Consider the following 57,671-nt stretch of genomic DNA (forward strand, 5'->3'; position numbering starts at 1 on the left):
GTAGGACGCCGCCAGGCGATATTAATTATATTCCGGGTTTGCCTTTAAGGACAAGCGATGAAAGATAAATATCATTATTTATGGATCATTCCACAGTAGCTCAGTGGTAGAGCAATCGGCTGTTAACCGATCGGTCGTAGGTTCGAATCCTACCTGTGGAGCCATGGAGAGCTGTCCGAGAGGCCGAAGGAGCACGATTGGAAATCGTGTAAGCCGCTACCGCGGCTTCGAGGGTTCGAATCCCTCGCTCTCCGCCATTACACAATGGCCCGTTGGTCAAGCGGTTAAGACACCGCCCTTTCACGGCGGTAACACGGGTTCGAATCCCGTACGGGTCACCAATAATAATGTGGAGGATTAGCTCAGCTGGGAGAGCACCTGCCTTACAAGCAGGGGGTCGCAGGTTCGAGCCCTGCATCCTCCACCATATATATAATATAGTATTCCTCATATCGCGGGGTGGAGCAGTCTGGTAGCTCGTTGGGCTCATAACCCAAAGGTCGCAGGTTCAAATCCTGCCCCCGCAACCAAATAATAATGGTCCGGTAGTTCAGTTGGTTAGAATGCCTGCCTGTCACGCAGGAGGTCGCGGGTTCGAGTCCCGTCCGGACCGCCATCTAAATTAATTAGTTTATAGAAACAACATATGGCTTGGTAGCTCAGTCGGTAGAGCAGAGGACTGAAAATCCTTGTGTCGGCGGTTCGATTCCGTCCCGAGCCACTTTTTTATTTTTACGGAGGGGTAGCGAAGTGGCTAAACGCGGCGGACTGTAAATCCGCTCCTTCGGGTTCGGCAGTTCGAATCTGCCCCCCTCCACCATTTTTAATAAATATTTAGGGGTATAGTTTAATGGTAAAACGAAGGTCTCCAAAACCTTTGATGTGGGTTCGATTCCTACTACCCCTGCCAATATGGCGGTCGTGGCGAAGTGGTTAACGCACCGGATTGTGGCTCCGGCATTCGTGGGTTCAATCCCCACCGGTCGCCCTTTTTTAAATTTCAATATAGTGATTGGGCCATAGCCAAGCGGTAAGGCATCGGGTTTTGATCCCGTGTACCCCAGGTTCGAATCCTGGTGGCCCAGCCATTGCGGAAGTAGTTCAGTGGTAGAACACCACCTTGCCAAGGTGGGGGTCGCGGGTTCGAATCCCGTCTTCCGCTCCAGAGGCAGTGGCGGTATAGCCAAGTGGTAAGGCAGAGGTCTGCAAAACCTTTATCACCGGTTCAAATCCGGTTACCGCCTCCAATATGCCGGTGTGGCGGAATTGGCAGACGCGCACGACTCAAAATCGTGTTCCTTACGGAGTGTCGGTTCGACCCCGACCACCGGTATCAGAATAAGCGGGAAAAAGCCTTTAAGATCAAGGGTTCTCACAGTTGTGAGGGCTCTTTTTTTATTGCCCATTTCGCACGATTTAGGAAGTAAAATGACTAGAAGGAAAAATGAGAAATTGCAGGAAAACGCAAGGGTGAAAGAAGAGGGGATTTAAGTAAGGATGAGCTAAGGGTTGTTTTAGATGATCCAGAAGCAATTGAGTATTCTTTTGATGAACTATTAGAGGTATTTATTGGGATTGCCAGTATAAAAATCTAAGAGAACATACAATAAAATATTATCGTAGCGAACTTACAACTTTTAGAAAAATATTAAATGAACAAGGCTTAAATCTGTCTCCTTATGAAATAACTAATGAGATTATTAAGCGACATGTCGTAATGTATATGAAAGAAAAGGGTATAAAGGCGGTTAGTATAAATTCACGTCTGCGTGCATTAAGATCTTTTTTTAATCTTTTAGAGTCGCAAAACTATATTAAAGTAAACCCAATGAAAGATATTAAGCTGTTAAAAGATCGAAAAAGAATCGTTGAAACGTTTGATAAGAAACAAATTAAAGCATTATTCAATGCTTGTGACCTTCGAACTTTTGTTGGATATAGGGATAAAACTATTATGCTTTTGTTGTTGGAAACCGGCGTTAGAGCGAATGAACTTATTGGAATAAAGGTTATTGATATTATATGGTCACAGAAGGTAGTTCGTATAACAAAAACAAAAGGTGGCTATGAAAGGTTTGTACCCATTCAGAATAAAATGATAGATCAACTTAAAAAATATGTATCTATTAGAGGACAAATAGAGAACGATTATTTATTTATTACACAAGATGATGCACCGATGAGCAAGAGACAAATACAGAATAGAATTAAATACTATGGTGAAGTGGCAAAAATAAAGAATGTACGTTGTTCCCCTCACACTTTTCGTCACACATTTGCAAAATTAAGTGTTATGAATGGTGCTAATGCTTTTCAATTGCAGGCAATTTTGGGACATTCTACTTTGGAAGTGATAAAGGTCTACGTTAATTTATTCAGTAGTGAGGTTCAAGAAGGACATTCAAAATTTAGTCCATAAAAATCTATTTTAATTCGGTAGATATGTTCCCACAGATCATGCATATTGAGTGTGTAAATAGGCAGGAGAGGGAATTGTCTAATTAAAAAGTAAATCTCTCAATCAAAATAAACATTTCCGATTAAGACCCCGATTTCGTGAAAATAAACATTTCCGATTTCAGGGTCTTTTTCATGTTCATCCCTTGTCTTTTCTCGGTTTTCTAGTGTTTCCATTACGCAACATTATCGGAAAACTTTATTCCAAATACGGAAAAAATGTTGAAAAAACAGGTGAAATAGAGCCCAAAAACATCCATTTTTGAACCAAAAAACGTCCAAAATGGGGGTTCCGTAGCAAAACTTTATTTTAACTCGAACGGTGGAATGCGGGTTGGAGGGGGGAGGTTTGGGAAGAGTTTATTTTGGTTGTACAGGAATTGTAACCAAACAATAAAAACCTACAACTAACAATAGAAACTACAAAACAGCCAAAAAATAAGAATAAAAACGTGAAAAAAGCGTGAGTTGTAAAACTTTATTATCATCAAATAATAAAGTTTTACAGAAAAACGTGAATCAAAAGGTGAGAAAAAGCGGGATCTGTTGTAAATTTCTATTATCACTGAAACGGTGGAATGCGGGTTTGAAGGGTGAAATTTTGTAGGTTTTTATTAGTGCTGAACAGGAATTGTCTAATTAAAACATAAATCTCCTAATTAAAATAAACATTTCCGCCTCCGACATCAATTCCGTTAAAATACTTCTCCGATTTCGGGGTCTAATCCAATAATTTCTCGGGTTTTTCCAAATAGGAACCCGGGATAATAGAAGCAAGAGAGGGGGACAAAAGAGTTCTTTCCTCTCTTTTCTTTGCTTTGCTCTTCTATCAATTGTCATAACTGGGTTCTTTTAATACTCCCCAATTCGGGGGAAAGACTTAGTTACAATGGCAGAATATTCGATACAAGCCAGAACGGAAAAAAGAGGGCGAAAAACGGGGGTTTTAGGGAAGAACTTAATAACATTGCCTTGGGGCGTAAAAGAGTGGGTGGAGCTTTGGAGGAGTATGGATGGAAAGGGATTTGGGGAAGAGAACGACTAAGTAACAGAGACATATAGTAGACGAAAATAAAATGATAAAAAATAAGAGATAATGGTAAGTGTATAATCGAAAAGGGCTTACCGGAATGAGAAAGTGTCTCTATATAAGTTAAGGTTCCTTATGGATTTTTAAAACAAGTTAATGACATTTTTAAAGGAAGAGAAAACCACCCCGAAACGCTCGGCCAAAAGCTAAAGGGGTGGTCCTCCTTTAAGAAGTCAACAGCCTAGAGACAACAAAGGGAACATTTATGTATCACTTTGAAAAGAATAAAGTAAACCAATAGCAAAAGAAACTTTAATTGATTATTGGAGGAAAAATGTTATTTATTTCTTATTAAAGCGAGACAATTGGGCAAATTTCCCTGTTGTAGAAGTAAATCCCTTATGTTAAAATCCGTTTAAGTTATGGTAAAAATAATGACAAGAAATGGAGGTGAAAGAACGGATGGTGGAGTTTCAAAATAGTCTCAGAATCAATACAGATGTTTCTGCGGTATATGAATATTTAAGCAAAGTCGAAAACTTCTCTAAATGGAATTATGCAGTTTCAGAAGTGAAAAAGTTGAAAAAGAAAAACGGAGCAGGTAAAGAGCTATACGGCATATACAGGAAATCTAGCGGCCCCAAATACGAAGAAGGTTATCTGGAAAGTTCTATACCCAACCAAAAACTGGTAATGGTAATTAAAGGCGACTGGTTTCCCTACGAGATGGAGTATACGCTGAGTGTCGATGGAAGCCAAACTTTATTAAACAACAAAGCACGATTATCCCCTTCAAAGATTAGCTATTTCCCATTGCAATTAGCCAAAAATAATTTACAAAAAGCTGTTTATCAAAATTTGTTAGTCCTAAAGAGTAAATTGGAAAATTATTAGAAAACTTCAAAAAGAGTATTGACTTAAAAGTCAGAATGATTTAAATTCTATATATGGGTGACCGGTCACTCATCTCCAGGAGGAAATCAGAATGAAAAATGAAAAAGAATTGAGAAGGCAAACAATAATTGAAATTGCAGCGAGAGAATTTGCCGAGAAGGGGTATGATAACTCGAACATAAATGAAATAGCTACTATGTCAGGTATAGGAAAAGGTACGATATATCTGTATTTTAAAACGAAAAAAGAACTGTATTTAGCTACCATGCAAACAGTCGTTGATCTATTTAACGAATCATCCAAGAATGTGTTAAATCTTGAGGTTACGCCTTTAGAAAAATTGAAAGTTTGTATGGAATTGTTATTCAGGCTCGAAGAAGAGGGATTGCCATTCCTCATTTTGTGGTCGAGATACCAATTTCAAAATAATCCTGATTTCCAAGATGAAGTACATGCTTTATTTAAAGATTTAGAGCAGCCGTTTTGTAATATTGTTAAACAAGGGGTTAAAGAAGGCACATTCAACACACCTTACCCCGAAGAAGCGGGATATTTGATACTATCTATGGTAACTATGCTTATACCAAGTTTACAGGCAAAACCCTTGCTTGAAAATGTATCTAAAGAAGAGAAAGTGGAGTTTTTAGTAAACCTAATTCAAAATGGATTATCTTGCAAAGCTATTAATTAAGTGAAAGGAGAAATCCTTTCCTTTATTATTAAAAAAAATATGGGTGAGTGGTCACCCACTTTTAGGAGGGGCAGTATGGAAAAGTTTGATTCGATTGAAAACGCATTAGATGTTTTGCGAAAAGGGGGTCTTGTTATTGTATCTGACGATGAAGGTAGGGAAAACGAAGGGGATTTGGTTGGTGTAGCAGAACTAATCACTCCTGAATCCGTAAACTTTATGATTACACATGGAAAAGGTTTAGTGTGTATGCCAATATCAAAAGATATTTCTCGACGACTTGACCTTCCACTAATGGTAGAAAATAACACGGAGATTTATCAAACAGCATTTACTGTTTCAATTGATGCCCATGAAAAGCATGGGGTGACAACTGGTATATCGGCTTGGGATCGTGCTAAGACGATACAGTTGGCAGTTTCCGAAGATAGCACACCGAATGACTTTGTAAGACCTGGTCATGTGTTTCCTCTAATTGCAGAAGATGATGGGGTGTTTGCCAGAAGTGGTCACACTGAAGCATCGACCGATTTGGCAAAATTAGTTGGATGTAAAAGAGCGGCAGTTATTGTAGAGGTTATTTTACCAGATGGAAGTATGGCAAGACAATCAGATTTGTTTAGCATGAGGAGACTATTCAATATCCCTTATATCACCATTGAGTATTTGAAGGAGTATCGAGAAAAATACGATGTTCGTGAGAAAGTAATGACTAACATCTAAATGAGGGTGTATGAAAATGATTGAACGTCTTATTAAGTCACTCATAGTGTTTATCAGTAAGAATTTTTTCATAAAGCAAGTCTTTGGGATTGAGAATTTACCTAAAAAAGGACCATATATTATTGTTCCAAATCATTCAAGTTACTTCGATCACTTTTTTATCTTTACTGTTGTGAATTATTACATGAAGCAACAAGTTTTATTTCTAACCAAAAAAGAAGCTTTTGATACTTATCTTTCTCGGAAATGGCATATGTCTATGGGAACTATTCCATTAAATCGAGATGCAACTGATATCACGGCTTTTAAGGCGGTAGTAAGCAAACTAAAAGAAGGGGAAATAATTTGTATTTATCCGGAAGGAACAAGAAGTCCGACAGGTAAAATATATCAGGGAAAACAAGGAGCAATACGAATGGCTTTAGCTGCAGATGTAACAATTGTACCTGTAGGTATAGAGGGAGCTTTTGATATTTTACCGAGAAAGAAACTACTACCAAGCCTCAGAAAAGCAAAAATACAAATAGGAGAGCCAATCCTGTTAGAGAGAAATAGGGACAAAAACAAACTGGATATCTACATGAAACGAGTAATGAATTCCATAAAATCTTTATCAAACGATGAAGATCGCTTCATCCGAGATTTACCAAGTGAAGAATCCTTATTGGTGGAGGAAATGTTAAGGGTAGCTTATGAATGGAACGAAAGAGGAATAAGAGCGTATCCAAAAGATTCACTCTCCCCTAATTTATTACACAAACGAGTAATTTACATTTGTGATCAAGTATTAAAGGTGCGACCAAACCATCCAATAGCACTTTTTGAAAAATCCAGGGCAATTGGAAGGATCGGCTTAAACAGCAAGATGGCACCGAAGAAAATTTTTCTGTTAATGAAAGGTAGAAAGATATTGGAAAGGTCCATCATAGAGAACCCAACTCACGCATCTAACTATTATGCGTTGGCGGTATGGTATATGGAAATGCCTCAATTTATTGGCGGAAGCCATGAGAAGGCACTTGAATTATATGAGAAGGCTAACGAGTTAGGTAAAGAAGTGTATATAATGATGGGTTATGCCAAAGCATTACTAAATAATGGCAGGCCAGAACAAGCCAAGATAGCCTTATTGGAGCTAGTCTCGGAATTGCCGACTAAAACGCTTGTTGATGCTCGAAGAAAAGTAGAGGCCATTGCGATGGTTATGAGGATTGATCCAGAATTTCAAATCGAAGAAAAGGTGATAAATAAATGTTTTCTAAACTATCAAAATGGGTGACTGCCCACCCAAAGAAGATTATTACAGCATGGATAATCCTTTTGCTTTCTGGTGCATACTTTGCTTTGCAATTCCCAGGTATATTATCGGCTGGAGGATTTAATGATCCAGAAAGTGATTCAATGATAGGGAAGGAATTAGTATCTGAGGAGTTTTCAAATAGGTATGCTCAAAATGCGATTGTAGTAGTAAATAATAATGAGTTGACCATCGAAAATGACAGCTATCGAGAGCATATAGAAGAAATCGCAGGAGAAATTAGCGATGTCCAACATGTAGAAGAAATTACAACTTATTACGACGATGAAAGTGAACAATTTATTTCGAAGGATAAAAATACAACATACCTATTAATAGGGTTGTCGGGTACAGAAGACGAGGCAACCAACACAGCTCCTGTATTACAAGAAAAATTAGAACCTCTAAATAAAGGCGGGTTCTATACGGAGTTAACCGGTAGTCCAGCTCTAACCTATGGACTGAATGATGTAACGAAGAAAGAAGTAGTTAAAGCAGAGATGATCGCAATACCAATCATGGTTGTCATTTTACTTTTAGTGTTTAGGACAGTAGCTTCTGCAGCAGTTCCACTCATCGTTGCAGCTTTTGCTCTAGTTAACACAATGGCTGTATGTTACTTTATCGGGCAGCAGTACACATTGAATATCCTAACTTTCAATATTATAAGTATGATTGGTTTGGGAGTTGTAGTTGATTATGCACTGTTTATTGTCAGTCGCTTTAAAAATGAATTAAAGTCTCATTCGGTATCCGATGCAGTTAAAATTTCGGTAGAGACTTCAGGTAGAGCGGTATTCTACTCTGGTATTACCGTAGCCATCAGTTTAGCAGCTCTATTTATTCCGAATATGATGATATTCAATTCAATTGCTTTGGGTGGCGTGATTGTAGTTATATTCGCTATCCTGACTTCTTTGACATTGCTACCTTCAATACTGATGTTAATGGGAGAAAAAATCAATTGGGGTAAGTTATCAAAAGGCAAAAAGACAGAAAATGGGGATAAATGGGACTCGTTTATTGCGAAGGTAATTAAAAAACCTGTTGTATTCTCGTTACCAGCTATCGTAGTTCTACTCATCATGGTATGGCCTGCCTTACAAGTTAATATGCAGGTGCCGGTGGCAAGTGCAACAAGCATACCTGAATCAGAACCATCAAGAGAAGGATTCGAAGTTTTAACTGCTAGTTTTGAACAAGGGGATATTTTTCCGATAGAAGTTATTGTGCATTCAGATGAATCGGTACTAGACCCTAAAAACATAGAAAGTATAGATGAATTAACTTCTAATATTGAAAGCCTGGACGGTGTTGAAGAAGTAACCAGTATTACGAATTGGGAAGAAGATTGGGCAGTAAGTGACTATAAGTCCTTCTTTGAGAATATAGAGGAATTGCCAAATGAAGTAACGAAGCCTATGGAAAATCTCGTGAATATAGATAATGGTGAATCGACTTCTATTATACTGGTGTCACCAATCGAAGCTGCAGATACCAAACAAACACATGACCTGGTAAGAGATATTCGTTCGGAAGTAGATGCGGTTCAAACAGATGGATTGTCCGTATTGGTGGGTGGAGAAACGGCCGTTGGAGTAGATTTTGATGATAAAGTCATCGAGAATATTCCTTATATAATTCTGGCGATATTTGGTGTGAGTTTCATTATTCTCATAGCTACTTTCAGATCTATCTTGATACCAATTAAAGCAATTGTGCTGAATGCAATTGTTACCTTAGCAAGTGTCGGTTTGTTAGTATTCGTATTCCAAAATGGTTTCTCGTTTACAGCAGATGTCGATCAAACAATAAATTCTGTCACACCTGTCGTGCTATTTGCGGTCTTGTTTGGTCTGAGCATGGATTATGAAGTTATCATTATTAGCCGTATGAAGGAATTGCATGACTCTGGAGTGAGTCACAATGAAAGTATTATAAAAGGAATCTCTGAGACAGCGAAAATAGTTAATGGTGCAGCACTAATTATGATTGTAGTATTTGGTGCGTTTGCCATAGTCGAAGTCAGAACCGTTGCGGAAATTGGCTTAGGTCTTGCATTTGCCATCTTTGTAGATGCAGCACTGGTAAGAACAATATTAGTACCTACATTGATGAAGTTAATGGGTAGAGCTAACTGGTGGCTCCCATTTAAAAAGAAAACATATACGGATTATGGAGATCGTCAGGTCTTAAAAAGGGAGGCAGAGTAGTATGATCTATACAGTTGGTTTTGACAAAATTTCAGGAACGGTACCCGTCACAAAAGAAACCAATATAGACAATATGTCTTCAGAAAGTATTATTGTCGTAAATGCTAATGGTTCCAAAAGAGAGCAATGGGAAAAGGATAGGTCTTTTCCCCCTGCTTTGCAATTCAAAGGGTTACTACCCACTTGTGAACAAAAGGAGCAAATTTATGAATTTGTACAAAAAGGTGGCACGGTGGTAAGTACTTTACCTGATCCAGATGAAGTTATCGAGACAGTTATGTTTGTAGAAGAAGTGGACGATAAACAAACTAATGAATTCTCAAATAAAGAGAATGACGGTACTACAATTAAGGGTACATATAGTCCATTTGATTGGTTGTTTGATGAATTAAATGATTTAGCACATACCGCTTATCATTATAAAAAAAGTGAATTCAATAAGGAATCTTCCATATATGTAGAATCTACAGTGGAAACCATCGCTTTCTTTATCGGTGATTTAGGGGGGAGGGTAATTTTTACAAAGCGACTAGACCCTTTGAACTTCATCCAAACAAATGAATTACAGGAAATTATCAATAGATGTGTAAAGAAGGATGAATACAATGTTACTACAAGATAAAGTGGCTATCATAACAGGAGCCTCCAGAGGAATAGGGCGAGACATCGCTTTGCTTTTTGCTAAAGAGGGAGCAAAAGTTGTACTGAACTATGTTCATAACGATACAGAGGCTACAAGTATATATGAAGAAATCATATCTATGGATGGAACCGCTTCTATATTTAGAGGAGATGTCAGCAAGGAAGAGGTTGTTAAAGAATTAATTGATTTCACTGTTAATCAATATAAACGAATAGATATCCTGGTAAACAATGCCGGCATAACAAGGGATAAGTTCCTAATAAATATGAAGTTAGAGGAATGGCATCAAGTTATAGAGACGAATTTGACGGCCCCATTTTTGACTTCTAAGTACGCTTTAAGAAAGATGATAAAACAACGATACGGAAAAATTATCAATCTGTCTTCATTATCGGGTCTGGCCGGCAACAAAGGTCAAGCTAATTATGCTGCTTCCAAAGCAGGGATAATTGGATTAACGAGAGCGATTGCTCAAGAATATAGTGGAAAAGGTATTTGGTCGAATGCTATCGCTCCCGGTGTTGTCGTAACCGATATGTCGAAACAGATACCTGTGTCAGAACGAGACTATAAATTAAACGCAATACTGCTGGAAAAACCCGGCGAGCCAGCAGAAATAGCTCGTGTAGCTCTTTTTCTTGCATCTGATTTAAGTGATTTTGTAAATGGTGAAGTCATTCGGGCTGATGGAGGAATTCGTTTTTAAAAGGAGGTTAACATGTATAAAAAAATAATCTTATTCTTAATAACGTTGACTTTCTTTAAGTATGTAACGGACAAAAAAGAAGAGGTCTATATTCCAATAAAACGTTTGTGACAAAGTTTTGTTTTAAGCATAATTCAATATTTATTTAGGATTGATCGGATTACAGGCTGGATTCAATTAGGATTCCATCCTTTTTCCTGAAGAAAAGAATTAAAATAAAGCAAACAAAACTATTGACTATATTTCAAGCGGCTCATAATGCTTCAAGAAGATTATTTGGAAAATCCAAATAAAAGAATATTAGGGATTAAGTTTTTTAATGATTATCATTTTGTATGCAGATGCTGAGATGGGAGCTATCCTAGTGGAAAACATTGCTTACTTCAACTATATTAATAAAGCGAAATGAGTGAAAGGTGATGAATGGAAAATGACTGAGAACAGAAGAAATCCAAAAAGAATAATGCTTTTACTTCAAACTATCTAGGAAGCGAATCCCTGATTGAACTTAGTTGGTTTCTGAGTTAGAAGAGGACGAAGAGAACAGCAGGGAAAGCATTCGATAATGTTTTTCAATCATCATCCAATAGGGTGTTCAATCCTAAATCAAAAAAAATTCGGGCTGAATTCAATACGGGTTCAGTCTTTTTCTTTTGCTCAAATATTGTCCAATAAGGGGTTGAGTCGTCGTACTAATCCATAAATCCATAGGATTACCAAAAAACTAAAGAGTGGTTTTATTGCCTTTAAAAAATTGTCCAAACTTTTAATTGACGATTTGGATATCAATGTTCAGGTCCTTTAGCAAGGGATCTAGCCTTTTAAAAAACTATTTTATGCTCGTAAACCTTAATATATAGTTTGCGAGTTTTTTAATTTGGCTCTAAAAACAATGTTCCTGTGCTGTGATCCAAAAAAACAGATATTGTGATGAAATTCATTAGCTATTACAGCTGGAACTCTAAGAGTTCCTCTGTATTTCATAGAATCAACAATAATTAATTAACATAGCTCATAGCTCGTTGTTTAAGATAATCGACAAGCTAAAAATAGTAATCTATCTCTTAACTCCCTTACCCTATCTTCTTTTGAAATAATTGATTCAACATGACGAACCACGCGATAGTAATAACTATACCTATCAGGAAAGCATGAATCCAATCCTCATTATGACTTATTAAGATAAACGTATATGCTGGCCAATACATCGGCAAAATCATCATCACTTTTGATAGTGGATTTGAAATTGCATAATCAATCAATGGAGCCAGTATAGACAGATTAATCACTTTGGCAAGGGCTAAACCCTCCACTTTATTAGAAGCAAGACTGGCCATCAGCATCGTAATCAGTGGTGCTTGCAGTGCTAGTAATAATGCAATCGGAACAAACGTAATAATCTGCCATTCAGCCACCCCTTGAATCAGGATGACGATAAACGATAGAAGGAATGTTATGATCATTGGTAGTAGTAATCTGCAAAACAGATAACCAACCTTCGTTAACGGCGTTACAGCATAATAAAGTAACACGCCCTCATCTCGTTCATCTAATATGACAAATCCATATAGCAAGCCAATCATCAGTGGTGTCATCAGTAACACCAAGCTAACAATTAGAGGGTAATGCTGTGTTAATTCAAACGTTGTATGTGTATCAATCAGTGTATCAAGCTTTGGTAGACCAAATCGAACAAGTGAAGCCAATAGTAAAATTCCGAACATCGAAAAAATGAGTAACGGATCCCTACGAATATTCTTCCAATCGCCAATCGATAGTACGACAACCTTTTTAATCATATGCTTCCCCCTAAGTAAAGCATTTATTTTTTAAAAATTGTTGAAATGATTGATATGTCCATAGGTACACTAGACCAATCCAAACTGCTAATACGGCAACAGAGTACAGATAGATTCCTATCGGTGCTCCTCTAAACGCTGATTCCATCAAGAGCAATATTGCTTGGGTTGGCAAAATGAAAAAAATAGGTGTATCGAAAATTCCAATATAATCGACTAATGGCAAATAAAACACAATCACAATAAGTGGGGACGTATATAGAAACGCATTGACTGACTTTACTCGAACAGCCAAGTTAATTCCTAACAACGTAAAAAACATTGAACAAAGTATGACCGCAAGTAAAAACGGCACAACATGAAATGAACTTTGATGAATCACAATGAATAAAACTATGCTAGTAACTGCTGCGAGAAGCGTTAACGACATTACTTTACTAATTAAATACTCGTGAATCTTCAACGGTGTGACGTATAATGTACTAAAAATCGATTGATCGCGCTCAAGCAGGACAAGACCACCAACAAAGAAGAAGCCTAAAACTGATGGATCAGTGAACACAATTAGAATAGAAGCTGTTTGTACATAGGCTTCTGGGATGAGTAAGAGTACGCCGATATAAAAAATAGTGACAAGGGCATAAGCATAATAAAAACCGTGGCGTAATTGAAATTTTACATCCATCTGGAACAACTCGATTATTCTCATATAAGCTTTCTACCTGTCGTTTGTATAAAAATATCCTCTAAGGTTGCTTCCTTGGTATGCATCGTGATAATCTCATAACCTTTTAGAATCTCTTGGAATCTAGCATTCTCACCTAACCGGTGCAGCGAGAATCCCTCATTCTTAACGGATTCTCTATCACGGTACTCGACGTTTAACTCTTTTTCTCCGTTCACAATTTTTAATTGTTTAGGAGAATCAATTAATGAAATGTTTCCATCTACGATAAAGGCAACACGGTCACATAGTACCTCCGCGGTCAGCATATTGTGAGTGGTGATAATAATCGTCTTCCCCTTGTATTTCTCTGCTTGAATGAGTTCCCTTAGCTTCTTTGCATTCACTGGATCTAAACCTGACGTTGGCTCGTCGAGAAACATAATGTCTGGGTTATTTAGTAAGACACGACAAAAATTCAAGCGCATTTTCATCCCTTTTGAATAATTGCCAAACTTTACATCAGCAGCTTCCTTCAAACCAACACTTTTTAACAACTCCATCGGATCCTGGGTATTATTCTTGTATAGCCGACTAAAAAATTTTAAGTTCTCCAGCCCAGAAAACTTCTGATAAAAATTTGGAAATTCAAACCCAACACCAATTCGTTCATAATAGGAAGAATTAAGTGTCTTTAATTCACATCCATCTATCATTACACTTCCCTTGTACCCTTTTAAGATACCGATAAGGATTTTCTGAGTCGTACTTTTTCCTGCACCAGAAGGACCAAGGAAACCAAAAATTTCTCCTTTGTTCACAGTAAACGATATACTTTTAATACTATCTTCCTTTTTACTTGGATATCGGTAAACGAGGTTTTTCACACTGATCATCTGTCGTTCCCCTCTCTAACAAACCCCGCCGATAAACACTCGGCAAGTAAATCAACAACTTCTGGATAAACTTCCTCACCAATTTCCTGTTTGTGAAGTAACATCATGAAAAAGCCTCGAATCGCACCTGTGATGATAGCTGGATCCTTGTCAATTAACACATTACTCCTTTGCCATTTTTCTAACAATGGGGTCAGTACAAATTCATCCTCTTCAAAATGCTGCTGGAATCTTTCTGGAGGTAACTTTCTTACAAGATGTTCCATACTCTCTTCTTGAAAAAGGCTTTTAATAATTGGATGTTGATCGATCATTGAGTACGCGAATAAAAGCATGTCCTTAAAAGCCTTCCGTGTCATAGGCTCTTCACCAATTTTGTCCAGCAATTTCTGTTTTATTTCCTTTTCCTCTTCCTCTAAAATGTCAAAAAACAACTCTTCCTTTGATGTGAAAAACTGATAAAACGTCCCTTGCGCAATCCCAACTGCTTTCGTAAGCTGAGAAATGCTAGTTTTCTTGAGTCCAAAAACACTAAACAATTTTTTTCCTTCTAAAATTAATTTGCTATAGATTATTTGTTTCTCTTGTTTACTAAAACCTTTAACCATTTTCTCACCTTCTTGAATATATGAATATTATTATTTTTAATTCATATAATATAACTGATTATGGAAAATGTAAAGAAGATTTTGATATTATTTCAAATCAGCTACTATCGCCGTTTTTTGGAGTTTGGATAGAGACAGGCTTTTTATACCTGTTTTGTGATTATAATACTTCTTCTACTAATCTTTTGATACCGTAAGGAGTTTAAGCGTGTCTAATCTTTTTCTATAAAAAATGTATCGGTTGTTCCGAAAGTTCTTCCTCAAATTAGAGGTTTTTAAGGGATAAAGGGTATAGGTAACCTTATATGAAATCCACGATACTTATGTAATAGAAAAATCCAGCAGTAATGTAATAAAAAGGAAGATTGGCGATTAATTGAAATATGAAGGTAAAGAGGTGAGTGGAATGAGAACGATAGAATCAGCAGTTAGAGGTGAAACATTAATCCAACCAGAGATTATGGAAAAATTACTGCATATAAATGATGCTTCATTTAGTATTAATAATGACACAATGAATAATCAACAATTATCAAAAAAGGAAATTTATATAATCACTAAAGTTGCTAAGGGATATAGAAACAAAGAAATTGCTTTTGAGTTAGGTATAGCGGAAAGAACAGTGAAGTCGCGCTTAACAAATATTTATAATAAATTAGGTGTTAATTCACGATCAGAAGCCGTATCGGTAGCAATAAAACAAGGATATATTGGATTATAAGGATCGTTTAATGTGGGGAAGTACAGAAGCCGTATTACTTATTTTCACTTTATTTTTTGTACTGGTTTCGGCTTCACTGGTCCCATCCCTCGTGGAATTTCTCTAAATTCCCCTAAACTCGATTCAAGAGCATCTGCAATATATTTTACTGCAATATTCGGATCTACTTTATCTCCGCATGTATAGACATCAATACTTGCATAACCATGTTCTGGGAAACTATGGATGGTTAAATGGGATTCAGAGATAATAACAACACCGCTTATCCCATATGGTGCGAATGGATGAAATACAACTTCACGTATTTCTGCACCGGCTATGACTGCTGCCTTTATAAATGTATCTCGAATAAAATCGATATTGTTTAATTTATCTAAATTGCACTCCCACAATTCAGCAATAATATGTCTTCCCAGTACATCCATGTGATGAACTTCCCCTTACATAATTAATTTACGACCAGTATATAGATGAGTATAAACCGATTATTTTGTTTATGCAATTTTTCCAGGTTAAGTTGTGGAGGAATAAAGAAGGATAAACACGGGATTGAATATAAGTAATTTGATCTACAGGTATCTTTAAATTTTTATTTTTTAGGTCAATCAGTTAGAATTATAATAGGATTAAAGTTCATATAATTTTTATAAATAGTGATAATGACTAGATATGTGGGGTGAAAATGTGGGGATATTCTCGAGGATTTTTTCTAAAAACAAGAAAAATGAACCTGCACCAAAAGAAAGAGATGTATTGACGATAAAAGTTGGAGACATTGTAACTTATGATTTAGTCGATTATGAAGTTGTTGGGAAAATAACATATCGATCTGGAAATTATGAATGGTATAGTTATCAACTACTAGAAGGAAAGAATACAATTTGGTTAGCAGCAGAAATGGATGATGAATTGGAATTAGGAATTTATAAAAAAGTTACGTTGCCTGTTTCTAAGCCATTTCCAAAAGAGCTTAGCCATGATGGGAATAAATACTATTTTGATGAATCTGGTACTGCTAGAATAATCGGTGAAGGAAGAAGTGCTAATTTACAAGGATCTGAAGTAGAATATGCAGAGTATACAGATGCAGATGAAGAAAATTTTATCAGTTTAGAAGTATGGGGATCTGAAGTAGAAGTAAGCGTAGGCTATCCAATCGAATCCTATGAAATTAAAATTATGGCTGGTTCATTGTAAAATAAATGAAACATAACGATGAGTTATTTCGTATAACATAACGACTACAAAAATGAATACAAATTGAATATAATTTGAAGGAGAGAGTAATATGTTTAAGTTTTTTAATCGAGTAAAGACAGTGGTAAGTTCAGAGTTAAATTCTGCTCTTGATAAAGCAGAAGACCCGGTGAAAATGTTGGATCAATACATGCGTGATATGGCAGAGGATATACGTGAAGTAGAAACTGCTGTTGCAAAACAAATATCCAATGAAAAAATGTTGAAGCGCAAAGCTGATGATGCGAAGTCTATGATGGAAAAACGTCAGAAACAAGCTGAGCAAGCAATTGAAGCGGGAAATGATGATTTAGCTCGACGTGCGCTTCAAGATAAGAAAGAGCATGAAGCAACTGCAACTAGCTTGAATGAGTCTTGGACAACAGCGAAAAATGATTCTGAAGTTCTTAAATCCAAGTTAGATGAAATGAAAAAGGAATACCAAGAAATGCAATTGAAAAAGGATTCTTTAAAAGCGCGTGCAGAATCAGCTAAAACTAGAACAAAAATTAATCGTACAATGTCTTCTATTGGTAGTGATAGTTCTAAACAAGGATTTGAACGAATGGAAGAGAAAGTTATGCGTTATGAGGCTGAAGCGGAGACAAGTGATGCAATGTCTTACCAAAGCCGATCCTTGGATGATGAGTTTGAGGAATTAAATAAACAGAATGGTGTTGACGATGAGTTAGCAGCATTAAAAGCCAAAATGAATAAAGAGTAAGTTGTTCTAGAAAAGGGCAGTGCTTTAATAGCTGCCCTTTCTTAAAGGTGGAGGGGGATTGATTTGTGTAAAAGATGGGTGTTATGTATAGGGATATTATTGTTAATCCTGTTAGCAGCGTGTTCTTCAGAGGATGAGACAATCATGGCAGCGGATATCCCAGAAGAACCACAGAAACAAGAGATCAAGCAAATAATTGAAAATGCTGCTAACGAAAATGTTGAAATTGACGATGTTATTGAAGACGCATTTCCGCTGATGACAACTATAGAAGGTGACTCGAGTAATTCTGAAGTTTATGCAACAACCAGGTTTACTTTGTCAGAGCTAAGTCTTCTACTTTCTAATGAGTTCCAAACGGAAGAGATTAGTGAAGTGAAGGATGATCAGCAGATCATTATTTTTAATGATTTCTTTGTGACCTTACGTAAAAACGAAGCGGACCAAGAAGTATTGTTAATTGAAGTCGCTGGTGAGGAATTTGTAAGGAGAAATTATTCTCCAAGCTTTTTAGGTACATATTTTTCCATCCGCTTGTTAGATAGTATGTTCGGAAACAATTGGAATCGTAGTTCGAATGGGGACTATTCTGGTATGGGAAGCTATGGAGGTTCTGGAGGCATTGGCCGTGGAAATACGACATTTAGAGGTGGCGGACCAGGAACAGGTAAATAAAAGGAAGGTGATTATATGGAATTGTTCATATCTACATTAGTTTATTTTGTTATCGCAATAATTATTGTTTTAGCTGGTTTATTTATATTTGAGAATATGACCCGTAAATATAAGGACATGGAAGAAGTAAAAAATGGAAATATAGCAGTTGCGTTATCTGTTATTGGAAAGATTGTAGGAATCTGTATTATTCTATCATTTGCAATCTATAATAGTGGTAGATTTACCGATACGATCATTTGGGGTATTGTTGGTGTGGTACTACAAATGATAGCATATTGGCTATTCGATCTATTCACAAGAAATTTCTCAGTAGAAGAAGAGCTAAAGAAGAACAATATTGCCGTTGGAGTTATGTCAGTAGGAGTATCTATTGGCTTAGCGTTTGTAATCGGGGCATCGATTACATAAAAATAAGAAAAATCGCAGCCAGGTATTTGCTTGGCTGTTTATTATTTTATTGTTTTTCTGGTGTGGAGTGGATGAATGTTGAATGAGAAAGCAGTTAGACAAAGTAAGATTATTTATTGGTCCTCGGGAATTGTTTCCATTTGTGGTATTATTTTCGAGGTTTTATTTGGAGCGTTAGGTTCGTACATTTTAGGCGATGGTGTTAAACAATATACACTAACTATTTCCTTATTCTTAACTGGTATGGGAATAGGTGCTAGTTTAAGTGAGAAGTTTATGCGGAACTTAATCATTAAATTTATTTGGATTGAATTTTGTGTAGCCCTCATTGGTGGTTTTTCTAGTTTTATTATGTTTGGTATTACCGCCTTTGCGCCAGCCGGAACGGATGCTTTTTACTTATATTCTATAACGTTAATTGTCGGTGCCTTAACAGGTGTTGAATTACCCATTTTAATTCGTAAAGCAAATGAAATTGGTGTGACATTAAATAAAAGTACGGCTCGTGTGTTATTTTCTGATTATGCTGGAGGCTTAATTGGAGGGGTATTATTTGTCTTCTTATTCCGTCCTTATTTTGGTATGGTCAAAACAGCATTTTTAGTTGGGTTGATTAATTTAACAGTTGCATTAATCGTCTTATGGCTGTTCAGAAAAGAGATTCGGCATTTTATCGTACATGCTGTAATTGGAGTGGGTATTGGTGTGTTGTTAATTGTAGGGTTGTTCTTCGGTGAAGAAATGGCGTTTACTTTTGAACAAAAATTGTACCAAGATCCAATTATTCATATGGAAGATAGTAGTTATCAAAAAATCACAGTTACACATGATGAAGAAGATATCCGACTTTATTTGGATGGATCTTTGCAATTTAGCTCGGTCGATCAACATCGCTACCATGAAGTACTCGTCCATCCGGCAATGGCAAATGTAGATAATCCAGAGAATGTCCTTATCCTTGGTGGTGGCGATGGGATTGCGGCTAAGGAAGTTTTAAAGTATGAAGATGTGAAACAGATAACTCTCGTTGACTTAGATCCAGCAGTTGTGGAGTTGGCAAATACAAATCGACATTTGTTAAAGATTAATGAAGGGGCTTTAATGGATGAAAATGTAAAAGTGAAAAACATGGACGCCTTTCAATTTTTAGAAGATACATCGGAATGGTATGATGTTATTCTTGTTGATTTGCCTGATCCAAATAATGAAAGTCTAAATAAGTTGTACACAAAGGAATTTTACTCCTTAGTACGCAATCACTTAAAACCTGAGGGAATGATTATGGTTCAAGCGACAAGTCCAGTCTTCGCTAGAGAAGTATATTGGACGATTTCAGAGACGATTAGTTCAACTGATTTGAATACGGAGAATTTGCATGTAGATGTACCAAGTTTTGGAAACTGGGGATTTGTCATGGCAAGTCGTGAGGAAATTGATTTAGATACAATGGAAATACCCGTTTCTACAAGTTTCCTAACTAATGATATGATGTCAGCACTAACTGCGTTTGGCAAGGATGAAGATCAAGAGATACCGAATTTTGAGTTAAAAGCAAATACACTAATTGATCCACACTTGATTCAAATATATGAAAAGGCATGGGAAAACTATTAACTTAGAAGTCCCGGAAAACACTTAACATTAGTTGTTTTCTAGGGGCTTTTTAAATTGGTGAGTTTTGTCCAAAAAATTATTAACTAATGAAAGTGAAATTAGAATTTTTACGGTAGACAAGGGGATTTTATTCATTCTTATAAATCTGAATATTATATTTACTCCATATATATTAAAAAATTTTAATAATAGGTTTATAATGGAGGTATAAGGGGTTAATGTTTTATTTAAGTTTTAAAATTTTGGGGGATAAGGACGGATAAAATGAGTAACAAACATACGCAAGCAGACGTTATCTTAATTGGTGCTGGAATTATGAGTGCTACATTAGGATCTCTTCTGAAAGAACTATCACCAGATTTAGAAATTAGAGTATTTGAGAAGCTCGAAAATCCTGGAGAAGAAAGCTCCAATGAATGGAATAATGCTGGTACAGGGCATTCGGCATTATGTGAGCTTAACTATACTTCCGAAAAAAAAGATGGATCCATCGATATCAATAAAGCGGTGAACATCAATGAACAGTTTCAACTTTCGAGACAGTTTTGGTCTTATCTTGTAAACCGTAAGTTGATACGCAATCCTGAAGAGTTTATCAGAGCATTACCACATATAAGCTTAGTACAAGGTGAGGATAATGTGAATTTCCTTAGAAAGCGCTTCAAAGCGCTGGTGAATCATCCATTATTTAAAGGGATGGAGTTCACAGATGATAAAGAAATGCTAAAAGAGTGGATGCCACTGATTATGAATGATCGAGACACAAATGAACCTATTGCAGCGACAAAAATTGATTCTGGAACGGATGTTAATTTCGGTGCTCTAACACGTCTTTTGTTTCAAGAATTAGATCGAACAGGAATTGATGTGAATTACAATCATAGTGTAGAAGATATTAAACGAAATAGTGAAGGGTTATGGGAAGTAAAAGTTCATGATATGAAGGATGAAAAGATTGAATATCATACTGCTAAATTCGTCTTTATCGGTGCTGGAGGAGGAAGTTTACCATTACTTCAAAAAACGGGTATTAAAGAATCCAAGCATATCGGAGGCTTCCCAGTTAGTGGATTATTTATGGTATGTAATAATCCCGACGTAATCGAGCAGCACCATGCTAAAGTCTATGGTAAAGCTAAAGTGGGGGCACCGCCAATGTCTGTTCCACATCTCGATACGCGGTTTATTGAAGGGGAAAAATCATTACTATTTGGCCCTTTTGCAGGTTTTTCGCCAAAGTTTCTAAAAACAGGGTCCTTATTTGATTTAATACATTCTGTTAAGTCGGATAACCTTTTTACCATGCTTTCTGCTGGAATGAAGGAATTGCCGCTAACAAAATACCTTGTTCAACAAGTTGTCTTATCTAATGAAAAGCGTATGGAAGAATTGAGGGAGTTTATTCCAAATGCACAAAGTAAAGATTGGGATGTGGTTATAGCTGGCCAGCGTGTCCAAGTAATTAAAGATACAGAAGATGGAGGCAAAGGTACACTGCAATTTGGAACAGAAGTTGTTTGTGGTGAGGATGGGTCCGTGGCAGCTTTACTAGGTGCTTCCCCAGGGGCTTCTACTGCAGTACATGTGATGCTAGAAGTAATAAAAAAATGTTTCCCTGAACATTTGCAAGAATGGGAACCAAAAATCAAAGAGATGATACCTTCATATGGTATAGCACTTTCTGAGAATCCAGAGTTATATAAAAAGATTGAGGTATCTATTGAACAGGCACTCGGTTTAAAGAGCGAAGAGCCTATGATGATACCTTCATAATAGAAACAAAGTTGATATGAAAAGGTCTGTGATTTAATTTCACAGACCTTTTTCTATCCTATAACAAATAAAGATGATGGATTTGTCTACCTTTACATCTTTATTTCATTCTATTAACGCCGGCTAAAAGAAGTAGTCTCCTATGCGTAATTTATATTAGAAAAAAATATAAACATAAACACATAGGAGGTTTTTATCATTAAGTATTTAGCATCACTCACACTACTAACTATTACATTAGGATTAGTACTATTTTCAAACGAAGCACATGCAAGCAGTAACTATACGGTGCAATCGGGAGATGTTCTATCCAAAATCTCAAAGGAACATAATGTTGATGTTGCAACATTATTAGAGTTTAATACATCCATAACAAATCCGGATATTATTTTTGCTGGTCAGTCGATTACGATTCCAGATGCAAAAGGAGAGAAATTCAATGTAACTGCTTATACAGCAGGCTATGAATCTACCGGGAAAGAACCTGGTGATCCAGCCTATGGTATTACCGCATCAGGTACAGAAGTGCAAGAGGGACAAACTATCGCTTGTCCAGAATCAATGTCATTTGGAACTAAAGTATATATACCATATTTTGATAATACATTTACTTGTGAAGATAGGGGAAGTGCTGTTTCAGAAGGAGACTTAGATGTATATATGTCAGATGTGGATGAAGCAATAGAATTTGGTGTAAAAGAATTACAAGTCCAGTATTAGGTGAATTCTATTTCATAAATATAATTAATTATTATAATATAGCTTTACTAGCTAGATTTATGAAGATAAAATCTATGTTGGGATAAATATGTAATACTTTTTGAATCTGAACTTTCATTCTAGTTCTTTAAGTTAATAATTTGACATTCTACTGATATAGGAAACAATACAATATTGATAACATCTGAACCTTCCAACTTTTAGTTGGGAGGTTTTTATGAGGGTTTTAGCCTCATGACAAAGGTTATATTTTCAATTTACATTGTTTTATATTTATGTATAATGACCCCTTTTTAATGATTTAACATATGTAGAGAAAAATACTTGATATAATGTAGAGATATAACAATAAAAGGAGAATTTTGTAATTAAAGTCGATGACAAATGGATGGAGGAGGAAAAGTATGACCTCATATAAACATAAAAAAGTCATTACCATTGGGATTGTGAATGAATTAACTGGTCTTTCTGTACGGCAAATTCGTTATTATGAAGAGTGCGGATTAATTTACCCAGATAGATCGAAAAATGGTACAAGAAAATACTCCTTCTCTGATATTGAGACACTGATGAATATTGCAGAGCAGCGAGAAGAAGGTGTACAAACGAGAGAAATAAAACATAATATGCTGAAAAAGAAAAACAAGCAAAAAGTTAAGGAAGAGATGCTTCGTGGTCAGATTAATGCACATTTTCATCAACGATAAAATGTGGTAGCAAAACTGTAGGTTGGTAGATTCTCATTTTTTAATTAAAAATTTTATTGTTAGAAAATCTAACAAAGTAATTGCAGTATTATAGGAAATCCTTTTTAATGTATAAGTATAAAATAAAATAATTGAATCTTTAGATAATACTAAATTACTAGACTATTATCTTAAATTAATTATATCTAGAAAAAAAGGAGGAGTTATAGTGGAAGCAACAATGATATTTGCAAATAGTCCTATAGTATGGTTGTTCGCTTTATTAGTTATTAGTGTGGTAGCTTTTCAAGGAATAAAATTCATTTTATTAGCGTTAAAAACGAGTCCTAGTGTAGGAATGACGAAAGAGGAAGCTAAGAGTGCACTTAAAGTTGGAGCGATAAATGCAATTGGTCCTTCATTAGGTATTATTATTGTTGCAATATCATTAATTGCTTTACTAGGAGAGCCACTTACCTTAATGCGAATCGGTATAATTGGCTCCGCAGGGATTGAGGCTACAGGAGCTCAGCTTGCATCTTCATCTGCAGGTGTTGAGCTAGGGACATCAGCCTTTACCAATGAGGTATTTACATTAGTAGTGTGGGTATTATGCTTAGGTGGTATCGGCTGGTTATTAGTTGTTACACTATTTACAAAGTCACTTGGAAAAATGCAAACAAAAATTGTTAGTAAGAATAAAAATAAGGAATTTCCAATCATGATTATCCTCTCGACAGCAGCTATGTTAGGTATTTTTAGTAATTTTGTGATGGATGAAATGGCAAAAGGAGTGATGAGTGCAGCTGTTATTTTTGCATCAGGTATCGCGATGATTCTTGTCTCTTTAATTGCTAACAAATTCAAGAAACTCAATTGGTTAAATGAATACTCCTTAGGAATATCAATTATTGTTGGGCTGTCTGTCAGTTATATGATGTTGTAATTTAGATGAAAGAGGAGATGATTTTGAATGGAAGTAAGTAGAAGAGTCATAGAAACGGAAGAGGAAAATTCAGCCATGGCATTAAGTATGTCAATCTTTCACCAACGATCTCATTTTTGGGGTAGGATAACCATTTGGACTGTAATCCTACTAACCATTAGCTTACCTTTTACTTTATCATTTTATCTTGGTTATCATCCTGGATGGCAATCAATATTAACTGGATTTTTGGCATATGCATCTGTAGTAGGAGTAATTTGGTTTGTCGAACCAATTTCATATTATCCAACACTTGGAGTATCGGGAACATATATGGCATTTCTTAGTGGAAACATCGCAAATATGTGTTTGCCATCAGCAGCTGCTGCACAGAATGCAATAGGAACGGATCCTGGTTCTAAAAAAGGAGAAATTGCAGCTGCATTAGCAATTGGTGCTGCTTCCATTGTAAATTTAATATTTTTAATTATGATTATTTTAGGAGGATCCTATGTCCTTTCAATTATTCCCGAGTCTTTGAAATCCGTGTTTCCCTATATTGTACCTTCTATATTTGGTGGGATATTTGCACAATTCGCATTGAAAAAACCACTATATGGGGGGATAGCAATTTCGATTGCTTTATTGCTATATCTACTCTCTATACCAACGTTAATTAAAGGACTGTTATGTATCATTTGCACTGTTTCTATCGTACTTTTAATTGAGAAAAAGAAATTTAAAAATAAAGTAGCATAATTTTAGGAGGCTGTTTCATGAGTAAAAAAGAGATTTTAGATTGGATAAATACAAATGAGGGAATTTTTACGGACATAGCGAAAAATATCTGGGAGAATCCACAATTAGCTTATGATGAGGACTATGCAAGCCAGCTACAAATCGATACTTTAGAAAAAGAAAATTTCCATATTCAACCTAATATTGGTGGGATTCCTACAGCATTTGTAGCAGAATACGGAAATGGCTCACCAATTATTGGTATACTTGGGGAATTTGATGCGTTACCAGGATTATCACAAACGGTATCACCGACAAGGGAAGAAATTGTAGCTGATGGACCAGGGCATGGATGTGGTCATCATTTATTAGGAACAGCTGGTGTTGAAGCAGTAATTGCATTAAAGGAGTATATGAAAAAAGAAAATATCAAAGGAACCGTACGTTATTATGGTTGTCCAGCAGAGGAGGTACTGTCAGGTAAAACATATATGGCAAGAGAGGGTGTATTCGATGATTTAGATTGTTGTTTGACTTGGCATCCAGGTACATCCAATTTTACAGTGAATCAAAGTATGCAGGCGATGGTTTCCATTGAGTTTGAATTTACAGGAATAACAGCACATGCTGCTGCAGCACCTCATGCCGGAAGAAGTGCTCTTGATGCTGTAGAGTTAATGAATGTCGGTACAAATTATATGCGAGAACATGTTTTAGATGGATCACGAATACATTATGTTATAACAAATGGTGGACTAGCTCCAAATGTTGTACCTGATCAAGCAAAGGTTTGGTACTATTTACGAGCTGCTACGAAAGAACAAGTGAATGATATGTTAAAAAGAGTAAAAAAGATTGCTGATGGAGCAGTGTTAATGACGGAAACAGAAGTGAAATCAACCATCTTAGCATTTGCTTACGAAACACTTCCAAATGAAACATTAAATGACATAATGTACGAAAATATGATGCAATCGGAAATATCATTTACAAAAGAAGAAGAAACATTTGCAACTCAATTATTAAAAAGTATTAATCCAGAGATTGTCAAGATGTCGAAAAAACAGTTACATGATCAAACAGATGATTTACTTCCGACACATATGGCGAATAATAAGCAATTGCTAGGGTCTTCAGTCGGAGGTTCAACGGATGTCGGAGATGTAAGTTGGATTACACCTACCGGAATGGTGATGACAACTTCTGCACCTGTTGGTGTGCAAGCTCATACCTGGCAAGCCACTTCCTCTTATGGTTCTTCCATTGGCTATAAAGGGATGCATTTAGCAGCGAAAACAATGGCATTAACTTTATATGATCTTTTTTCAAATGAAGAGCTTGTTGCAAAAGCCAAAGAGGAATTTAAACAAAGTACAACAGGTAAACCTTATATAGCTGGAATACCTGATGATGTAAATCCCCCTGTGAAAAAGAAGGTGGATCCTGTTTTTACATCCATGAAGTAAATCGTATATAGTGCCTAAAGCATTCTCATTTTGGTGAGGATGCTTTTTCATATCTTCAGATGGCTAAAGGATTATTTTATCGAATTTTTATAAAAATGTAGGAAATTAGATGGAAACAAAAATAGTGTGGAAAAAAATAATAATTTTTTCCACGCTATTTTTAGTTAGTGGTAGAAACTGAACTATAGCAATAACTAAACTACATATTGGGTTTACATTTCGACGAATCAATCCCAATTGATAACTTTTTATATTTAAATATCTGTTTTTTAAGATAATTAACAATTATAGACTGTTATATCAATCTTCAAGAGGTTGTAATGAGGATAATATATTGCATGTTTGCTAAATTTTATAGGCATTTTTACCTTGTTGACGGATAGTTTGATGTATTCTAAAGTATTTAATATATGATAATGATAATCATTATCATTTAAAACACCAGTTGAGATTCGTCTTTATTTTTTTATATAGTATTGAGAATGATTATCAATTAAAGGAGGTATGGTGAATTGATCGAAAAGAAAGTTGCTATTGTTACTGGTGCAGCGCAAGGAATGGGGTATGAAGTATTCCATGCTTTGGCAGTGAGAGGTTATGTAGCGGTAGGAATTGATATCCAAGAAGAAAAGTTGCACAAAATAAAAGGTGTAGCTGAGAAGGATAAGTTAGCAGTTGAAGCATTTTATGCTGATGTCTCTGATAGTACACAAGTCAATGAAATTATTGATCAAGTATATAGAATCTATGGAAGTATAGATGTTTTAGTTAATGCAGCTGGAGTACTATCACAAGGAGAAGTAACAACACTTTCCGATGAGGCCTGGGAGCGGACATTTGCTGTAAATACATCGGGCGTTTTTCATGTTTCTAAAGCCGTATGTAATCGAATGAAAGAGAACAAGCAAGGATCTATAGTGACAATTAGTTCTAATGCAGCGTCCGTACCGAGAACATCCATGGCAAGTTATTGTGCTTCGAAAGCTGCTTCCCTTATGTTTACGAAGTGTCTTGGATTAGAAATGGCAAGTTATGGAATTCGATGTAATATCGTATCACCTGGTGCAACGGATACAGAAATGCAGAGAGCATTTTGGAACGAAGAAGCAGATATAGAAAAAGGAATAAAAGGTATTCCTGAACAATATCGAGTAGGTATTCCATTGCAAAAAATAGCAAATACATCAGATATTACTGAAGCAGTATTATTCCTTTTATCAGAAAATGCAAGTCATATTACGATGAATAATATTGTTGTTGATGGTGGAGCTACGTTAGGTGCGCAATAGATGCAAATAAAGGGAGATGGATTACATGTCTGTTGAAACGTTAAATGAAGAGCAACAACTAATTAATCAATATCATTCAAATGATTATTTATTATCTTTTCCTAGTAAAAATATTTTAGGTAAAGGAAAAGCAGTGGAACTTACGGAGGAAGAACAACGAGGATTATCATTTCGTAAAAGAATCGAATCCCTATTACATAAAGGAACATTGAATGGGATGGAAAATCCAATTGTTATTGGTGCTTTGCCATTTCATCAACAAGATAAGGGGACATTAGTAATACCAGAAGAAATTCAGCAGTCAGAAGTTTACCAGAATGTAGATAACTCATTATCATCAGATACTATCTCATCAACACATATACAGTCGATTCCTTCGGGTAAGGAATATGCAAAAGCAGTAGAGAAGATTACGAAGGAAATTAAAGAAGGAAAGCTGGAAAAAGCGGTTCTTGGTAGGGTTCTACAAATAGATGTAGACAAGCAGCCCGATATTTCACATCTTATCCAGAATTTAATTACACATAATCATGATAAGTATAACTTTGCTTTAAATACATCCGAAGAAGGCAAAGAAAAAACATTAATCGGTGCTAGTCCAGAATTATTAATTTCCAAAAAAGGAAGCATCGTTGTTTCCAATCCTTTGGCTGGATCACGTCCAAGACAGAAAGATCCAGAAAAAGATGTTTTAATAGCGCAGGAATTACGCCATTCGGAAAAAGATTTGCATGAACATCAGCTTGTCGTTCAATCTGTTTTGAATGCATTACGACCATTTTGCAAGAAGTTACATGTACCTGAAGAACCATCTGTTATTCATACAGAGACAATGTGGCATCTTTCAACAGAAATCATCGGCCATTTAGAAGATCCATATACGCAATCAATTGAAATAGCTGAAAATTTGCATCCAACACCAGCGATATGCGGAACCCCTAACGATATTGCATTGGAAAACATTAGGCAGCTTGAACCTTTTAATCGAGATTATTTTACAGGGTTAATTGGCTGGAGCGATAAAAATGGTGATGGAGAATGGGCGATTACGATTCGTTGTGCAGAAATTGAAGAAAATATGATTCGCATGTTTGCAGGTGCAGGGATAGTAAAAGATTCAGTTCCTGAAGAAGAAAAAAACGAAACAGCAGCGAAGTTACAAACGATGCTACGTGTATTTGGAATAGATTTTTACGAAGAGGAAGGGAATGAATCATGCTAGAAGGGTATAAGCCTTGGCCAGAAAGTCTTAGAAAGTATTATCAAGAAACTGGATGCTGGACCGGAGAAACTTTCGGGGGAATATTAGAGAAACAAGCTAGAGATAGAAAAGACAGTGTTGTGATTACAGATGGGGAGAAATCCATTACTTATCAACGATTAGATGAGAGAGTAAACAAACTAGCTGTTGGATTCATGAATTTAGGTATAGAGAAAGAAGATAGAGTAGTTCTACAACTACCTAATACAATTGAATTTTTTGAGGTTTGTTTCGCGTTATTTCGAATAGGTGCTTTACCTATTTTTGCATTACCACTACACCGAAAAATGGAAATAAGCTATTTCTGTGAATTTACAGAAGCTAAAGCGTATATCATTCCAGATGTATACGATAACTTTGACTATAGAAATCTAGCAAATGAAATAAACAGCTCTATTCCAACTCTGGAGCATACGATTGTTGCAGGGGAAACAGAAAGGTTCACTTCCTTAGAAAAATTATATATTGATAAACAGGTATCATTTCCAGCTATTACAGGAAGTGATTTAGCATTCTTTCAATTATCAGGTGGAAGTACAGGGTTACCCAAATTAATTCCGCGTACACATGATGAATATATTTATAGCCTCCGAAAAAGCGTAGAAATATGTCGGCTAAGTCAAGATACGAATTTCTTAGCGGTTCTACCTGTGGCACATAATTTTACGATGAGTTCACCAGGCGTTTTTGGAGTCATCTATGCCGGAGGGAAAATTATTCTTAGTAAATATCCTAGCCCGGATGTTGCCTTCCCATTGATAGAAAAGGAAAAAGTAGACTTTACCTCACTTGTTCCACCATTAGCAATTGTATGGTTACAGGCGCAAAAAAGGACAAAAGCAGATTTAAGTTCGTTGAAAGTCATTCAAGTTGGTGGAGCGAAATGCAGTGCAGAAATAGCTAAGCAAATTAAACCAGCCTTTAATTGTAAGTTACAGCAAGTATTTGGAATGGCAGAAGGTTTAGTGAATTATACGAGATTAGATGATGATGACGAAGTAATTATTCATACACAGGGAAAACCGATGTCAGAATATGATGAAATTCGTATTGTAGATGAAGAAGACAATGAGCTTCCTGTAGGAGAAACTGGACAACTTCAAGCAAGGGGCCCGTATACTATCATTGGTTATTTTAATGTAGAAGAACATAATGCAAAAGCTTTTACATCCGATGGTTTTTATCGTACTGGGGATGTAGTCAAACTGACAGAAGAAGGGTATCTCATCGTTGAAGGAAGAGATAAGGACCAAATTAACCGAGGTGGCGAAAAAATTGCTGCAGAAGAGGTAGAAAATTATATCCTTTCGCTTCCAGGCGTACATGATGTAGCAATTGTAAGTATGCCAGATAAATTTCTTGGAGAAAGGTCTTGTGCTTTTGTTATAAAAAATAAGGAAGAATTAACAGTGAACGACATAAAGGATTTCTTACAACATAAAGGAATAGCCAATTTTAAAATCCCAGATCGGATAGAATTTGTGGATCGTTTTCCATATACAGCACTAGGTAAGGTAAGCAAAAAAAACTTAAGAGCAATGATAAAAGAAAAACTAACACAAAAAAGTTATTAAGGAGAGATAAATAATGTCAATACCTTCAATTGCAAGTTATACGTTACCAACGGAAAATGAACTACCAAAAAGTAAAGTGGATTGGAAGGCAGAAGCAAGTCGATCCGTATTATTGATTCATGATATGCAACAATACTTTTTAGATTTTTATGGTCAAGACTCTCCTCTTATTCAACAATTGATAAAGAATATATCAAAGATAAAAGAGACATGTACGAAACTTGGCATCCCAACAGTTTATACCGCACAACCTGGGGATCAAAATCAAGAAGATCGAGCGTTACTTACTGATTTTTGGGGACCAGGTCTAGATGATGATATAGAGCAGACAAAAATTACCGATCAGTTGGCACCTACAGAAGATGACATTGTGCAGACGAAATGGAGGTATAGTGCATTTAAGAAATCGCAACTATTGGAATGGATGCAGGAAAATGGTAAAGATCAATTAATTATTTGTGGTGTCTATGCCAATATTGGGTGCATTGTTACTGCTGTAGAAGCATTTATGAGTGATATTCAACCATTTATTGTTGCAGATGCGATGGCAGATTTTTCGAAGGAGCAACATGAAGAAGCTTTAATCTTTGGAGCCGGACGTTGTGCAAGACCATTAATGATGAAGCAATTAATAGAGGATATTTCATCTGAAAATACGATAACTACTTCATCCATAAAAGCACAAGTAGCAGAAATGTTAGAAATGTCACCGGATCAATTAAATGTGCAAGATGACTTAATTGAAAGTGGACTGGATTCCATTCGAATTATGATGCTTGCAGAAAATTGGAATTCTGAAGGGATAGATATAAGTTTTATAGAATTGATTGAATCTCCTAAGTTGGAATCGTGGTATCAAAAATTAGTTTCAGAATACGAAACCATTCAGGTAAAGTAAGGGGATGTTTTAGGTGATTGAAACAATGAAGAATTATCCGCTATCTGATGCTCAAGCTGGAATTTGGTTTGCGCATCAATTGGATACGACAAGTGCTAGCTATAATATGGGAGAATATGTAGAAATCAAAAATTCAATGAATGTAGCACTTTTCATTGAATCAATTAAACAAGTAGTAAAAGAAACGGATAGTTTGCATATGAAGTATGGTGAGGATGCAAACGGACTATGGCAACAACTACAAGAACCTAATCATATCGAAGTGCAATACATTGATATCAGTCAGATGCAATCAGCTAAAGAAGAAGCAATTCATCTTATGGAATCGGACATTCATCGTAGAGTAGATTTAGGACGAGATGATGTATATAAACAAATTGTATTTAAGATAGGTTCCATGCATTATCTTTGGTATCAACGCATCCATCACATCGCGATGGATGCATATGGATTTTCATTGCTTACAAATCGTGTGGCTCGTTTATATAGTAAAGTAGACCAAAAGCAACATAAGCAAACGCCATGGAGTCCATTTTATAAAGTATTAGAAGAAGAGGTTACCTATAAAGAATCTGCTCAGTATACAGAGGATAGCAACTACTGGATAAATCAATATCAAGACTTACCTGAACCGGAAACACTGACAAATAAATATGAAAGTGAAAATAGTACGTTTAAAGTCTCTAGAATTTTAAAATATGATCATTTAAAGAGGCTAAAAGAAAAAGCGAAACATATGAAAGTAGGTTGGCCGGATCTTATTATTGCGGTAAAGGCGATCTATATGTATCGAATGAAAGGCATTCGAGAAATTATTTTAGGGATTCCAATGATGAATCGATTAAAATCAGCATCCATTCAAATCCCTTGTACAAGAATGAATGTCCTGCCACTTCATATTTCTGTACATCCAACCTCATCTTTTCAAGATATTGTGGAACAGGTTTCTGTGAAGATGAGAGAGAATAGTCAGCATCAACGTTACCGTCAGGAACAACTTCAACGAGATCTAGGTAAGGTTGGTACGGATTCTAATCTCTTTGGACCACAGGTGAATGTTATGCCATTTTCCTATAACCCTGTCTTTTCTGGTACGAAAGCAATAACGTATAAATTAGCGACAGGACCGGTGGAAGATATATCGTGGAATATTTATGAACAAGGTAATGAAGATGGAATTACGCTAGATTTAGAAGGAAATGCAGGAAAATATACGAAGCAGGAATTAGAACGCCATGCTGATCGATTATTACATCTGATTCATACGTGTACAGAAATGGACGAACAGTCATTAATAAGTAGTATTTCTGCTCTTCTTTATGAAGAAAAGTATCAAATATTAGATAAGTGGAATAGTAATTCAAATCATTTTTCGGTCATTGATCCTGTGAGCCTTTTCTGGCAACAAGTACAGAAGACACCAGAAGCAGTAGCGATACAACATGATGAAGCAGCGTTAACATATCGTGAATTAGACGAAAAATCGAATCAACTTGCGAAAGTCCTAATCGAAAAAGGCGTGGAAAAGGAAAAGTTTGTGGCGATTAGTCTAGAAAGAACGGGTAAATTACCAGTTAGTATACTCGCTATATGGAAAGTCGGTGCAGCTTATCTTCCTCTTGATCCAACCTATCCAGAAGAGCGGTTGGAATATATGTTGGAGAATGCAGACCCTATCATGATTCTGACAGACGGAGTATCGTGTCATAATATACCAGGTTCGTTTGTACCGATCTTATTTAATCTGGATGAAGAACTTTTGAAGGAGGAAGTAAATAACCAATCTACAACCTCTATTAACCTTTTTGCTGAGCAATCACTAAAACATGCTGTATATATGATTTATACATCAGGATCAACTGGAAAACCAAAAGGAGTCGTTGTTCCAGCTGAAGGTCTTGTTCATTTTCTACAATATATGGACAATGTGTTTTCCCTATCTGTGAAAGATCGATTATTAGCTTTAACCACAATTTCATTTGATATCTCTATCTTGGAATTGTTCTTGCCATTAGTTAGTGGGGCGACTTGTGTATTAACCAAACGAGAGATAGTGCAAGATCCTATCTTGCTTAATCGAACGATAACCAATCAGAAAATTACAGCAATACAGGCTACGCCAACACATTGGCAAATGATCTTAGCACATCAACACGCATCATTAAGAAACATAAAGGCGTTAGTAGGGGGAGAAGCACTACCTTTCTATGTAGCAGAAGAAATGATAAATATATGTCAATCTGTTACCAATCTTTATGGGCCAACAGAAACAACCATTTGGTCTACTGTATATGAGTTGAACAAGGATGAACCAAAGGGATTGATAGGGGCACCGGTTGATGGTACAGCAGTATACGTTCTAAATCATGATCTACAACCGGTACCTCCAGAAGTAGACGGGGAGTTGTATATTGCTGGAGCTGGGGTCACGAGAGGGTATAATGGTCGTCCTTCTTTAACTGCAGAGCGATATGTAGCTAATCCTTTTGGGGAGTCGGGAAGTAGAATGTACCGTACAGGTGATATTGTGCGATGGACAAGCCGAGGCAGTCTTGAATATATAAAACGCGCAGATGATCAAGTTAAGTTGAGAGGTCACCGGATTGAATTAGGTGAAATTGAAAAAGTGATTTCATCATTTTCTCCTAATATGAATGCAAAAGTCATCGTCCGTGAAGATACACCAGGTAATCAGCAACTCGTTGCTTATTTAGTTGGTGCAGATGAAATAAACAAGCAAGATATAATACGACATGCAAAGTATACATTGCCTTTATATATGGTTCCAGATTCAATGGTTTACTTAGAAGAATTTCCGTTAACACTTAATGGAAAACTGGATAAGAAGAAATTGCCACAATCGGAATATTATCAGGTTGAAGTGGAACAGCAATTAAATGAAGGTCAGCAGGCGCTACATGATATTTTTTCAGATTTATTGAATCTACCAGTTATTTCTATTGAAGATTCGTTCTTTGATTTAGGTGGACACTCTTTATTAGCATCTCATTTAATTGCGCAAATTAGGAATAAATGGAGTAAGGAAATATCTTTTTCTACGATATTTAACTATCCAACGATTAAAGAGTTAGCGAAATTAATACAAGAAGTTTCAGAGACTTCTACTGAAATTGTTGCCGTTGAAGATAGAGCAAGTGCATTGTTGTCTTATGAACAACATCGGTTATGGTTTATCGATCAAATGGAAGGACCGAGTGCGACATATAATATTCCATTTGAAATAGAATTAAATGGGAAATTGAATAATCATGCTTTACAAGTAGCATTAGACTATGTAGTGAAGCGTCATGAATCGTTACGGACTGTCTTTTTCACGGATGGTGAAATGCCTGTTCAAAATATTATACCAGAGGATAAGTCTTGTATTCGTCTAAATATAGTTGAGACGAATCAAGAAGAATTAGCAAGTGCTGTAGAGGAAGCTAAGCAGTTTCATTTTGATATTACAAAAGAGCCTCCAGTAAAGGCATACCTTTTTGAAGTAGAGGAAGAAAAGCATGTGTTATTACTATTATTCCATCATATTATTGCAGATGGATGGTCGTTAATACCACTCACAAAAGATTTATCAAAAGCTTATAAAAATAGTCTAGAGCAAAAGGATATCATTGATGCCCCTTTAACAATTCAGTATCAGGATTATGTAGCTTGGCAACAAGAACAGATGGAAAAATCATCTATGAAGGAACAGTTGGATTATTGGAAGCAACAATTAAACGAATTACCAGTAGAAACGCCATTGCCATATGATGTACAACGACCAAAAACTCGTCAAAATGAAGGAAAGCATTATCCTTTTATCATTGATCAACAATTACAATCAGCAATAACGAACTATGCAAAAGAAAACAATGTAACGATATTTATGGTGCTACAAGCTTCTCTAGCTTCTGTTTTGTCAAGGTTAGGTTCTGGAGTCGATATTCCGATAGGTACTCCGATTGTGGGTAGAAATAATCAGCAATTAGATGATCTAATTGGATTCTTTGTAAATACATTAGTGTTGCGTACAGATGTATCAAATAACCCCACATTTCATGAATTAGTGAGCCGGGTAAAAGATACTAATGTGGAAGCGTATGATCGTCAGGATATTCCATTTGATAAAGTAGTGGAATTTGTTAATCCAGAGCGTTCTGCATCAAGGCATCCACTCTTTCAAATGATGTTAATCCTTCAAAGTGCACCGAATCCTGTGCTAGATATTCCACAAGTAAACACCAGTGTGAAGGTGAGTGGAACAGGAACAGCGAAGTTTGATTTGACATTTGAATTATGGGAGCAGCCGAATGAAGATGGGGCATTGAATGGCATTATTGAATATCGAACCGATCTATTTAAGGATAATCAGATAGAGCGGATATGTCATCATTGGCTAACATTTTTAAAAAATGCGCTGGAAACCCCAGATAAGACAATCGGAAATATTCTTTTTATCTCGAAGGAAGAGAGACAATTTGTTTTAGATTATAAACAGCAAGCTAATAAAGAATTATCCGACATATCGATTGTTCAAATGTTTGAATCACAAGTATATAAGTATCCAAACAATATTGCAGTAACTTTTGAAGGCAAGCAGCTTACCTATCAGCAATTAAACGAACAAGCCAACCAAATGGCTAGATATTTAATCGATCAAGGTGCTGGACCAGAAAAACTAATATCAATTATGTTGCCAAGGTCTATTTCAATGATGGTTAGTATTTTAGCTGTCCTAAAAACAGGAAGTGCTTACGTACCTGTTGATCCTGATTACCCTGATGAAAGGATAAGTTATATATTATCAGATGCTTATCCGTCTATTGTGATAACGAATGAGAAAAGCAAACAAGCAACAGAGACTTTTTCCAGTGTAAGCGTAATTAATTTGGATGCATTAAGCAGTCGTATATTACAGGCTTATTCTAATCAAAATATTAATCAATCAATTTCATCAATGAATGCGGCTTATATTATTTATACATCTGGTTCAACTGGGAAGCCAAAAGGTGTGATAATACCTCATCATAATGTGATTCGCTTATTAAAAGAGACGAATGAATGGTATCACTTTGGTTCTGATGATGTGTGGACGATGTTCCACTCGTACGCGTTTGATTTTTCCGTTTGGGAAATCTGGGGAGCACTACTCTTTGGTGGGAAACTAGTAATTGTACCGTACAATGTTAGTAGAATGCCGCTTGAATTTCTTGAACTTCTTGTAGAAGAAAAAGTAACCGTGTTAAACCAGACTCCTTCTGCATTTTATCAGTTAATGTATGCAGAACAGGAAAGAATTGACTTATCTGAAAAACTGTCTCTAAGATATGTTGTGTTTGGTGGGGAACAGCTTGAATTAGCAAGGTTAAAAGAATGGTTTACTTTACATGAGAATTCTACAACAAAACTGATTAATATGTATGGAATTACAGAGACGACAGTACATGTTAGTTACCTTGAATTAAATGAAGAAATTATTGATCAACAAGGTAATAGTTTAATAGGAAAAAACATTCCAGATTTAGAAATATATATATTAGACGACTTTTTACAACCAGTACCAATTGGTGTTACAGGTGAGATGTACGTAGCTGGAGGTGGATTGGCTAGGGGGTACCTTAACCAAAGTTCTTTAACAGCATCTCGATTCGTAGCTAATCCCTTTGGTGAAGCTGGAAGTAGAATGTATAAAACAGGGGATTTAGCAAAATGGTTGGACGACGGAACCATTGATTATATTGGTCGCTCTGATCATCAAGTGAAGATCAGGGGTTATCGAATTGAGTTAGGTGAAGTAAATGCGCATATTATGTCCTATGAATCTATAAAAGAAGCGGCTACTACAGTACTAAATCAACATGGGGATAATCAACTTGTATCTTATATCGTGACAGATAATGAAGTAAGAGATGCTGACTTAAAAGCTTACATCGCTTCTTTCTTACCTGGGTATATGATTCCATCTACATTTGTTCACATTGATAGGATTCCGTTAACGACACATGGAAAATTAGATACGAAGAATCTGCCATTACCTGATTACACTGTAAATGTAAAAGGAGAAGGACCACGAACACCTAGTGAAGAGCTGCTTTGTGAATTATTTAAAGAAATTCTTCATTTAGATGAAATAGGTATTCACGATAGTTTCTTTGATTTAGGAGGGCATTCCTTATTAGCAGTTACGTTAATGAATAGAATAAGAGAATTGTTTGGGAAAGAGCTAGGAATTGGAGTTTTATTTGAGGCACCTACAGTTGCCGAATTAGTTAATGTTATGGACGGAGATAATGCAACATCAAGTTCGTTAAATATGCTGCTCCCATTAAGAAAGAGTGGTTCAGAACTACCGCTATTTTGTGTACACCCCGCAGGTGGATTGAGCTGGTGCTATGCTGGTTTAATGAGTACACTTGGACCAGAATTTCCGATATATGGACTTCAAGCAAAAGGAATTTCAGAATCTGAAGCAAAACCTGAATCATTAGTTGAAATGGCACAAGACTATATTGCGGAAATGAAAAGTGTGCAACCAGAGGGACCCTATCGAGTTTTAGGTTGGTCTCTCGGCGGAAATGTGGCGCATGCTATCACAGTTGAATTGCAGAAGCTGGGTGATGAGGTAGAGTTAGTTTTCATTATGGATTCCTATCCGAGTAATTTCATTCCGCTTTCTGGTGAAGAAGGGGAACAAGATGCTCTGATTGCCTTACTTACGTTAGGGGGGTATGATCCTGAACAACTAATGCATAAAGAAATATCAATTGAAAATGTAGTTGAACTTCTTCATCATCATGGTAGTGCTTTAGCTAGTTTAGACAAACAAACCATTATTAATTTGAAAGAAACATATAGAAATTCGATTAAAATTATGTCTGAATACAAACCAAAAACATTCGATGGGAGTATGATTTTCTTTAAATCGACCATAATTCCAGATTGGTTTACAGATGCAGACCCTAATAAATGGAAATCATTCATATCTGGAGAAATGATGGAGTACGATATTCATTGTCGACATAAAGATATGTGTCAACCCGAACCACTTGCGCAAATTGGAGCAATCGTGGAACAAGAATTACAAAAAAGAAAAAAAGATAGAAAGGATGCGTATAATGACGAATCCATTTGAAAATAAAGATGGGAATTACTATGTACTTATAAATGATGAGGGCCAATATTCTCTTTGGCCCGACTTCATCCAAATTCCTGAAGGCTGGGATATTGCATACGGTCCAGAAGGGTTAACAAATTGTCAAAATTATATCGAAGATAATTGGGAAGATTTACTTCCAACTAGCTTGAAAAAGAAAAAGTTGAGTATTTCTTAAATGATTGGTTCTCAATTTTTACATTCAAGAAAAGTAGTTTGTTTCATCTATATATTAGCAATGTTTATGGCCTCGTTAGATGGAACGATTGTATATGTAGCATTACCAACGATTGGAGAAGATTTAGGAGTATCATCAGCTGACTTAAGTGGTGTGACGGTTTGGTACCTTGTAGGTGTTGCTGCGATTCTACCTATAGCAGGATGGCTTGGAGATCGGTTTGGAAGTAAGAAGATATTCTTAAGTGCATTGTCTCTATTTACAATTGCATCTATAATTTGTGGACTAGTTCAAACAGTAGGTCTATTAAATATAGCAAGATTTATACAAGGCCTAGGCGGAGGTATGCTGGCTCCTATCGGTATGGCGATGATATTTCGAACATTCTCTGTAGAAGAACGTCCTAAGGTATCACGCTCACTCGTTTTACCGATAGCAATTGCGCCAGCATTAGGCCCGGTAGTAGGGGGATTAATTCTAGAAATTCTTTCATGGCAATGGATTTTCTTTATCAATGTGCCAATTGGAGTAATAGCAATTGTCATTGGTATGTTCTATCTAACAGAACAACAAGTGGAAAGTGTAGGAAAAATGGATTGGAAAGGATTTGTTCTCATTGTTATAGGCTATCCTTTATTAATGTTTTCTTTAACACAAGGATCGTCACGAGGGTGGACTTCGATCGAAATCCTTAGTTCTGCGATTTGTGGATTACTATTAGTGAGTGTATTTATATTGCACGCAATAAATAAAGAAAAACCCATTATGGATGTAAAACTATTGTCCGAGTCTACATTTCGTAAGGTAAGTATACTTTCTTTCTTTGCAGTCGGCGGATTACAAAGCTTACTTTTTATATTTCCTATTATGTACCAACAGGCAGTAGGTGCAACAGCACTGGAAAGCGGTATTGTTGTGTTTATCGAAGCCATTGGATTAATGTTAGCTTCAAGAATAATACCGATATCTTTAAAAAAACTAGGCGTCTACCGAGTCATTTTGTTTGGATTTTTAGGCGCTTGTATCTGTTTTATAATAATGAGCATAGTTGGGCCCTTTGCTAATCCTTGGGTGCTAAGGATACTATTATTTACAATCGGTTTAACACTAGGACATTCTGTAATTGCTATGCAATATACAACATTTACAAATATAACTTCTGAAAATATGAGTAAAGCGACGACGTTATTTAATGTTCAAAATCGTTTAGGAGCTGCGATTGGTATATCGATGATTGCAAGTTTACTTATTGTGTTACAAGATGGAGCGGAAAGCATTATGAACCCTATTCCGTACCAGATTTCTATTTTCGTCGCTGCATTATTTCTAGCAATTTCATTTATACTAACATTTAAAAATCGTCATATAATTAAACGTAGTGATAAACAATCAAATCGTGACACAATTAAAGGAGAAAAAGCAGGATAATGAATATCTATGCTTGTAAAATACCATCATATCAAAATTGGCGTGAAGTGCATTACTACAGCCGTTATATTTCACAACAAAGGAGAGAGAGGGTACAGCGATTTAAAAAAGTAGGTGACGCCTATCGTTCCCTCACGAGTGAACTTTTACTTAGAAAGATACTATTAGATCAATTTCATCTTGATGACGTAACTATTACTACGAATAAGCAAGGAAAACCGCATTTATCCCTTCATTCAGATATACATTTTAATCTTTCTCACTCGGGAGAATGGTGCGTATGTATAGTAGGAAAAGAGCAAATAGGTATTGATATTGAGTATATTGATGTTATACCTGAAAGTATGATTTTTTCTATTATTTCAGATGAAGAGCTAGAATATGCGGATGGATTGCAACATCTTTTTTATGAAAAATGGACGGTATTGGAAAGTTACTTAAAAATGATAGGCACGGGTTTACATCTTCCATTAAAATCCATAGACACTAAATTAGTAGACGATCAAACGTATAATGTAAAACATTGTGAAGGAAGGTATCCTTCTGGAACAAGTACATGTTATACGTTCAAAGAAAATTATAAATTATCGGTTTGCACACGTGGGTTAGATAAAAATTTGCAAACATGTATCTATCAGTATGAATTTGATAAACTAACTTAATTAAACGGAACAAAGCCGAAAGCCCCGTTTAACAATGTACAAACTGCGCCCCTGTTTTTAAGGGGCGGTTGTCACATAATTATATATCCAAAAGGCATATCATGAAATCCACTTCAGAAATTTACTTCGTTTTCCGAGCTAGCTAGACGTGACTGTTCATTTATTTCGTTCTTCCCAACACACAAATTTTATAAGTACCTATGCAGGAACAAAGAAAGGATTTTCATTGTGAACAATATCTATCAAGTAAAAGCTTATTTTGGAGATACTGATGCTGCTGGGATAGTTTTTTATCCTAATTTTTATAAATGGATGGATCAAGCTACAACAGAGTTGATCGGGAAAACCATTTTACCAATTTCCGTCCTTTATAAAGAAAAGCATATACTACTCCCGCTAATCGAAACATTTTGTGAGTATTATTCTCCGATATATTTTGAAGATTTGGTGGATATTTACTCCGAAATTACAAAAATAACCGATCGAACAATGCGAGTGGAACATGTTTTTAAACGTGAAGGAGGAATAGTTGCAAAAGGTTATGAAGTCAAAGCGTGGACGAAAAAAGAGGGACATGGCATAAAAAGTGAATCTATTCCAGAAAAAATTAAACAACGGATAAAATAATATTTGCAATTGATATGTAGTTTCATAATATAAAATTCTATGGATTGTTTTTGAAAATCACTTCAGAAATATACTAAGCCTAACCGATAAGCGGTTAGCGAGCCTCTATTTGTAAACACAATCCGAGGACTCGTCTTTACTACCACAAGAGTCTATTTATACTTCTTGCGCTTTATCGAACACAAAGATTAAAGTCGTTTCCTGTTAAAAAGCGTTCGTCTGTAAAGAAAAACAAACAGTGTAATTCAGATTTTTTACAGTATCGTTTTATGAAATCTACTTATTTCTATATTGAGATTAAATTGTAATAGAAGAAAAATATTTTGAAAGATAATAAGTAAGCTCTTGATATATCAAGACTGATTGAATGTAGAAATATGTCATATTACTATTGTAGTGCTCAAGACCTAGAATGGAGGGGGGTGTTATAGGGTATAAATAGTTATATCTAAGATCGGAGGTTTACACTATGGGTATCCTATCTAAAAATGTTAATGAAACATCATTATATTCGACAAAGTCAAAGTATGCTGGACGTAATCTCTTGTCGGGATTGTTGTTTGGAATTGGATTAGTAGCATTTATCGATGAAGTGGTTTTTCATCAGTTATTACATTGGCATCACTTTTATGATCGATCAACCACCGAAATCGGATTGATTTCAGATGGTCTATTTCATGCATTTAGCTGGTTTGCAACGATAGGAGGATTGTTTTTATTTGCAGATCTTCGACGGAGAAATGGACTTTGGCTAAAGCGATGGATTGGGAGTATCTTATTAGGTGCAGGTCTGTTTCAATTATATGATGGAACGGTACAACATAAAATCATGAAAATTCATCAAATACGTTATGTTGATAATGTTATTGTTTATGATATTGTTTGGAACTCCGTGGCGGGATTATTGATTGTTATTGGGGCGATATTAGTTTTTCAGACACGCAGGAAAGCGAATCCTTTAAAAGGAATGAATCTGGATGATTAATCATGGACATCATGAAAGTGGTTTGCAGTCGATGGATTGGTTAATTGCTGTAGTGGTTTTAATCTTAATAATTACTTATATTGGAGCAGGATTAATTTCAAATAAAAAAAAACACTTGGGCACTTGGCCATTCTATAGGTACATATTATGGTTAATTGGCTTTCTATTAGTCGGTGTTTCATTAGTAGGACCAATAGCTGAATTAGCACATAGGCATTTTACTGCTCATATGCTAAGTCATTTATTATTAGGCATGTTGGCACCTCTATTACTAGCCCTTGCAGCGCCGACTACATTGCTACTACGTATGCTACCAGTTCAGCATGCGCGAATTTTATCAAAACTATTAAAAACACCATTCTTTAGTCTGGTACGACATCCAATAATCGCGTCAGTACTAAATATAGGCGGTTTATGGGTACTTTACACAACCAACTTATATATGCTCATGCATGAAAATATATTCGTCCATCTTATAGTTCATTTTCATATATTTGCAGCTGGTTATCTATTTACTATTTCAATGATTTATATTGACCCCACGCCACATCGGTTTAGCTATTTGTATCGAGCAGTTGTGTTTGTATTTGCTTTGGCTGGGCATGGTATATTATCGAAGTTTATTTATGCAAACCCTCCAGTAGGAGTACCAAAAGAACAAGCAGAAGCCGGTGGAATACTCATGTATTATGGTGGAGATGCAATTGATATCGTAATCATCTTTATATTATGTTTACATTGGTATCGCTCAACGAGCCCAAAATCCAGCTTACATGTGAGCCAAAACTAAAAAGAGGTTTTGACATAAGAAATATTCTGGATTAAATGACGAATAATAGATAGCTAGAACAAGCGTAAGAAATATACGGTCACTCCTTGAAAATCAAAAATCGATTTTTTACGTGCGATGTAATGCGCTCGAAGTTGTGGGAGCAAAACATGGGTAAGCCCCCTGGAATGCGGAGCATCCGGAGGCTCACCAGTCGCCGTAGGATAAGCGGAGTATATTTCTGAAGTATGCTTTTTCTAGTATCCTACTTCTACGGCAGCGTTTACGATATACATTAAATCATTTTCGTCCTCTGAATCTTCTAAAATAATACCACTTGAGGTAGTCATTCCTCCATCCGTAACATCCACTTCTACCGTTCCATATGGGATGGTTTCTTTAATTTTACTAATATCTAAATTATCTCGATCAAGAGGGACTGCTATACGAACCGTTACTTTCATGTTTTCTAGACGGTTATCTGGTAGGCTTTTCTCAATTCCTGGCATGGAGTTTGACCAAATAGCATTTTGCACGGCTCTAGTCGCTGCTTTCGTTATATCTTGACCGTGTACATCTATTCCCATCCCAGATTGAATAAAGAGTATCTTTTTCATGATAAAACTCCTTTCATTGGAATATATATGACAATTCCCAAAAGACTAAAATAGTAAACTCCGAAATATATTAACCGATTTTCTCCTATTTTATAAAGCTGAATCAATTTCATAATTAATATATTTGGTATAAAATCCGAATGTTGTGCTGTTTGATTTCCATTGGAGACGGACGCTTTCCACAGGCACGGCTTCAGATAACTTGAAAAGAAGAACACTTTTCAAGTGGATCTTCAGCTCGTGCTGATCCTGCAGGAGTCGCCGTCTTTCATTAATCAAAGCCAAGTTATTATTATAACCCGAACATTATTATATAAATATTACAAAAATTTTCGTTTTTAAATTGAATCTAGCACTTATGATATTGACTCAGCTATATAATTGTTTGTAGATTAGTCATACATGATACGATAAAATAGGTAACGAGAGGAGGAGTCTTTTGGAAAATAAAGAAATGCTGATTGTAGATGATCTCATGAATCAGATTAAACAAAAAAAGATACAACCAGGAGAAAAATTCCCCTCGGAAAATGCGTTAGCAGAAATGTATAAAGTTCCAAGAATGACGGTTAGAAATGCATTTAATACTCTAGAAGAGAGGGGATTTATTCAGTCATCCCAAGGAAAGGGACGCTTTTTAAAAGGAAAATTGGTTCAAATAAAGTTGCCTTTAACTGGAGATACTAGCTTCACAGAAAAAATGGAGCAGATGGGATATGATTTACAAACGAAAAATGTTTTGTTCAAAAAAATTGGCTATAATCAATCTGTATTTAATCGATTACATGCAAGTGAAAATGACAATGTCTATCAGGTTGTAAGATTACGTTATATTAATGGAGAAATTATTGCAATTCACTATTCTTTTGTAAAAGAATCAACCGTTCCAAACATTATAGAAGAAGGACCAGAAATTTTATCTATGTTTCGTTTTTATAGACAACAAGGAATTAAAAAGTTTACAAGTAGCAAATCAATTTTAAGTGTTACTTTTCCAACCTTAGAAGAACAACAATTATTGGAATGTAAAAGTATGATTCCATTAATTGTAGTAGAAACGGACTGCACAGATAAAGAAACCAATCAGATTTTAGAATATACGAAAATACTTTATAGAAGTGATACATTCAAATATGATATTTCTACTATTCCATAAGCAGGGACCAATCTAATGTTAGAGATTGGTCCTTGCTTTTTTATATCAACACTATGATCTTCAATGACACAAGCCATTTTGTATATTCCTTTACATATACTTAACCACTTCTTAACACACAATAACTTGGCGACAAGTTAGGATTAATTTGTGAAGGAGGTTATGAAAAATGAATCGGAAACGTAGAACTGAAATTCTTATTCAGGGAGATGCGAGTTTAGTAGATAACCTTGCGGAAGAAATTAAAAAGAAATATCAATGGCAGGAATTTTCACCACCATCTTATAGTCTTACGATGATGAAAATGCGTGAAACAGCACAACAGTCCCTATTTCATATCGGGGAAGTGCTTGTCACAGAGGCAAAGGTTGAGGTTAGTGGTCAAATAGGAGTTGGAATCATAGTTGGTATGAAAGATGACCTAGCGAATAATTTAGCCATTATTGATGCTGCATATAAAGCGAAATTGCCAGAAATCATTAATTGGAATGAACTCCTGATTAAAGAAGAACAAAAAATTCATATGCAAAAAGTAAAAAAGCAGCAGGAATTACTCAAGACAAAAGTACATTTTGACACAATGGATGTTGAATAAATTCCTATATAAGGAGGGATTTTTATGGTCACTAATTTTGTTCACGATACACAACACACATATCGGAAAATTCTTGATAGCATGTCGAAGCCGGGAAAAATTTCATCGGTAGAATTCAAACTTGAACATGAGTTGCATTGCTTCCCTGCTACATTCTTAGTTGCTTTAACATTATTTGATGCAGAGGTGAACTTTCATGTAATAGCGAATGATACGAAGCTTGCGAATTTGCTGTCTCAATATACAGTTGCGACACAGGTACCAATTGAAAAAGCAGACTATATCATTGTCAAAAACAATACAGACCCTGGAGATTTAATAAAAACGTTAAAAAAAGGTTGCGTCGGTACTTTATCCGACCCACATCAGTCTGCAACGTTAATGGTTGAACAACAAAACATAATAGAAAATGGAAATCTTGAATTATCTGGTCCGGGAATTAAAGAAACACATAGCATTGGATTAGAAGTCTCTGAGGAATTTTGGTGGGAAAGAGACGAAAAAATAAAAGAATATCCACTTGGAATAGATTTAATATTTACGGATCAAAATTCGAATATTGTCTGTATACCTAGAACGACAAAAGTACATAGGAGAGGGGCAGATAGATAATGGGGTATGTTGCTGTTAAAGGGGGCACAGAAGCAATAGAAGCCTCTATTGACCGTTTGAAATATGAACGGCTGAAAGAAAAAGCAATCATCGAAGTGGAAACTATTTTGGCGACAATGCGACAACTTGTAGATCAGGTGATGTCGGAGGCAAGCTTATACAATCCATATTTAGCTGCACTGGCTATCAAACAAGCTGAGGGCAGTATGGAAGAAGCTGTTTTCTTACTTCGTGCCCACCGTTCTACATTACCAAGACGTTATTATAGTAGAACAATAGAAACAGCGTCTATGTTCGTCGAAAGAAGAATATCAGCTAGCTTTAAAGATATTCCAGGCGGGCAAATTTTAGGAGCTACGTATGATTATACACATCGATTACTAGACTTCAATTTAATCTATGAAACTAAAGCTGAAATAGAAAGATGGTTAGAACAATTTCAAGATGTGCAATTGGAAGACACCGACGAATTACTTTTCTTTCCGAAGGTAGTGGATTATTTAAGAGAGGAAGGATTATTCGAAACTTATCCGTTTGATGATCAACTACCAGATGACGTAACAAAGAGGAGCCTTTCCTTTCCTTCCTCACGTAGCGAAAGGTTGCAAGTATTGACTCGAGGACAGACGGGCGCAGTTACATCATTGGGTTATGCTTCTCTAAGAGGGTATGGTCAAGTTCATCCGACAGTAGGGGAAGTTCGTGTAGGTTCTGTTCCGATTTATGTATCTCCTCTTCATGAAGCTGGAGAAGACAAAGATGAAGATTATTATATTGGTGAAATTACGATCACAGAAGTTGAATCCTTCGTACCCGTAATGAAGGAGATAGATAAAAAAACGAAAGAACTACAGTTTGAAATTGGTTATGGGGCATGCTTTGGTCAGAATGAAACAAAAGCAATTGCAATGAGTATTCTCGATCAATGCTTGGAAAACAATCAGGCTCCTTATCCAACACATGATGAAGAATTTGTTTTACTTCACATTGATTCCGTTGAATCGACAGGTTTTATTTCTCATTTAAAACTTCCGCATTATGTTACGTTCCAATCAAAATTAGACAGTATTCGCAATGTGAAGAAGGGAGGAAATGAAACATGATTCATCAAGAGACCCATTTTGCATTTTTGGATGAAAGTTCGAAAAAAGAAATACGGAGGGCAACGTTAAAAGCAGTTGCAATTCCAGGGTATCAAGTACCTTTCTCATCTCGAGAAATGCCAATAGGAAGAGGTTGGGGGACAGGTGGACTGCAGCTAACCCTTTCACTTGTTGGAAAAGAAGATATTTTAAAGGTAATTGATCAAGGAGCAGATGAGTCGGTTAATGCAGTCAGTATTAAAAAACTTGTTCAATCAACTACCAATATTGAAGTAACGGAAAAAACACAAGACGCAACGCTTATACAATCTAGACATCGAATACCAGAAGTCCCACTAACGCCGAATCAAATACTTGTTTTACAAGTTCCAATGCCAGAGCCATTAAGAGCATACGAATCGAAGGAAGCAATTACTAAAAATTTACACGCAGAACAAGAATATAGCGGAATTTGGATGATGTTATTTGAGCAAATCATTCGATATGGCAGACAAACGACAAATGCGGATCATCCTGTAATGGTAAATAATCATTACATTATGGCTCCAAGTCCAATTCCAAGATTTGATAATTCAAAGATGCACCAATCAGAAGCATTAATTTTGCTAGGGGCTGGACGGGAAAAGAAAATATATGCTGTCCCACCATTTACACCAATCGAATCACTTGCATTTAATGATTATCCTTTTGCAAAAGAAAATTTCACAGGTAAGCAATGTAAGCTTTGTGGAGCTAGCGATGTATTCCTAGATGAACTAGTTGATGAAAAAACACATGAAACCATTTATCAATGTAATGATACAAGCTATTGTATTGAAAGACTCAACAATATGAATACCAAAGAGGTGGAATCGATTGATGTTTGAGAATCCAACACTCTCTATTCAGAATTTAAATAAACAATTTGGTCCCGGTTGCGATCTTTGTATGAATCCTGAGACAAGAGTATTGAACCAAAATTATTGTCCAGAATGTGGAACGGTGTATGCTTGCCAAGATATTTCATTTGATTTGTTTCCAGGAGAGATCCTTGGCGTTGTGGGAGAAAGTGGAAGCGGCAAGTCTAGCCTGATGAAATGCATGTATTTCGATTCAGATGTGACATCTGGAGAAATGTATGTTGATCATAAAGATTTTCAAGGTCAAAATTTAGTTGATTTATCTGCTCAACAAAAACGGTATATTCGTAATCATCATTATGGAATGGTTTATCAAAATCCAGCAAATGGACTAAAAATGGATTTTTCATCTATTGGAAATATTGCAGAAAAGCAAATTGCAGCAGGAAACCGGAATGTGAACCAAATGGAATCGACTGGAAAACGCCTGTTAGAAACGGTACATATTCCCACATTTCGAATGAAAGAAGAACCGAAATTTTTTTCTGGGGGAATGCAGCAACGCGTGCAAATTGCAAAAGCATTGTCAAATAATCCACCAGTATTATTTTTAGATGAAGTAACAACTGGATTAGACCTTTCTGTACAAGCAGATGTTCTAGATTTAATTAAAAATATTCAACTCGAATTTGGAATCAGTATGGTAGTGGTTTCTCATGATTTAGCTGTTATTCGAATGTTAGCAGACAGAACAATTGTGATGTTAAACGGGAAAATTATCGAACAAGGGTTAACTGATCAAATTTTAGAAGATCCTTTCCATGCTTATACACAACAGCTCGTCTATTCATTATTATAGGAGGTTGTCTATATTGTACGTAATTCACAATGGAAACATCATTATGGAAGACTCAATTTTATCTGGCCATGCAGTCCTTATTGAAGGGGACAGAATTAAAGATCTGGTTACGGAAGAAGAAGCTATTAAAATCTCGAATGTAGAATTTATTAATGCAAATGGAGGATTCATATCACCAGGGTTTATTGACATTCATTCTGATTATATTGAATCTATTGTTTCTCCTAGACCTACTAGCATGATGGATATGGATATTAGTCTAAGAGAAGCAGAGAAAATATTAATTAGTCATGGTATAACAACGATTTTTCATTCCCTTTCTTTTTATAAAAAAGATTTATTTACCCATAAGCCGATTCGGAATCCAGAAACTGTACAACAGTTAGTAGAATCAATTCATGAAACTCACGATCGTCCACATCTAATCAGGCACCGCCTGCATGCTAGATTTGAACTAGATAATATCGAGCAGATCGAACAACTCGTAGAAAATATTGAAAATGATAAGGTTCATCTGCTTTCTTTTATGGATCATACTCCAGGACAAGGCCAGTATCGTGATCTGGAGGTATTTAGTAAGACATTAAAAGGATATAGAAATTTATCGGATGAAGAAGTGAATGTCATTATACTAGAGCGAAAAAGTCGAGAACAAATGACATTAGAAAAAATAGCGGAAGTCGCAAAAATAGCTGATGACAAAGGAATTGCTGTTGCTTCACATGATGACGATAATGAAGAGAAATTAAAGCTTGTTCAATCATTTGGTACGACGATTAGTGAATTTCCAATTACATTGAATGTTGCTAAAGAAGCAAAGAATCTAGGGTTACAAACAATTGTTGGAGCTCCAAACGTGCTTCTTGGTGGTTCTCATTCTGGAAATCTATCTGCTATCGAAGCGATCCATGAAGACTCTGCAGATATATTATGTAGTGATTATTTTCCGGCTGCACTTTTATTGGCTGTTTTTCAATTACATGAAAAACATCAGAAAGAGCTTCATGAGATGTTTAAGATGGTTACGTTAAATCCAGCCAAAGCTGTACGAATGGATGAAGAACTGGGTTCTATAAAACCTGGGAAAAAAGCAGATATTTTAATCATTAATCAGATGGAAGATGGATATCCCATGTTAACAAAAACAATGGTCAACGGTTCATTAATTACCACTACCAATTATAGATCCAACTAAAGTGAGGGGATAACATGGCATTATTAGAAGTGAGCGATTTTGGAAAACAGTTTATTAACCATCGTTTACAAGTTAAAAGACAAGCGGTAAACAATATTCATTTTAAATTAGAAGAAGGACAATTTTTAGGGATTATCGGGAAAAGCGGCAGCGGGAAATCAACGATTTTAAAAAGTATTTATCGCACGTATCTTCCAGATCAAGGGAATATTTATTTTGATTCCAACCATCTAGGGAAAATTGATATTACCAAAATATCAGAAAGAGAAATGATTTACTTGCGAAAATTTGAAATCAGTTATGTTTCTCAATTTTTAGATGTATTGCCACGTATTACTTGTCGGGAATTGGTAGAAAAATCTCTTCAAGAAATGGGTGTAGAACATGCTATTGCCAAGGTTGAAGCAGAGTCTGCTCTTACCCATTTTGAGTTAGATGAAAAACTTTGGGATGTCTACCCCAATACATTTTCTGGTGGAGAGAAGCTGAGATTGAATATTGCTATGGCTACGGTGAAACAACCTCGTCTTCTGTTATTGGATGAACCAACAGCGAGCCTTGATCAACAGTCTAAAATGAAGGTTCGTGAAGTAATTGAAAAGCTAAAGCATAGTGGAACCTCTCTTATTGGGATATTTCATGATATTGAGTTTATAGAAGGTCTTTGTGATTCTATTTTTAATATGAATGATCATCAACCTGTAACAACGATAGGGAATACGTATGAAAGTTGATTTACATGTTCACAGTCATTACTCAGACGGTTCAAATGCTGTAAGTGAAGTAATGAAGCAGGCTAAGAAAAATGGTGTTACTCATCTTAGTTTTGTTGATCATGATACAGTTGACGGTTGGCTAGATATTCAGCGACAAGCTAATCATTTTGATATTAATGTGATTCCTGGCATTGAAATATCTGCTTATGATTTTAAGCGGGAACGTAAGGTGCATATTCTTGGATATAATTACAAGCAAGAAGCAAATCACATACGAAATATATGTAATCCACTGTTACATCGCAGAAATGATCATTCACTTTGGCAAATTAGAAAAATTAACGAATTAGGTTATCAAATCGATGAACAAGTTATTAAGCAAAAAGCTTTGCCTAGTAATACGATTTATAAACAACACATCATGGATGAATTGACAAAGGCCCCTTATGATTCGATGGAATATAGAAATCTTTATCAGCAGCTTTTTAAACATAATGGCGTAGCTGCAGGAGATATTGTATATATAGATGCTTTTGATGCAGTAGAAGCCATTGTTAAAGATGGAGGCATTGCAGTTGTTGCACATCCTGGTCAATTGGAATCTTATGACTTGATTCCAGAATTAGTAGAAGTCGGCCTTGGTGGATTAGAAAGAAATCATCCAGATCATACGGGAAGAGACCATGATAAAGTAGAGACTTTAGCGGAAGAACTAGATTTATTAATGACAGGGGGCACGGATTACCATGGTGGATTCGGTACTCCTATTCAGCTCGGTGAAATAACAAGTCCAATAAATAAATTATTGGTATAGCGTAAAAAGTCTTAATTTAATGTGAAGTATCTGTAAATAAACCGTATTTTCATCATTTTTATGCTTCAATAAAAATAGCTCTAAACTATACTATTTTATATTCTGGGAGGAATACACGATGTGTAAAAAAATTGGTAGTTTACTTATGCTTGTGATGATTTTGTCTGTCTTAACTGCATGTTCAGATGGCAGTGCAGGAGGAGCAAGTAGCGATGATGTGATTGATATCGTTTGGTACCCTAATGAATCTGGTAATGAATTGAAGGCTGCGAGAGACGAAATTGGTAATGTCATAGAAGAAGAGACTGGTAAGCAAGTAGAACATCATTTAACTACTGACTATGCAATCGCTATTGAAACCATTGCAAATGATAATGCTGAACTTGCATTTATGGGAGCACAAGGTTATATCGAGGCAAATAGTAAAAATGATGCAGTGAAACCAATGGTAGTTCCAACTGGTCCATCAGGGACGTTAGAAGATGCAATGTATCATAGTTGGCTTGCTGTAAATGTCGACGACCAAACGAATTATAAAAATGGTGATGATTTTAGTCTAGATACAATTGAAGGAAAAAAATTCTCCTTTGTTTCAAATAGTTCAACCTCTGGATTTGTGGTTCCTTCTTCAACAATACTAGAGAATTTTTCTGACATGGAGTTAACGGAAGAAGATTTAATGGAAGGTGGCCCTTTATTTGAACAAGTTTTATTTGGTGGATCTCATCAAGGATCAGCTGTTAATTTGTTAAACAGAAATGCTGATGTGGCTGCATTCTGCGATACATGTGTAGAAAATTATGTAGAGGTAGTAGAAGGAGAAGAAAACGCAGTAGGATCTGTATATCAAGTAAAAGATAATGCTGAAGAGCCATTTAACACGGTAACTGGAAGTGAATTTACATTAATGAATGTAACTCCAGTCTTAAATGCTCCTTTTGTAGCAAATACTAACTTACTCAGTGATGAAGAGTTTGAAACGATTCAAAATCTATTTAGCTCTGATGAAATTGCTAATAATGAGACGATTTTTGTCCCTGAAGATTCCGATGAATCTGGTTTATTTTTTAAATCTGGTGATGAACGTTTTGCCCCTGTTGAAGATCAATGGTTTAATCCAATTCGAGAGCTTTCAGCTACAAAATAAGTTTAATGACTATCTATTGGTTTTATATTAATTCGGAAGGAGTGAGCATATGGCTTTATTAGAAGTGAATAACCTTGGTAAGCACTATAATGGAGAAACGAAAGTGTTAAAGAACGTTAATTTTGAAGTAGGCTCAGGCGAATTTGTATCCATCATTGGTCCATCTGGAGCGGGTAAATCTACATTACTTCGGTGCATTAATCGAATGGTAGAAATTAGTGAGGGTAGTGTATTTATAGATGGACAAAGTGTAGGGGGTATGAAGAAAAAGTCTTTAAGATCCTTACGTACAAATATTGGAATGATTTTCCAACATTATAATTTAGTTCCACGACTTACGGTAATTGAAAATGTGCTACATGGAAGATTTGGATATAAAACAAATTTACAAGGCATATTTGGAAGATTTACAGAAAAAGAGAAAGAAAAAGCATTTGAATTGCTCGATAAATTAGGAATTGCTGATCATGCATATAAACGTTGTGATCAATTAAGTGGAGGGCAGCAGCAGAGGGTTGGAATATGTCGGGCGTTGATTCAAGACCCAAAAATTATTCTATGTGATGAACCAATCGCTTCCCTAGATCCAAATTCTTCAAAGATTATTATGGATTATTTAAAAAAAATTACAAATGAATTAGGAATTACCTGTTTAGTAAATTTACACCAAGTTGAAGTGGCGAAAGCATATGCAGATCGCATTATCGGTTTAAAAAGTGGAGAAATTGTTTTTGATGGTCCAAGTAAATTGCTATATCAAGAGAAAATAGAATCAATTTATGGTTTTCAACAGCGGGAACTAATCACGGTATAGAGGAGCAGGTCGCATGGATGAACAAAAGATGAGAAAAGGGAAGTGGCAAGCAACAATCTTTTTACTAGTGATTATCTTAATGACCTATTTTGCTTCCTCCATAACTCAGTTTAATTTACTTGAGAGTATTACGACAATCCCACAAGCAATTGGTTGGATGGTTGCTAATCTTTTTATTACCAGCGAAGCTATTATCAAATTACCTGGAATATTAGAAAAATTAACGGAGACAATTTTTATGTCTATTGCTGCTACAACTTTAGCAGCAGTTCTATCAATCGCGTTAGCATTACTCGGTTCAAAAACGACAAAAGTAAACAATATATTTAGTGTGTTTGCTCGTTTTATAGCATCCTTTTCAAGAAATATTCCCGTGGTAGCTTGGTCATTGATATTACTCATTTCCTTCGGTCAAAACTCGGTAACTGGTTTTCTAGCATTGTTTGTTGGGACGCTGGGATTTTTGACAAGAGCATTTATTGAAACGATAGATGAAGCTAGCCCAAGTTCCGTAGAAGCCCTAAGTGCAACTGGAGCTACATACTTTCATATCGTAAATAATGCTGTAATTCCACAAAGTCTCCCGCAAATGTTAAGTTGGATACTATTTATGATCGAAACAAATATACGTAGTGCTACACTTGTAGGGATTTTAACAGGTACCGGTATTGGCTATATGTTTGATATTTACTATAAAAATATGAATTATGATGTTGTTGCCTTGATTACTTTTTCCATTGTTATAGCCGTAATTATTATTGAATTATTATCTAACAAAATACGGAAGGTGATATTGTAATGGAAATGAATCAAGTGACAGCCTCTATAAAAATGAGACGGAAGCGGAACGGGCAAATCAACATAAAATCTGGGAATAAAATAGATTTAGTTGTGAAGAGTACAATATGGATCCTTAGTCTATTAACGATTTTAGCGTTTTTCTTTTTCAATTATTCCGGCCTACAATTAGAACGTGCAATACCAGAAACATGGCATAATTTAAGAGTAATGTTCTTAGAGCCTGCTTTAAACCATTTTAGTTGGCAGGAAGCGGTATATCAAATTGGAGTTACGCTAGGATTAGGAGTTTTAGCCACGGTATTAGGAGCGATTATTGCTTTTTTCCTTGCTTTAATGGCAGCAGAAAACTTATCAAAACCATGGATCTCGAATACAGTAAGAATTTTTGTAGCGTTTGTACGAGCTGTACCTACTGTGCTTTGGGTGCTTATTTTCGCCATAGCGGCTGGACTTGGAAGTGAAGCTGCTGTTCTTGGAATGTTGTTTCACTCCGTTGCTTACTTAGTTAAGGCTTTTTCAGAATCCTTTGAGGAGGTCGATGCTGGAATACTTGAAGCACTAAGAGCTTCGGGTTCAAAATGGTGGCATGTTATCGTTCATGGCGTACTACCATCTACATTTACGTATTTATTATCATGGACATTTTTACGATTCGAAATTAACTTTTCAGTAGCAGTCGCAATGGGTGCAGCTGCAGGAGCGGGCGGAATTGGTTTCGAATTGTTTATGGCTTCTGGATTTTACTTTGATCTTAGAGAAGTAGGATTTATCACGTATGCAATCTTGTTGATTGCAATCATACTAGAGATTACTTCCACGAGATTGAAAAATCGCTATTTTCCTGGTCAATTAACTTCATAAAATAGAAATAAATAAAAGCTGAACGAGGTTGGAACAAAAGTATTTACTCAAAATATAAATCCAAATGAATTGGTGTTGAGAACCAGCTTCAGAGTTTTAGTGTTAATTGTATTTGGATTAAGTTTAACTTTTATTAAGTTCTTATAGTAGACAGATATATTCTTGAAGTTTATCTTCATTGCACATCCTACATTACAAGATACTAAGGTTAGTGGGAAAGATCGGATGATTTTTCCCACTATTTTCGATTAATAAATAAAGCAAAAGCTCTAGGAGTACGATTTCGCATAAGCTATATTTATATAAAGTAGTAAAATTTTTATTAAGCGAGACTCCAACGTAGGTTTTTAGCTTTAGAATATCGATCTGAGACAGCTGGCCAATTGACTACATTCCACCATTGATCAATATAATCTTTCTTCTCATTTAAATATTGTAAATAATAGGCATGTTCCCATACATCAAGAACTAATAAAGGTATCATATCTTGTTGAGAGAGGTTTTGGTGTTTTTCTGCTTGTAATATTTCCATTCTTCCAGAACGAGGTGCCCAGATAAGCATCGCCCAACCCCCACCTTCGACTTGATCAGCTGCATGTGTAAAGTGCGCTTTAAACTGATCAAAGCTACCGAAATCACGCTCGATTGCTTGCAGTAATTCTCCACGAGGTTTACCTCCTGCATGAGGCGCCATAATTTCCCAAAAAATCGAATGCAAATAATGTCCTGCACCATTAAAAGCAGCCTCTCGTTCCCAATGTTTAATTAGCTCATAATCACCTGATTGTCTTGCTTCTTGCATCTTCTTTTCAGCTTTGTTCAAACCATCTACATAGCTTTGATGATGTTTATCATGGTGTAAATACATAATTTATTTGGCAATATAAGGCTCTAAAGCATCATAATTATATGGAAGTGGTGGTAGACGATGATTGCCTATGGATACATAGGACTGTCTATGTTTCTCATGTAGTTCACTTTGATTTCTTTCATACAAATTATAAACTTTAGATAGTAATTGATAAATATATTGTTCACTATAATAATTTAAATCAGTTTCTAATAAAGTTTCAACCTGATTGTATAATCTTTCGTATTCTTCTTTTTCACGCTGGTTATCAATTAATTCTAATTCTTTCTTTAAGTATTCTTTATTCTCCTGATACCATTTTCTTATTTCTAATGAGTAAGAGCTCATAATATAATATTCCCCCTGAATAACATGATGGTATTATATTATGAACTCATTACCTATAGGTTCCTCTATCTCAGGCTTATCTTCAAGAAAATTTCTGTCTCAAAAATAAGATAAGTTTAAAAAGGGAATGAGAGATGAATATGAAAAAGAAGACTAGATTTTAGTAAACTATACTTTAAAAATTCGAAAAATATTGAAACTGTTTAGTAGGTAGATTCGTATATATAAGTCGAGGAGGAATTATATGAAATTTCTACGTGAAATAGATGCAGATTCACTCGTTCCATATATCTTGACCAGTAGCTTACTTTTACTTGTTTCTGCATTTGCTGTTCCTGGGATAGCAGTTATATTTATTCAAGACCTATTATTTTTTTCTTATGATCATTGGATTTTTATTCGTCCTGTAGAAACTTATAAAGGATTTGGAATCGCAATGATTTCAATTGCAGTTATACTATTATCCTTTTTAATAACTAAATTCTATATGGAGAAAAAAGAAAAAGAATATAAATTAACGGTCGTACATCTATTATTGATAGTTGTAACCATTCCATTATTTATCTTTTCTATTTCACACTATGCGTATTTTGATGATAATGGGGTACATGGAAATGATTTTTGGACCTTATCTGAAGATAACATTGCATGGGACGATGTAGAGAACGTTAGTAGGGTTGTTGATCGTAGTTCACGTAAAGTATTTTCTTATCATTTTTCAGATAATAATATAACGATTGACATTCCATATGACACCCAAGATACTCGTATCAAACAAACAATTACGGAAGTAATAGACTCAAATGATTGGGAAGTAGAGGAAATATATAGTGAGTAAATATAGATTGAAAGAAGGTGTAACATGATTGTTTGGATTAATGGAACATTTGGCGTCGGAAAAACAGAAACTGCGAAAATACTACATAAAAGAATATCGAATTCCTTTTTGTATGATCCAGAGGAAGTAGGCTATCTAATTAAAAAACAGCTACCGGTTGAATTATGGAAAGAAGATTTTCAGGATCATGAAGAATGGAGCATGTGGAATTACCACTTATTAAAGAAGGTAACAACAGAAACAGAAAAAGTTGTGATCGTACCAATGACACTTACAAATGAACTATATTATCAAGAAATTATAGGACGATTAAAAATAGAAGGAATTCAGATACATCACTTTACACTTGTAGCAGAACCACAAACAATTTTA

General features: G+C 35.7%; 51 protein-coding genes, 14 tRNA genes and 2 pseudogenes (1 of these 67 running past the window's edge). 60 read left to right on the top strand and 7 right to left on the bottom strand.

Features of this window, described 5'->3' with window-relative positions; genetic code table 11:
* Positions 1-89 precede the first annotated feature (89 nt).
* From C794_RS05105 to C794_RS05215, 22 genes are all read left to right on the top strand, one after another.
* Positions 90-164: transfer RNA gene (locus C794_RS05105), tRNA-Asn, on the top strand.
* Between the two features lies 1 nt (position 165).
* Positions 166-257 (top strand) — tRNA-Ser (locus C794_RS05110).
* A gap of 9 nt (positions 258-266) precedes the next feature.
* Positions 267-341 (top strand) — tRNA-Glu (locus C794_RS05115).
* Positions 342-351: 10 nt separating this feature from the next.
* Positions 352-427 (top strand) — tRNA-Val (locus C794_RS05120).
* A 26-nt stretch (positions 428-453) separates the two neighbouring features.
* Positions 454-530 (top strand) — tRNA-Met (locus C794_RS05125).
* A gap of 9 nt (positions 531-539) precedes the next feature.
* Positions 540-616, top strand: a tRNA-Asp gene (locus C794_RS05130).
* A gap of 32 nt (positions 617-648) precedes the next feature.
* Positions 649-721, top strand: a tRNA-Phe gene (locus C794_RS05135).
* A gap of 15 nt (positions 722-736) precedes the next feature.
* Positions 737-820 (top strand) — tRNA-Tyr (locus C794_RS05140).
* Between the two features lie 16 nt (positions 821-836).
* Positions 837-910 (top strand) — tRNA-Trp (locus C794_RS05145).
* A gap of 5 nt (positions 911-915) precedes the next feature.
* Positions 916-988, top strand: a tRNA-His gene (locus C794_RS05150).
* 25 nt (positions 989-1,013) lie between these two features.
* A tRNA-Gln gene (locus C794_RS05155) sits at positions 1,014-1,088 on the top strand.
* Positions 1,089-1,090: 2 nt separating this feature from the next.
* A tRNA-Gly gene (locus C794_RS05160) sits at positions 1,091-1,165 on the top strand.
* Positions 1,166-1,173: 8 nt separating this feature from the next.
* A tRNA-Cys gene (locus C794_RS05165) sits at positions 1,174-1,247 on the top strand.
* A gap of 4 nt (positions 1,248-1,251) precedes the next feature.
* Positions 1,252-1,333 (top strand) — tRNA-Leu (locus C794_RS05170).
* 273 nt (positions 1,334-1,606) lie between these two features.
* On the top strand, positions 1,607-2,419 hold the full coding sequence (locus C794_RS19690; protein ID WP_230199336.1) for a tyrosine-type recombinase/integrase: 813 nt from the start codon (positions 1,607-1,609) through the stop codon (positions 2,417-2,419).
* Positions 2,420-3,949: 1,530 nt separating this feature from the next.
* On the top strand, positions 3,950-4,381 hold the full coding sequence (locus C794_RS05185; protein ID WP_017796061.1) for an SRPBCC family protein: 432 nt from the start codon (positions 3,950-3,952) through the stop codon (positions 4,379-4,381).
* Positions 4,382-4,472: 91 nt separating this feature from the next.
* Positions 4,473-5,072 (top strand): TetR/AcrR family transcriptional regulator, encoded by a 600-nt coding sequence (locus tag C794_RS05190; protein ID WP_017796062.1) that lies wholly within the window; start codon positions 4,473-4,475, stop codon positions 5,070-5,072.
* Between the two features lie 75 nt (positions 5,073-5,147).
* Positions 5,148-5,795: a 3,4-dihydroxy-2-butanone-4-phosphate synthase gene (ribB, locus tag C794_RS19700; protein ID WP_017796063.1), complete on the top strand. Its 648-nt coding sequence runs from the start codon at positions 5,148-5,150 to the stop codon at positions 5,793-5,795.
* Positions 5,796-5,811: 16 nt separating this feature from the next.
* Positions 5,812-7,074, top strand: a complete 1,263-nt coding sequence (locus tag C794_RS20130) for a 1-acyl-sn-glycerol-3-phosphate acyltransferase (RefSeq protein WP_017796064.1) — start codon at positions 5,812-5,814, stop codon at positions 7,072-7,074.
* Entirely contained in the window at positions 7,047-9,305 is a 2,259-nt protein-coding gene (locus C794_RS19710) for an MMPL family transporter (protein ID WP_017796065.1), read from the top strand. Before C794_RS20130 ends, C794_RS19710 begins: the two co-directional genes overlap by 28 nt.
* Before the next feature lies 1 nt (position 9,306).
* Positions 9,307-9,927: a hypothetical protein gene (locus C794_RS05210; protein WP_017796066.1), complete on the top strand. Its 621-nt coding sequence runs from the start codon at positions 9,307-9,309 to the stop codon at positions 9,925-9,927.
* Positions 9,911-10,654, top strand: a complete 744-nt coding sequence (locus tag C794_RS05215) for a 3-oxoacyl-ACP reductase family protein (protein WP_017796067.1) — start codon at positions 9,911-9,913, stop codon at positions 10,652-10,654. The genes C794_RS05210 and C794_RS05215 overlap by 17 nt, the downstream gene beginning before the upstream one ends.
* Before the next feature lie 1,073 nt (positions 10,655-11,727).
* Here C794_RS05215 and C794_RS05225 read toward each other — a convergent pair.
* Genes C794_RS05225 through C794_RS05240 form a run of 4 tightly spaced genes read right to left on the bottom strand, consistent with a single transcriptional unit; the run spans position 11,728 to position 14,621 of the window.
* Positions 11,728-12,453: a hypothetical protein gene (locus tag C794_RS05225; RefSeq protein ID WP_017796069.1), complete on the bottom strand. Its 726-nt coding sequence runs from the start codon at positions 12,451-12,453 to the stop codon at positions 11,728-11,730.
* A gap of 10 nt (positions 12,454-12,463) precedes the next feature.
* Positions 12,464-13,162 (bottom strand): fluoroquinolone export ABC transporter permease subunit, encoded by a 699-nt coding sequence (locus C794_RS05230; protein WP_017796070.1) that lies wholly within the window; start codon positions 13,160-13,162, stop codon positions 12,464-12,466.
* On the bottom strand, positions 13,159-14,013 hold the full coding sequence (locus C794_RS05235; protein ID WP_017796071.1) for an ABC transporter ATP-binding protein: 855 nt from the start codon (positions 14,011-14,013) through the stop codon (positions 13,159-13,161). Before C794_RS05235 ends, C794_RS05230 begins: the two co-directional genes overlap by 4 nt.
* The gene (locus C794_RS05240) at positions 14,010-14,621 is read right to left on the bottom strand and encodes a TetR/AcrR family transcriptional regulator (protein WP_017796072.1); all 612 of its coding nucleotides are present in this window, start codon (positions 14,619-14,621) and stop codon (positions 14,010-14,012) included. The genes C794_RS05235 and C794_RS05240 overlap by 4 nt, the downstream gene beginning before the upstream one ends.
* Before the next feature lie 529 nt (positions 14,622-15,150).
* On the opposite strand from C794_RS05240, the pseudogene C794_RS21350 reads away from it, so the two are divergent.
* Positions 15,151-15,342: pseudogene (locus C794_RS21350) on the top strand (response regulator transcription factor); the annotation flags it as partial.
* Between the two features lie 44 nt (positions 15,343-15,386).
* On the opposite strand, the gene speD reads toward C794_RS21350, so the two are convergent.
* Positions 15,387-15,767, bottom strand: a complete 381-nt coding sequence (speD, locus tag C794_RS05250; protein WP_017796074.1) for an adenosylmethionine decarboxylase — start codon at positions 15,765-15,767, stop codon at positions 15,387-15,389.
* A gap of 259 nt (positions 15,768-16,026) precedes the next feature.
* On the opposite strand from speD, the gene C794_RS05255 reads away from it, so the two are divergent.
* From C794_RS05255 to C794_RS05360, 22 genes are all read left to right on the top strand, one after another.
* The gene (locus tag C794_RS05255; RefSeq protein ID WP_017796075.1) at positions 16,027-16,539 is read left to right on the top strand and encodes a DUF4178 domain-containing protein; all 513 of its coding nucleotides are present in this window, start codon (positions 16,027-16,029) and stop codon (positions 16,537-16,539) included.
* A gap of 91 nt (positions 16,540-16,630) precedes the next feature.
* On the top strand, positions 16,631-17,302 hold the full coding sequence (locus C794_RS05260) for a PspA/IM30 family protein (RefSeq protein WP_017796076.1): 672 nt from the start codon (positions 16,631-16,633) through the stop codon (positions 17,300-17,302).
* Positions 17,303-17,365: 63 nt separating this feature from the next.
* The gene (locus tag C794_RS05265) at positions 17,366-17,977 is read left to right on the top strand and encodes a DUF4247 domain-containing protein (protein WP_026133729.1); all 612 of its coding nucleotides are present in this window, start codon (positions 17,366-17,368) and stop codon (positions 17,975-17,977) included.
* Positions 17,978-17,992: 15 nt separating this feature from the next.
* The gene (locus C794_RS05270) at positions 17,993-18,388 is read left to right on the top strand and encodes a DUF350 domain-containing protein (protein WP_017796078.1); all 396 of its coding nucleotides are present in this window, start codon (positions 17,993-17,995) and stop codon (positions 18,386-18,388) included.
* A gap of 75 nt (positions 18,389-18,463) precedes the next feature.
* Positions 18,464-20,002: a polyamine aminopropyltransferase gene (locus C794_RS05275; protein WP_017796079.1), complete on the top strand. Its 1,539-nt coding sequence runs from the start codon at positions 18,464-18,466 to the stop codon at positions 20,000-20,002.
* Between the two features lie 264 nt (positions 20,003-20,266).
* A complete protein-coding gene (gene mqo / locus C794_RS05280; protein ID WP_017796080.1) occupies positions 20,267-21,775 on the top strand; it encodes a malate dehydrogenase (quinone) in 1,509 nt (502 codons plus the stop codon).
* 288 nt (positions 21,776-22,063) lie between these two features.
* The gene (locus C794_RS05285) at positions 22,064-22,495 is read left to right on the top strand and encodes a LysM peptidoglycan-binding domain-containing protein (RefSeq protein WP_017796081.1); all 432 of its coding nucleotides are present in this window, start codon (positions 22,064-22,066) and stop codon (positions 22,493-22,495) included.
* A 404-nt stretch (positions 22,496-22,899) separates the two neighbouring features.
* Positions 22,900-23,202 carry a MerR family transcriptional regulator gene (locus C794_RS05290; protein WP_017796082.1) on the top strand — a complete coding sequence of 101 codons (303 nt, stop codon included), beginning with the start codon at positions 22,900-22,902 and terminating at the stop codon, positions 23,200-23,202.
* Positions 23,203-23,410: 208 nt separating this feature from the next.
* Complete coding sequence (locus C794_RS05295) at positions 23,411-24,127, top strand: DUF5058 family protein (protein WP_017796083.1); 717 nt, start codon at positions 23,411-23,413, stop codon at positions 24,125-24,127.
* Positions 24,128-24,154: 27 nt separating this feature from the next.
* On the top strand, positions 24,155-24,865 hold the full coding sequence (locus tag C794_RS05300; protein WP_017796084.1) for a hypothetical protein: 711 nt from the start codon (positions 24,155-24,157) through the stop codon (positions 24,863-24,865).
* A gap of 17 nt (positions 24,866-24,882) precedes the next feature.
* A complete protein-coding gene (locus C794_RS05305) occupies positions 24,883-26,310 on the top strand; it encodes an amidohydrolase (RefSeq protein WP_017796085.1) in 1,428 nt (475 codons plus the stop codon).
* A gap of 512 nt (positions 26,311-26,822) precedes the next feature.
* The gene (locus C794_RS05310) at positions 26,823-27,599 is read left to right on the top strand and encodes a 2,3-dihydro-2,3-dihydroxybenzoate dehydrogenase (RefSeq protein ID WP_017796086.1); all 777 of its coding nucleotides are present in this window, start codon (positions 26,823-26,825) and stop codon (positions 27,597-27,599) included.
* A 25-nt stretch (positions 27,600-27,624) separates the two neighbouring features.
* Positions 27,625-28,821 (top strand): isochorismate synthase DhbC, encoded by a 1,197-nt coding sequence (gene dhbC, locus C794_RS05315; RefSeq protein ID WP_017796087.1) that lies wholly within the window; start codon positions 27,625-27,627, stop codon positions 28,819-28,821.
* Entirely contained in the window at positions 28,815-30,434 is a 1,620-nt protein-coding gene (locus tag C794_RS05320; protein WP_017796088.1) for a (2,3-dihydroxybenzoyl)adenylate synthase, read from the top strand. The genes dhbC and C794_RS05320 overlap by 7 nt, the downstream gene beginning before the upstream one ends.
* A 13-nt stretch (positions 30,435-30,447) precedes the next feature.
* The gene (locus C794_RS05325) at positions 30,448-31,332 is read left to right on the top strand and encodes an isochorismatase (RefSeq protein WP_017796089.1); all 885 of its coding nucleotides are present in this window, start codon (positions 30,448-30,450) and stop codon (positions 31,330-31,332) included.
* Positions 31,333-31,345: 13 nt separating this feature from the next.
* Positions 31,346-38,464: an amino acid adenylation domain-containing protein gene (locus tag C794_RS19720; protein WP_017796090.1), complete on the top strand. Its 7,119-nt coding sequence runs from the start codon at positions 31,346-31,348 to the stop codon at positions 38,462-38,464.
* Positions 38,448-38,663, top strand: a complete 216-nt coding sequence (locus C794_RS05335) for an MbtH family protein (protein ID WP_017796091.1) — start codon at positions 38,448-38,450, stop codon at positions 38,661-38,663. Before C794_RS19720 ends, C794_RS05335 begins: the two co-directional genes overlap by 17 nt.
* Positions 38,664-40,091: a DHA2 family efflux MFS transporter permease subunit gene (locus tag C794_RS05340; RefSeq protein ID WP_017796092.1), complete on the top strand. Its 1,428-nt coding sequence runs from the start codon at positions 38,664-38,666 to the stop codon at positions 40,089-40,091.
* Entirely contained in the window at positions 40,091-40,753 is a 663-nt protein-coding gene (locus tag C794_RS05345) for a 4'-phosphopantetheinyl transferase family protein (RefSeq protein ID WP_017796093.1), read from the top strand. Before C794_RS05340 ends, C794_RS05345 begins: the two co-directional genes overlap by 1 nt.
* Positions 40,754-40,981: 228 nt before the next feature.
* Entirely contained in the window at positions 40,982-41,380 is a 399-nt protein-coding gene (locus C794_RS05350; RefSeq protein WP_017796094.1) for an acyl-CoA thioesterase, read from the top strand.
* A gap of 475 nt (positions 41,381-41,855) precedes the next feature.
* Positions 41,856-42,365 (top strand): DUF2243 domain-containing protein, encoded by a 510-nt coding sequence (locus C794_RS05355; protein WP_026133732.1) that lies wholly within the window; start codon positions 41,856-41,858, stop codon positions 42,363-42,365.
* Positions 42,358-43,155 carry a cytochrome c oxidase assembly protein gene (locus C794_RS05360; RefSeq protein WP_017796096.1) on the top strand — a complete coding sequence of 266 codons (798 nt, stop codon included), beginning with the start codon at positions 42,358-42,360 and terminating at the stop codon, positions 43,153-43,155. The genes C794_RS05355 and C794_RS05360 overlap by 8 nt, the downstream gene beginning before the upstream one ends.
* A 236-nt stretch (positions 43,156-43,391) precedes the next feature.
* On the opposite strand, the gene C794_RS05365 is transcribed toward C794_RS05360, so the two are convergent.
* Complete coding sequence (locus C794_RS05365) at positions 43,392-43,751, bottom strand: Lin0512 family protein (RefSeq protein ID WP_017796097.1); 360 nt, start codon at positions 43,749-43,751, stop codon at positions 43,392-43,394.
* 439 nt (positions 43,752-44,190) lie between these two features.
* Here C794_RS05365 and C794_RS05370 point away from each other — a divergent pair, with 439 nt between their 5' ends.
* The 13 genes from C794_RS05370 to phnE (C794_RS05430) all read left to right on the top strand — a co-directional run bounded on the left by C794_RS05370 (position 44,191) and on the right by phnE (C794_RS05430) (position 55,263).
* A complete protein-coding gene (locus C794_RS05370) occupies positions 44,191-44,907 on the top strand; it encodes a GntR family transcriptional regulator (RefSeq protein ID WP_017796098.1) in 717 nt (238 codons plus the stop codon).
* Positions 44,908-45,076: 169 nt separating this feature from the next.
* Positions 45,077-45,502, top strand: a complete 426-nt coding sequence (phnG, locus tag C794_RS05375) for a phosphonate C-P lyase system protein PhnG (RefSeq protein ID WP_017796099.1) — start codon at positions 45,077-45,079, stop codon at positions 45,500-45,502.
* Positions 45,503-45,526: 24 nt separating this feature from the next.
* The gene (phnH, locus tag C794_RS05380; protein WP_017796100.1) at positions 45,527-46,114 is read left to right on the top strand and encodes a phosphonate C-P lyase system protein PhnH; all 588 of its coding nucleotides are present in this window, start codon (positions 45,527-45,529) and stop codon (positions 46,112-46,114) included.
* A complete protein-coding gene (locus tag C794_RS05385) occupies positions 46,114-47,217 on the top strand; it encodes a carbon-phosphorus lyase complex subunit PhnI (protein WP_017796101.1) in 1,104 nt (367 codons plus the stop codon). Before phnH ends, C794_RS05385 begins: the two co-directional genes overlap by 1 nt.
* Positions 47,214-48,083 carry an alpha-D-ribose 1-methylphosphonate 5-phosphate C-P-lyase PhnJ gene (locus C794_RS05390; protein ID WP_017796102.1) on the top strand — a complete coding sequence of 290 codons (870 nt, stop codon included), beginning with the start codon at positions 47,214-47,216 and terminating at the stop codon, positions 48,081-48,083. Before C794_RS05385 ends, C794_RS05390 begins: the two co-directional genes overlap by 4 nt.
* Positions 48,076-48,915 carry an ATP-binding cassette domain-containing protein gene (locus C794_RS05395; RefSeq protein WP_017796103.1) on the top strand — a complete coding sequence of 280 codons (840 nt, stop codon included), beginning with the start codon at positions 48,076-48,078 and terminating at the stop codon, positions 48,913-48,915. The genes C794_RS05390 and C794_RS05395 overlap by 8 nt, the downstream gene beginning before the upstream one ends.
* Before the next feature lie 13 nt (positions 48,916-48,928).
* Positions 48,929-50,110: a phosphonate metabolism protein PhnM gene (gene phnM / locus C794_RS05400; RefSeq protein WP_017796104.1), complete on the top strand. Its 1,182-nt coding sequence runs from the start codon at positions 48,929-48,931 to the stop codon at positions 50,108-50,110.
* A 14-nt stretch (positions 50,111-50,124) separates the two neighbouring features.
* Positions 50,125-50,844: a phosphonate C-P lyase system protein PhnL gene (gene phnL / locus C794_RS05405; RefSeq protein WP_017796105.1), complete on the top strand. Its 720-nt coding sequence runs from the start codon at positions 50,125-50,127 to the stop codon at positions 50,842-50,844.
* Complete coding sequence (locus C794_RS05410; RefSeq protein ID WP_017796106.1) at positions 50,834-51,640, top strand: PHP domain-containing protein; 807 nt, start codon at positions 50,834-50,836, stop codon at positions 51,638-51,640. The genes phnL and C794_RS05410 overlap by 11 nt, the downstream gene beginning before the upstream one ends.
* 118 nt (positions 51,641-51,758) lie before the next feature.
* Entirely contained in the window at positions 51,759-52,787 is a 1,029-nt protein-coding gene (locus C794_RS05415) for a PhnD/SsuA/transferrin family substrate-binding protein (RefSeq protein WP_017796107.1), read from the top strand.
* Between the two features lie 49 nt (positions 52,788-52,836).
* On the top strand, positions 52,837-53,601 hold the full coding sequence (gene phnC, locus C794_RS05420) for a phosphonate ABC transporter ATP-binding protein (RefSeq protein ID WP_017796108.1): 765 nt from the start codon (positions 52,837-52,839) through the stop codon (positions 53,599-53,601).
* A 13-nt stretch (positions 53,602-53,614) separates the two neighbouring features.
* Complete coding sequence (phnE, locus tag C794_RS05425) at positions 53,615-54,400, top strand: phosphonate ABC transporter, permease protein PhnE (RefSeq protein ID WP_017796109.1); 786 nt, start codon at positions 53,615-53,617, stop codon at positions 54,398-54,400.
* The gene (gene phnE, locus C794_RS05430; RefSeq protein WP_017796110.1) at positions 54,400-55,263 is read left to right on the top strand and encodes a phosphonate ABC transporter, permease protein PhnE; all 864 of its coding nucleotides are present in this window, start codon (positions 54,400-54,402) and stop codon (positions 55,261-55,263) included. Before phnE (C794_RS05425) ends, phnE (C794_RS05430) begins: the two co-directional genes overlap by 1 nt.
* A gap of 322 nt (positions 55,264-55,585) precedes the next feature.
* Here the strand turns inward: phnE (C794_RS05430) and C794_RS20655 are convergent.
* Positions 55,586-56,461, bottom strand: a pseudogene (locus tag C794_RS20655) (superoxide dismutase).
* A gap of 244 nt (positions 56,462-56,705) precedes the next feature.
* Here C794_RS20655 and C794_RS05440 point away from each other — a divergent pair.
* A complete protein-coding gene (locus tag C794_RS05440; RefSeq protein ID WP_017796113.1) occupies positions 56,706-57,299 on the top strand; it encodes a hypothetical protein in 594 nt (197 codons plus the stop codon).
* 24 nt (positions 57,300-57,323) lie between these two features.
* A protein-coding gene (locus C794_RS19730; protein WP_017796114.1) for an AAA family ATPase crosses the window boundary here: on the top strand, positions 57,324-57,671 show its 5' portion. It continues 162 nt past the right edge of the window; only the first 348 of its 510 coding nucleotides appear in the window; its start codon is at positions 57,324-57,326; its stop codon lies beyond the right edge, outside the window.

The organism is Oceanobacillus kimchii X50, assembly GCF_000340475.1.
In the GTDB taxonomy this organism is placed as follows: Bacteria; Bacillota; Bacilli; order Bacillales; family Amphibacillaceae; genus Oceanobacillus; species Oceanobacillus kimchii.

Coding starts and splice junctions, on each gene's coding strand:
- C794_RS05290 (WP_017796082.1), top strand. CDS start 22,900: ATGACCTCATATAAACATAAAAAAGTCATTACCATTGGGATTGTGAAT.
- C794_RS19710 (WP_017796065.1), top strand. CDS start 7,047: ATGTTTTCTAAACTATCAAAATGGGTGACTGCCCACCCAAAGAAGATT.
- C794_RS05415 (WP_017796107.1), top strand. CDS start 51,759: ATGTGTAAAAAAATTGGTAGTTTACTTATGCTTGTGATGATTTTGTCT.
- C794_RS05360 (WP_017796096.1), top strand. CDS start 42,358: ATGATTAATCATGGACATCATGAAAGTGGTTTGCAGTCGATGGATTGG.
- C794_RS05275 (WP_017796079.1), top strand. CDS start 18,464: ATGTTGAATGAGAAAGCAGTTAGACAAAGTAAGATTATTTATTGGTCC.
- dhbC (WP_017796087.1), top strand. CDS start 27,625: ATGTCTGTTGAAACGTTAAATGAAGAGCAACAACTAATTAATCAATAT.
- C794_RS05395 (WP_017796103.1), top strand. CDS start 48,076: ATGTTTGAGAATCCAACACTCTCTATTCAGAATTTAAATAAACAATTT.
- C794_RS05305 (WP_017796085.1), top strand. CDS start 24,883: ATGAGTAAAAAAGAGATTTTAGATTGGATAAATACAAATGAGGGAATT.
- C794_RS05270 (WP_017796078.1), top strand. CDS start 17,993: ATGGAATTGTTCATATCTACATTAGTTTATTTTGTTATCGCAATAATT.
- C794_RS05410 (WP_017796106.1), top strand. CDS start 50,834: ATGAAAGTTGATTTACATGTTCACAGTCATTACTCAGACGGTTCAAAT.
- C794_RS05440 (WP_017796113.1), top strand. CDS start 56,706: ATGAAATTTCTACGTGAAATAGATGCAGATTCACTCGTTCCATATATC.
- ribB (WP_017796063.1), top strand. CDS start 5,148: ATGGAAAAGTTTGATTCGATTGAAAACGCATTAGATGTTTTGCGAAAA.
- phnG (WP_017796099.1), top strand. CDS start 45,077: ATGAATCGGAAACGTAGAACTGAAATTCTTATTCAGGGAGATGCGAGT.
- C794_RS05325 (WP_017796089.1), top strand. CDS start 30,448: ATGTCAATACCTTCAATTGCAAGTTATACGTTACCAACGGAAAATGAA.
- C794_RS05225 (WP_017796069.1), bottom strand. CDS start 12,453: ATGATTAAAAAGGTTGTCGTACTATCGATTGGCGATTGGAAGAATATT.
- C794_RS05345 (WP_017796093.1), top strand. CDS start 40,091: ATGAATATCTATGCTTGTAAAATACCATCATATCAAAATTGGCGTGAA.
- C794_RS05230 (WP_017796070.1), bottom strand. CDS start 13,162: ATGAGAATAATCGAGTTGTTCCAGATGGATGTAAAATTTCAATTACGC.
- C794_RS05390 (WP_017796102.1), top strand. CDS start 47,214: ATGATTCATCAAGAGACCCATTTTGCATTTTTGGATGAAAGTTCGAAA.
- C794_RS05260 (WP_017796076.1), top strand. CDS start 16,631: ATGTTTAAGTTTTTTAATCGAGTAAAGACAGTGGTAAGTTCAGAGTTA.
- C794_RS05340 (WP_017796092.1), top strand. CDS start 38,664: ATGATTGGTTCTCAATTTTTACATTCAAGAAAAGTAGTTTGTTTCATC.
- C794_RS05235 (WP_017796071.1), bottom strand. CDS start 14,013: ATGATCAGTGTGAAAAACCTCGTTTACCGATATCCAAGTAAAAAGGAA.
- C794_RS05385 (WP_017796101.1), top strand. CDS start 46,114: ATGGGGTATGTTGCTGTTAAAGGGGGCACAGAAGCAATAGAAGCCTCT.
- phnH (WP_017796100.1), top strand. CDS start 45,527: ATGGTCACTAATTTTGTTCACGATACACAACACACATATCGGAAAATT.
- phnC (WP_017796108.1), top strand. CDS start 52,837: ATGGCTTTATTAGAAGTGAATAACCTTGGTAAGCACTATAATGGAGAA.
- phnE (WP_017796109.1), top strand. CDS start 53,615: ATGGATGAACAAAAGATGAGAAAAGGGAAGTGGCAAGCAACAATCTTT.
- speD (WP_017796074.1), bottom strand. CDS start 15,767: ATGGATGTACTGGGAAGACATATTATTGCTGAATTGTGGGAGTGCAAT.
- mqo (WP_017796080.1), top strand. CDS start 20,267: ATGAGTAACAAACATACGCAAGCAGACGTTATCTTAATTGGTGCTGGA.
- C794_RS05335 (WP_017796091.1), top strand. CDS start 38,448: ATGACGAATCCATTTGAAAATAAAGATGGGAATTACTATGTACTTATA.
- C794_RS05215 (WP_017796067.1), top strand. CDS start 9,911: ATGTTACTACAAGATAAAGTGGCTATCATAACAGGAGCCTCCAGAGGA.
- phnE (WP_017796110.1), top strand. CDS start 54,400: ATGGAAATGAATCAAGTGACAGCCTCTATAAAAATGAGACGGAAGCGG.
- C794_RS05240 (WP_017796072.1), bottom strand. CDS start 14,621: ATGGTTAAAGGTTTTAGTAAACAAGAGAAACAAATAATCTATAGCAAA.
- C794_RS05210 (WP_017796066.1), top strand. CDS start 9,307: ATGATCTATACAGTTGGTTTTGACAAAATTTCAGGAACGGTACCCGTC.
- C794_RS05300 (WP_017796084.1), top strand. CDS start 24,155: ATGGAAGTAAGTAGAAGAGTCATAGAAACGGAAGAGGAAAATTCAGCC.
- C794_RS05190 (WP_017796062.1), top strand. CDS start 4,473: ATGAAAAATGAAAAAGAATTGAGAAGGCAAACAATAATTGAAATTGCA.
- C794_RS05185 (WP_017796061.1), top strand. CDS start 3,950: ATGGTGGAGTTTCAAAATAGTCTCAGAATCAATACAGATGTTTCTGCG.
- C794_RS05365 (WP_017796097.1), bottom strand. CDS start 43,751: ATGAAAAAGATACTCTTTATTCAATCTGGGATGGGAATAGATGTACAC.
- C794_RS20130 (WP_017796064.1), top strand. CDS start 5,812: ATGATTGAACGTCTTATTAAGTCACTCATAGTGTTTATCAGTAAGAAT.
- C794_RS05320 (WP_017796088.1), top strand. CDS start 28,815: ATGCTAGAAGGGTATAAGCCTTGGCCAGAAAGTCTTAGAAAGTATTAT.
- phnL (WP_017796105.1), top strand. CDS start 50,125: ATGGCATTATTAGAAGTGAGCGATTTTGGAAAACAGTTTATTAACCAT.